The sequence below is a fragment of the Chryseobacterium defluvii genome (assembly GCF_003634775.1).
Lineage (GTDB): Bacteria > Bacteroidota > Bacteroidia > Flavobacteriales > Weeksellaceae > Chryseobacterium > Chryseobacterium defluvii.
In genome coordinates, this window is the sequence record NZ_RBXB01000002.1 from 57672 (window position 1) to 115342 (window position 57671).

At 36.3% G+C, this 57671-nt stretch carries 58 protein-coding genes (2 of these 58 cut by a window edge); 17 read left to right on the plus strand and 41 right to left on the minus strand.

What is annotated here, in order from left to right; genetic code table 11:
* The 3 genes from BCF58_RS07025 to BCF58_RS07035 form a co-directional block, all read left to right on the plus strand.
* Positions 1 to 801 carry the end of a translocation/assembly module TamB domain-containing protein gene (locus BCF58_RS07025; protein ID WP_121461107.1) on the plus strand. Its footprint begins 3999 nt before the window's first position, so 801 of the gene's 4800 nt are visible here — the last part of the coding sequence; its start codon lies beyond the left edge, outside the window; the stop codon is at positions 799 to 801.
* Between the two features lie 134 nt (positions 802 to 935).
* Entirely contained in the window at positions 936 to 1406 is a 471-nt protein-coding gene (locus BCF58_RS07030) for an Lrp/AsnC family transcriptional regulator (protein ID WP_121461108.1), read from the plus strand.
* A 70-nt stretch (positions 1407 to 1476) separates the two neighbouring features.
* On the plus strand, positions 1477 to 1857 hold the full coding sequence (locus tag BCF58_RS07035; RefSeq protein WP_121461109.1) for a hypothetical protein: 381 nt from the start codon (positions 1477 to 1479) through the stop codon (positions 1855 to 1857).
* A 153-nt stretch (positions 1858 to 2010) separates the two neighbouring features.
* Here the strand turns inward: BCF58_RS07035 and BCF58_RS07040 are convergent, their stop codons facing one another.
* From BCF58_RS07040 to BCF58_RS07125, 18 genes are all read right to left on the minus strand, one after another.
* Positions 2011 to 2955: a transketolase family protein gene (locus tag BCF58_RS07040; protein WP_121461110.1), complete on the minus strand. Its 945-nt coding sequence runs from the start codon at positions 2953 to 2955 to the stop codon at positions 2011 to 2013.
* A gap of 10 nt (positions 2956 to 2965) precedes the next feature.
* Positions 2966 to 4093, minus strand: coding sequence for a hypothetical protein (locus BCF58_RS07045; RefSeq protein ID WP_147462043.1), 1128 nt, complete (start codon positions 4091 to 4093; stop codon positions 2966 to 2968).
* 30 nt (positions 4094 to 4123) lie between these two features.
* On the minus strand, positions 4124 to 4978 hold the full coding sequence (locus BCF58_RS07050) for a transketolase (RefSeq protein ID WP_262697001.1): 855 nt from the start codon (positions 4976 to 4978) through the stop codon (positions 4124 to 4126).
* A gap of 106 nt (positions 4979 to 5084) precedes the next feature.
* Entirely contained in the window at positions 5085 to 5603 is a 519-nt protein-coding gene (locus BCF58_RS07055; RefSeq protein ID WP_121461113.1) for a hypothetical protein, read from the minus strand.
* Between the two features lie 38 nt (positions 5604 to 5641).
* Entirely contained in the window at positions 5642 to 7141 is a 1500-nt protein-coding gene (locus BCF58_RS07060) for a sodium:solute symporter (RefSeq protein WP_121461114.1), read from the minus strand.
* 114 nt (positions 7142 to 7255) lie between these two features.
* Positions 7256 to 7540, minus strand: coding sequence for a GNAT family N-acetyltransferase (locus BCF58_RS07065; RefSeq protein WP_121461115.1), 285 nt, complete (start codon positions 7538 to 7540; stop codon positions 7256 to 7258).
* Between the two features lies 1 nt (position 7541).
* Complete coding sequence (locus BCF58_RS07070) at positions 7542 to 7940, minus strand: OsmC family protein (protein WP_121461116.1); 399 nt, start codon at positions 7938 to 7940, stop codon at positions 7542 to 7544.
* Positions 7940 to 8158 carry a (4Fe-4S)-binding protein gene (locus tag BCF58_RS07075; RefSeq protein WP_121461117.1) on the minus strand — a complete coding sequence of 73 codons (219 nt, stop codon included), beginning with the start codon at positions 8156 to 8158 and terminating at the stop codon, positions 7940 to 7942. The genes BCF58_RS07070 and BCF58_RS07075 overlap by 1 nt, the downstream gene beginning before the upstream one ends.
* 1 nt (position 8159) lies before the next feature.
* Positions 8160 to 8738 (minus strand): TMEM175 family protein, encoded by a 579-nt coding sequence (locus BCF58_RS07080; RefSeq protein WP_121461118.1) that lies wholly within the window; start codon positions 8736 to 8738, stop codon positions 8160 to 8162.
* A complete protein-coding gene (locus tag BCF58_RS07085) occupies positions 8738 to 9271 on the minus strand; it encodes an NADPH-dependent FMN reductase (RefSeq protein ID WP_121461119.1) in 534 nt (177 codons plus the stop codon). Before BCF58_RS07085 ends, BCF58_RS07080 begins: the two co-directional genes overlap by 1 nt.
* Before the next feature lie 24 nt (positions 9272 to 9295).
* Positions 9296 to 10195: a pirin family protein gene (locus tag BCF58_RS07090; protein ID WP_121461120.1), complete on the minus strand. Its 900-nt coding sequence runs from the start codon at positions 10193 to 10195 to the stop codon at positions 9296 to 9298.
* Between the two features lie 66 nt (positions 10196 to 10261).
* On the minus strand, positions 10262 to 10573 hold the full coding sequence (locus BCF58_RS07095; protein WP_121461121.1) for a GNAT family N-acetyltransferase: 312 nt from the start codon (positions 10571 to 10573) through the stop codon (positions 10262 to 10264).
* A 50-nt stretch (positions 10574 to 10623) separates the two neighbouring features.
* Positions 10624 to 11499 (minus strand): pirin family protein, encoded by an 876-nt coding sequence (locus tag BCF58_RS07100; protein ID WP_121461122.1) that lies wholly within the window; start codon positions 11497 to 11499, stop codon positions 10624 to 10626.
* 84 nt (positions 11500 to 11583) lie between these two features.
* Positions 11584 to 12984, minus strand: coding sequence for an MFS transporter (locus BCF58_RS07105; protein ID WP_121461123.1), 1401 nt, complete (start codon positions 12982 to 12984; stop codon positions 11584 to 11586).
* A gap of 94 nt (positions 12985 to 13078) precedes the next feature.
* Positions 13079 to 13921, minus strand: a complete 843-nt coding sequence (locus BCF58_RS07110) for a hypothetical protein (RefSeq protein WP_228434754.1) — start codon at positions 13919 to 13921, stop codon at positions 13079 to 13081.
* Between the two features lie 123 nt (positions 13922 to 14044).
* A complete protein-coding gene (asnB, locus tag BCF58_RS07115) occupies positions 14045 to 15715 on the minus strand; it encodes an asparagine synthase B (protein ID WP_121461125.1) in 1671 nt (556 codons plus the stop codon).
* A gap of 318 nt (positions 15716 to 16033) precedes the next feature.
* Positions 16034 to 17698: a GLPGLI family protein gene (locus BCF58_RS07120; protein WP_121461126.1), complete on the minus strand. Its 1665-nt coding sequence runs from the start codon at positions 17696 to 17698 to the stop codon at positions 16034 to 16036.
* A gap of 278 nt (positions 17699 to 17976) precedes the next feature.
* Entirely contained in the window at positions 17977 to 19182 is a 1206-nt protein-coding gene (locus BCF58_RS07125; RefSeq protein ID WP_121461127.1) for an RsmB/NOP family class I SAM-dependent RNA methyltransferase, read from the minus strand.
* Positions 19183 to 19340: 158 nt separating this feature from the next.
* Here BCF58_RS07125 and BCF58_RS07130 point away from each other — a divergent pair, with 158 nt between their 5' ends.
* On the plus strand, positions 19341 to 19685 hold the full coding sequence (locus BCF58_RS07130) for a zinc ribbon domain-containing protein YjdM (RefSeq protein WP_121461128.1): 345 nt from the start codon (positions 19341 to 19343) through the stop codon (positions 19683 to 19685).
* Positions 19686 to 20011: 326 nt separating this feature from the next.
* On the opposite strand, the gene BCF58_RS07135 is transcribed toward BCF58_RS07130, so the two are convergent.
* Complete coding sequence (locus BCF58_RS07135) at positions 20012 to 20947, minus strand: sulfate/molybdate ABC transporter ATP-binding protein (protein ID WP_121461129.1); 936 nt, start codon at positions 20945 to 20947, stop codon at positions 20012 to 20014.
* Positions 20948 to 21020: 73 nt separating this feature from the next.
* Between BCF58_RS07135 and BCF58_RS07140 the strand changes: the two genes are divergently transcribed.
* Together BCF58_RS07140 and pheS are read left to right on the plus strand one after the other, a co-directional pair.
* Positions 21021 to 21680 (plus strand): YceI family protein, encoded by a 660-nt coding sequence (locus BCF58_RS07140; RefSeq protein ID WP_121461130.1) that lies wholly within the window; start codon positions 21021 to 21023, stop codon positions 21678 to 21680.
* Between the two features lie 132 nt (positions 21681 to 21812).
* The gene (gene pheS, locus BCF58_RS07145; RefSeq protein WP_121461131.1) at positions 21813 to 22823 is read left to right on the plus strand and encodes a phenylalanine--tRNA ligase subunit alpha; all 1011 of its coding nucleotides are present in this window, start codon (positions 21813 to 21815) and stop codon (positions 22821 to 22823) included.
* A 684-nt stretch (positions 22824 to 23507) separates the two neighbouring features.
* Here pheS and BCF58_RS07150 read toward each other — a convergent pair.
* Positions 23508 to 25943, minus strand: a complete 2436-nt coding sequence (locus BCF58_RS07150) for a DUF5916 domain-containing protein (protein WP_121461132.1) — start codon at positions 25941 to 25943, stop codon at positions 23508 to 23510.
* Between the two features lie 113 nt (positions 25944 to 26056).
* Positions 26057 to 26827, minus strand: coding sequence for a DUF3108 domain-containing protein (locus BCF58_RS07155; RefSeq protein WP_121461133.1), 771 nt, complete (start codon positions 26825 to 26827; stop codon positions 26057 to 26059).
* 156 nt (positions 26828 to 26983) lie between these two features.
* On the opposite strand from BCF58_RS07155, the gene BCF58_RS07160 reads away from it, so the two are divergent.
* Together BCF58_RS07160 and BCF58_RS07165 are read left to right on the plus strand one after the other, a co-directional pair.
* Positions 26984 to 28039: an NAD(P)/FAD-dependent oxidoreductase gene (locus tag BCF58_RS07160; protein WP_121461134.1), complete on the plus strand. Its 1056-nt coding sequence runs from the start codon at positions 26984 to 26986 to the stop codon at positions 28037 to 28039.
* 84 nt (positions 28040 to 28123) lie between these two features.
* Positions 28124 to 28453 carry a 2Fe-2S iron-sulfur cluster-binding family protein gene (locus BCF58_RS07165; protein ID WP_121461135.1) on the plus strand — a complete coding sequence of 110 codons (330 nt, stop codon included), beginning with the start codon at positions 28124 to 28126 and terminating at the stop codon, positions 28451 to 28453.
* A 74-nt stretch (positions 28454 to 28527) separates the two neighbouring features.
* Here the strand turns inward: BCF58_RS07165 and BCF58_RS07170 are convergent, their stop codons facing one another.
* The 6 genes from BCF58_RS07170 to BCF58_RS07195 all read right to left on the minus strand — a co-directional run bounded on the left by BCF58_RS07170 (position 28528) and on the right by BCF58_RS07195 (position 32993).
* On the minus strand, positions 28528 to 29004 hold the full coding sequence (locus BCF58_RS07170; protein ID WP_121461136.1) for a hypothetical protein: 477 nt from the start codon (positions 29002 to 29004) through the stop codon (positions 28528 to 28530).
* Between the two features lie 136 nt (positions 29005 to 29140).
* The gene (locus BCF58_RS07175; RefSeq protein ID WP_121461137.1) at positions 29141 to 29722 is read right to left on the minus strand and encodes an LOG family protein; all 582 of its coding nucleotides are present in this window, start codon (positions 29720 to 29722) and stop codon (positions 29141 to 29143) included.
* A 5-nt stretch (positions 29723 to 29727) separates the two neighbouring features.
* Complete coding sequence (locus tag BCF58_RS07180; RefSeq protein WP_121461138.1) at positions 29728 to 30276, minus strand: putative glycolipid-binding domain-containing protein; 549 nt, start codon at positions 30274 to 30276, stop codon at positions 29728 to 29730.
* Positions 30277 to 30288: 12 nt separating this feature from the next.
* Positions 30289 to 31734, minus strand: coding sequence for an aminoacyl-histidine dipeptidase (locus BCF58_RS07185; protein ID WP_121461139.1), 1446 nt, complete (start codon positions 31732 to 31734; stop codon positions 30289 to 30291).
* 143 nt (positions 31735 to 31877) lie between these two features.
* Positions 31878 to 32372 (minus strand): hypothetical protein, encoded by a 495-nt coding sequence (locus BCF58_RS07190; RefSeq protein ID WP_121461140.1) that lies wholly within the window; start codon positions 32370 to 32372, stop codon positions 31878 to 31880.
* A 15-nt stretch (positions 32373 to 32387) separates the two neighbouring features.
* A complete protein-coding gene (locus tag BCF58_RS07195; protein ID WP_121461141.1) occupies positions 32388 to 32993 on the minus strand; it encodes an LURP-one-related/scramblase family protein in 606 nt (201 codons plus the stop codon).
* Positions 32994 to 33107: 114 nt separating this feature from the next.
* Here BCF58_RS07195 and recR point away from each other — a divergent pair, with 114 nt between their 5' ends.
* From recR to BCF58_RS07220, 5 genes are read left to right on the plus strand one after another with little or no spacing between them, the layout of a single operon-like run.
* Entirely contained in the window at positions 33108 to 33722 is a 615-nt protein-coding gene (gene recR / locus BCF58_RS07200) for a recombination mediator RecR (RefSeq protein WP_121461142.1), read from the plus strand.
* Positions 33723 to 33740: 18 nt separating this feature from the next.
* Positions 33741 to 34532, plus strand: a complete 792-nt coding sequence (locus tag BCF58_RS07205; RefSeq protein ID WP_121461143.1) for a glycosyltransferase family 2 protein — start codon at positions 33741 to 33743, stop codon at positions 34530 to 34532.
* Positions 34529 to 35080 carry an acyltransferase gene (locus tag BCF58_RS07210; RefSeq protein WP_121461144.1) on the plus strand — a complete coding sequence of 184 codons (552 nt, stop codon included), beginning with the start codon at positions 34529 to 34531 and terminating at the stop codon, positions 35078 to 35080. Before BCF58_RS07205 ends, BCF58_RS07210 begins: the two co-directional genes overlap by 4 nt.
* A 6-nt stretch (positions 35081 to 35086) precedes the next feature.
* Positions 35087 to 36220 (plus strand): NAD-dependent epimerase/dehydratase family protein, encoded by a 1134-nt coding sequence (locus tag BCF58_RS07215; RefSeq protein ID WP_121461145.1) that lies wholly within the window; start codon positions 35087 to 35089, stop codon positions 36218 to 36220.
* Positions 36217 to 37239: a CgeB family protein gene (locus BCF58_RS07220; RefSeq protein ID WP_121461146.1), complete on the plus strand. Its 1023-nt coding sequence runs from the start codon at positions 36217 to 36219 to the stop codon at positions 37237 to 37239. Before BCF58_RS07215 ends, BCF58_RS07220 begins: the two co-directional genes overlap by 4 nt.
* 63 nt (positions 37240 to 37302) lie before the next feature.
* Here the strand turns inward: BCF58_RS07220 and secG are convergent, their stop codons facing one another.
* From secG to BCF58_RS07235, 3 genes are all read right to left on the minus strand, one after another.
* Complete coding sequence (gene secG, locus BCF58_RS07225) at positions 37303 to 37644, minus strand: preprotein translocase subunit SecG (RefSeq protein WP_121461147.1); 342 nt, start codon at positions 37642 to 37644, stop codon at positions 37303 to 37305.
* 135 nt (positions 37645 to 37779) lie between these two features.
* Positions 37780 to 39813 (minus strand): M16 family metallopeptidase, encoded by a 2034-nt coding sequence (locus tag BCF58_RS07230; RefSeq protein WP_121461148.1) that lies wholly within the window; start codon positions 39811 to 39813, stop codon positions 37780 to 37782.
* Positions 39814 to 39863: 50 nt separating this feature from the next.
* Positions 39864 to 41177 (minus strand): M16 family metallopeptidase, encoded by a 1314-nt coding sequence (locus tag BCF58_RS07235; protein WP_121461149.1) that lies wholly within the window; start codon positions 41175 to 41177, stop codon positions 39864 to 39866.
* Positions 41178 to 41347: 170 nt separating this feature from the next.
* On the opposite strand from BCF58_RS07235, the gene BCF58_RS07240 reads away from it, so the two are divergent.
* Complete coding sequence (locus BCF58_RS07240) at positions 41348 to 43681, plus strand: ATP-dependent helicase (RefSeq protein WP_121461150.1); 2334 nt, start codon at positions 41348 to 41350, stop codon at positions 43679 to 43681.
* A 55-nt stretch (positions 43682 to 43736) separates the two neighbouring features.
* Here BCF58_RS07240 and BCF58_RS07245 read toward each other — a convergent pair whose 3' ends face one another.
* Complete coding sequence (locus BCF58_RS07245) at positions 43737 to 44120, minus strand: DUF3037 domain-containing protein (protein WP_121461151.1); 384 nt, start codon at positions 44118 to 44120, stop codon at positions 43737 to 43739.
* Positions 44107 to 44880 carry a HipA family kinase gene (locus tag BCF58_RS07250; RefSeq protein ID WP_121461152.1) on the minus strand — a complete coding sequence of 258 codons (774 nt, stop codon included), beginning with the start codon at positions 44878 to 44880 and terminating at the stop codon, positions 44107 to 44109. The genes BCF58_RS07245 and BCF58_RS07250 overlap by 14 nt, the downstream gene beginning before the upstream one ends.
* Positions 44881 to 44997: 117 nt before the next feature.
* Here BCF58_RS07250 and BCF58_RS07255 point away from each other — a divergent pair, with 117 nt between their 5' ends.
* Both BCF58_RS07255 and BCF58_RS07260 read left to right on the plus strand, forming a co-directional pair.
* Positions 44998 to 45837 (plus strand): alpha/beta hydrolase family protein, encoded by an 840-nt coding sequence (locus BCF58_RS07255; RefSeq protein WP_121461153.1) that lies wholly within the window; start codon positions 44998 to 45000, stop codon positions 45835 to 45837.
* A gap of 38 nt (positions 45838 to 45875) precedes the next feature.
* Positions 45876 to 46691 (plus strand): TerC family protein, encoded by an 816-nt coding sequence (locus BCF58_RS07260; RefSeq protein ID WP_121461154.1) that lies wholly within the window; start codon positions 45876 to 45878, stop codon positions 46689 to 46691.
* Between the two features lie 79 nt (positions 46692 to 46770).
* Here BCF58_RS07260 and BCF58_RS07265 read toward each other — a convergent pair whose 3' ends face one another.
* The 9 genes from BCF58_RS07265 to BCF58_RS07305 form a co-directional block, all read right to left on the minus strand.
* Positions 46771 to 47592, minus strand: coding sequence for a flavin reductase family protein (locus BCF58_RS07265; protein ID WP_121461155.1), 822 nt, complete (start codon positions 47590 to 47592; stop codon positions 46771 to 46773).
* Positions 47593 to 47598: 6 nt separating this feature from the next.
* Positions 47599 to 49398: a DUF262 domain-containing protein gene (locus tag BCF58_RS07270; protein ID WP_121461156.1), complete on the minus strand. Its 1800-nt coding sequence runs from the start codon at positions 49396 to 49398 to the stop codon at positions 47599 to 47601.
* 7 nt (positions 49399 to 49405) lie between these two features.
* On the minus strand, positions 49406 to 50194 hold the full coding sequence (locus BCF58_RS07275; protein WP_121461157.1) for a hypothetical protein: 789 nt from the start codon (positions 50192 to 50194) through the stop codon (positions 49406 to 49408).
* Positions 50195 to 50203: 9 nt separating this feature from the next.
* Complete coding sequence (gene fahA / locus BCF58_RS07280; protein WP_121461158.1) at positions 50204 to 51451, minus strand: fumarylacetoacetase; 1248 nt, start codon at positions 51449 to 51451, stop codon at positions 50204 to 50206.
* Between the two features lie 54 nt (positions 51452 to 51505).
* Complete coding sequence (locus tag BCF58_RS07285; RefSeq protein ID WP_121461159.1) at positions 51506 to 51964, minus strand: hypothetical protein; 459 nt, start codon at positions 51962 to 51964, stop codon at positions 51506 to 51508.
* Positions 51965 to 52037: 73 nt separating this feature from the next.
* Positions 52038 to 53168: a 4-hydroxyphenylpyruvate dioxygenase gene (hppD, locus tag BCF58_RS07290; protein ID WP_121461160.1), complete on the minus strand. Its 1131-nt coding sequence runs from the start codon at positions 53166 to 53168 to the stop codon at positions 52038 to 52040.
* Between the two features lie 229 nt (positions 53169 to 53397).
* Positions 53398 to 54177 (minus strand): hypothetical protein, encoded by a 780-nt coding sequence (locus BCF58_RS07295; RefSeq protein ID WP_121461161.1) that lies wholly within the window; start codon positions 54175 to 54177, stop codon positions 53398 to 53400.
* 142 nt (positions 54178 to 54319) lie between these two features.
* Positions 54320 to 55594 carry an acetyl-CoA hydrolase/transferase family protein gene (locus BCF58_RS07300; RefSeq protein ID WP_121461162.1) on the minus strand — a complete coding sequence of 425 codons (1275 nt, stop codon included), beginning with the start codon at positions 55592 to 55594 and terminating at the stop codon, positions 54320 to 54322.
* Positions 55595 to 55623: 29 nt separating this feature from the next.
* Positions 55624 to 56811, minus strand: coding sequence for a homogentisate 1,2-dioxygenase (locus BCF58_RS07305; RefSeq protein WP_121461163.1), 1188 nt, complete (start codon positions 56809 to 56811; stop codon positions 55624 to 55626).
* A gap of 121 nt (positions 56812 to 56932) precedes the next feature.
* On the opposite strand from BCF58_RS07305, the gene BCF58_RS07310 reads away from it, so the two are divergent.
* On the plus strand, positions 56933 to 57671 hold the 5' portion of the coding sequence (locus BCF58_RS07310) for a TonB-dependent receptor plug domain-containing protein (RefSeq protein WP_121461164.1). Its footprint extends 1328 nt past the window's final position; the window shows 739 of its 2067 coding nt (coding positions 1-739); it begins with the start codon at positions 56933 to 56935; the stop codon falls past the right edge of the window.

Consider the following 57671-nt stretch of genomic DNA (forward strand, 5'->3'; position numbering starts at 1 on the left):
GGAGATGCCATGAAACCTGCTTTGGATATTACGGCCAACTATGTAAGGATGGTTTCCAATGCAGGAGAATATCTTAATATGGGAAGCCTTCAGCCGATCAGCATCTTGTTGCAGGCGAATATAAGCCAGTCTCTTGTAGAGCCTAAAGTGGATCTGAATGTTTCGGCCTTAGATGTTTCGAGCCAGGTAAAAGAAACCCTTGCCGCTAAAATGAGCCAGGAAGGAGAAAAGGTATTGCAGTTTGGATCTATCCTGCTGTTAAACAGCTTTAACGTATCCAATTCCGGCGGAGTAGATCTGGACGTAGCGGGAGTAGCTGAATCCTCGGGATATAATATGCTTTTAAAACAACTCGGATCAGTGCTTAATACGATGAGCAATGAGTTCCAGATCGACCTGAATTATGTGAAGGGCGATCAGTATTCGAATACGGGTGACAGGGCCAATGCGGGGGTGAGCTTTGCACTTTCCCCAAGGGTAAAAGTAAAAACAGGTCTTGGAATTCCTTTAACAAAAACGGAGAATACAGAAGCTAATTACCTTTCAGGGGAAGGGTCTATTGAGTATGATATTTCTAAAAAGAATGACGGAAGCTTAATTCTGAGAGGATATTCCAAGCCTTCCAACATCGGAATGATTGCCGGTGCAGGCTCGAATGGTACTGCTAATCAAGCTTATGGTGGGGGTATTGTTTGGAGTAAAAGCTTTAATTCACTATTTAAAAAGAAGAAAAAGGAAAAAAAACCTATTGAACAGAAAGGAGTAATAAAAACAGATTCTATAAAATCGGATAGTAAATAATCAGAATATTTTAATGATTTTTATCATATATGTTAATTATTGTTAATCTTTGAGATAATTTTTTTAGTTTAATTATTTTTTATAAATTTGCAAAAAATACATAGATTTTTTAAGAAAATTGTAATTTAACTAATATGAACTATCAACTGGACGAAATAGACAAGAAGATTCTTGATTTCTTAGTAGAAAATACAAGAATGCCTTTTACTGAAATTGCAAAGCAGATGGATGTTTCTGCGGGTACAATTCACGTAAGAGTGAAAAAAATGGAAGATGCAGGAATTATTTTGGGATCATCTCTTAATATTGATTATGGTAAATTAGATTATCATTTTACAGCTTTTATCGGAATCCTTTTAACAAAATCAAACCGCACTCAAGAGGTTTTAAAGGAATTATCAACGATTCCTAACGTTATTGAGGCAAGTGTGATCTCCGGAAAATACAATATTTTCTGTAAGGTTAAAGCTAAAAATACGGATGATGCTAAAAGAATTATCTATCAAATAGATGACATTCAGGACGTAATGAGAACTGAGAGTATGATCTCTATGGAAGAATATTTAAGTGACAAAAATAGATTAATCAACGCTATTTCTATATAGTCAAATTTTAAACTAATAAATATATCAAAGAACTTATGAACTTCTTCATAAGTTCTTTATTTTTGTACCTATGAAAGAAGAATACAGCTACTTTGATGAAGATCCGAAAAAAGGAACCGGTTTTATTTTAACCATAATTGCACTGCTTTTATTTACGATAATGGGTTTGGGGATTGATATTGATGAATATGTACAGCATGAATATCTTAATATTCCAAAATGGTATTTCTATGTGATCTTTACCATAGACATATTGATGGTGATCAGTCTTATTCTGATGTTCTTTTACAAAAAAATCGGAATCTTTGCATTTCCGGCTTTGCTGATATTGCATTTCTTCATGCACAACTATTATTTATCCACATTTTTATATACTGATGTTACCAATCTTTTCCTATTTACAGGATTCGGGATGCTGGCGATTATTCCGAAATGGAAATTTTTTAAGTAGAATAAAAGATAAAGAAAAATTTACCCAATAAAAAATCTATAGGAGTGGGCTTTAGCCCGCTTTTTTATGAGCAAATTCTATGACTTTAGTCGAAACCTACAAATAATAAAAGTCCTCAACATTGAGGACTTTTATTATATATTTTAGATGTAATTAAGCTAAAATTCTTTTTACAGCTTCTTTTACAGCAGTAGCATCAATCTTATACTTCTTCATCAGTTCAGCAGGCGTTGCAGACTCTCCGAAGGTATCATTCACAGCTACAAATTCTTGTCTTGTAGGTCTTTTTCTTGCCAACATTCCCGCAACGGACTCTCCTAAACCACCCAGGTAGTTGTGCTCTTCAGCGGTTACAATTTTTCCTGTCTTCTCCACTGATTTTAAGATGATCTCTTCATCCAAAGGCTTAATGGTGTGGATATTGATCACCTCACAAGAAATACCTTCTTTTTCAAGCTCATCAGCGGCAACAAGAGATTCCCAAACCAAATGTCCGGTAGCAACAATCGTTACATCTGTACCTTCCTGTAACAAGATTCCTTTTCCGATTTCGAAAGGCATATCTTCAGGAATGAAAACAGGAACGGTAGGTCTTCCGAATCTTAAATATACAGGGCCTTCATGATCAGCAATAGCAATAGTAGCTGCTTTAGTCTGGTTGTAGTCACACGGGTTGATTACCGTCATTCCCGGAAGCATTTTCATCATGCCGATATCTTCTAAAACCTGGTGCGTAGCACCGTCTTCCCCTAAAGTAAGACCTGCGTGAGAAGCACAGATTTTAACATTCTTATCAGAATAAGCAATAGACTGACGGATCTGGTCATATACTCTGGAAGTAGAGAAGTTGGCAAAAGTTCCAGTGAAAGGGATTTTCCCTGTGATACTAAGACCTGCTGCAATACCCATCATGTTAGCTTCAGCAATACCTATCTGGAAAAATCTTTCAGGAGCCTTTTCAATGAATTTCTCCATTTTCAAAGAACCGATAAGGTCTGCACAAAGAGCTACCACATTGGGATTCTTATCAGCAAGTTCTGCTAATCCTGCTCCAAATCCGGAACGAGTGTCCTTTTTTTCTGTATATGTATATTTCATTTTTATTTTTTTAATCGAGATTTTTTAAATAATTTTTTAATTTCTTTTGATCAGATTCATCAAGTTGATCATGAACATCGTTGAGGTATACAACTTCCCGTCTTATTTCATCCAGCGTGATTTTAATGCCTACACTATGACTTCTGGCTTGGGTAAGATACATATCACACATTTGTCCTACGTAATTTCTCAAATGCTTTTTCAGGTCTTTATTCTTGAATTCCGGTAGGTCTTTTTCAAAGTTTTTGCAATGTTTAGGCAATCCTTTCCAAAGGCTTTCACTAGGAATATTGGTGATGGCAAGACTTCCGTCTTCATCCTGGGCTTTTTTGTACTCGGAAACATAATCAGGAATAGAAATTTCCATATATGCGTCATCCATTACAGCCGCCACTGCAGAATCTGCAACAATCGCTGCGGAGTCCGCTACCGCATATTCTTCATCCATTTTTTTATAAGCAAGCATGATGGAATCCATTTTTCTTTGCTGGTCTGTCATTGCTTTTTTATGGTCGAAATAGACAACGTCCTTTGTATCTTTGATAGAAGCCAGAACAATATATTCTTTGTCATAATCCTTTTCAGGGCCACCTTTTAAGATCATTCCGTTCAGTCCTGCGCCATTCAGCTTAGATTTTCCCATATACTGATTAAGAATTCCGTTAAGAACAGAAAAATTATTCAGCGGAGATTGATCATCAACACAGATTTTCATTTTCTCATCCTTTCTTGGCCCGTCTTTTAGGCTAATCAGAAAATGTGAACAAGGAATTCCTAAAATGGTTTCTTTAGTATCCAGCTTTTGGGTTTCCATGGTAAAAGTTTCCTTATCACCCTCGCCATAATAATAATTCATTCCGAAAAACAAAGAGCTTACAGTGCCGTTGAGACGGTTGTTCATATCCATTGCAACCATACTGGTTCCTAATCTGTCGGTATAATAATACATTGGCATTTCCTTGTAGTTTAGCTTAGTAAGGAATTCATTGGTATTACTTGCGTACATTTTCAGAGCAGGTTGAGGAGTGTTTTTCTCTACAAACTGATAATTCAGCTCTTTTGCAAAAGAAATTTTCTTTTCTTGGGCTGCTCCCCAAATAAAGCTGGTCATAAGACAGATTAAGATGAGTTTTTTCATGGTAAACTTAATAAATGTGATGGTAAGATATTAGTAATCAGAAGGTGCTTCTAAATATAATTGTTTGAAAGCAGTATCCAGTTGCTCATCGTTAGGAGCTTTTCCGTGCCAAGCGTGAGTTCCCATCATATAATCTACACCATAACCCATTTCCGTATGAAGGATGATCACTACAGGTTTTCCCTTTCCTGTTTCTGATTTTGCTTTTTCAAGAATAGCAATTACCGCTTCAAGATCGTTACCGTTCTTTTCTTCAAGAACTGTCCACCCGAAGGCTTCAAGCTTAGCATGAAGATTACCTAGGCTTAATACATCATCCGTATCTCCATCAATCTGACGACCATTGTAATCAATCGTTGAAATAATGTTATCTACTTTTTTCGCTGCTGCAAACATCAACGCTTCCCAGATCTGACCTTCCTGAAGCTCACCGTCTCCGTGTAAAGAGTACACAAGAGAAGCATCACCATCCAGTTTTTTACCTAAAGCGGTACCAATAGCTACAGATAATCCCTGTCCAAGAGATCCTGAAGCGATACGGATACCCGGTAAACCCTCATGAGTCGTAGGGTGACCTTGTAATCTTGAATCTAATTTTCTGAAAGTTCTCAGCTCATCTACCGGGAAGAAACCGAATCTTGCCAAAGTAGAGTAGTACACCGGTGAAATATGCCCGTTGGAAAGATAAAAATGATCTTCATTTTTGCCTTCCATTGTGAAAGGAAGCTTATAGTTCATTACCTTTCCGTAAAGTGCTGTGAAGTATTCTGTACAACCTAAACTTCCGCCCGGGTGTCCTGAATTAACAGCATGAACCATTCTTAAAATGTCTCTTCTGATTTGCGTAGTAAGAGATTTTAACTCTTCGATACTTTTACTCATTATATCTGATTTATTTGCACGCGAATTTACAACTTTTTAATGGCTTACAAAAATGCAAAATCCGAGCGGAAAACTCGGACTCTGAATTATTTAAATAATAGGTTTTCTTTTAACAGCCTTCGTTCATGTATACAGACATTTCCGTAACAATATTATTAAGAAATCTGAAAGAAAGCATCGTTCCCGCATCATCATCGTTAAGGATAAAGTAGCTTTCGTTTTTTAATTTCTCACCCTTATCATTCCACGCGGGATACGCAGAAAAACTGGAATAATTTTTATAGGCATTGATAACTTCGTCTTTGGTGCTTCCTACCCCGATACCACTTTTGGTCTTGAATTTTTTACTTTTTGTAGAAATTCCGTACACACTTTGCCTGTTAGGATTCTTTTCATCAATATATCTTTCGTAAATATCGATGAGAATGATCTCCCCGCTATATTTTACAGTGTTTTTGGATTCTCCGTCAGATAGTTTCAGTTTGGTTCCTGAAAGTTTTTCCGCTTCGGTTTTATCCATAAACATTTTAAATGGTCCGATTCTTAACGTGGAAACTTCAAGGTTTTCCTGAGCCGTCATCAAGCTGAATGTGAATACACATAATAGTAGCTGGATAATTTTTTTCATAGTTGTTATATTTTGATTGTTAAGTGTTGCATTAATGTTTATTTTTTCCTGATCAGGAACAGTCCGATGAATGTCAGTAATCCGTTGATGATCAGTAATTCCAATCCGATTTTAAAGTCCCCGAAGATATTGCTTTGGTATTTATCAATGAAATAAGAGATCACAGGTGCCGCGATACAAACGTAAGGAACAAGACGGTCCTTCACTTTATATTTGGTGAAAATTCCGAAGGCAAAAAGTCCTAAAAGCGGGCCATAAGTAAAGCCTGCAAGCTTCAGGATTAATCCGATCATGGAATTATCATTGATCACTTTAAATATGATCACCATAACCAGGAACGAAAGCGCTACAAGTAAGTGAACCGTTTTTCTGAATTTCTCTTTCTTTCCGTCATCCCAGTCTTTTCTTTCCTTCATTCCGAAGATATCAATACATAAAGAAGAGGTCAGAGCGGTCATTGCGCCATCCGCACTTGGAAATAGTGCCGAAATTAATGCAATAATGAAAATAATTGAAATAAAACCGGGCATATGATTTAAAGCCACTTCCGGAAATATCTTATCCCCGAAAATATCTTTCCCGTTCAGCAAAAATTCTTTTTTAGCAACACCGTCTTTCATTACTTCTGTAAGCTGGGCTCCTTCACTTTCTCCGAAAAGATAAAGAAGACCTCCCATGTAAAGGAACAGGGAAATCACACCCAATAAAATGAAACCAAGTGTTACCATATTCTTTTGAGAGTCTTTCAATCTGGTTACAGAAAGGCTTTTTTGCATCATCTCCTGGTCAATTCCGGTCATGGTAATTGTGATAAATGCACCTGCAAGAATTTGCTTGATGAAAAATCCCGGTGAATTGAAATTGGTTTCAAATATTTTGGTATATCCTTTTTCATGCATGGCGGTTAAGCTTTGTCCTACATTTAAATCTAAGTGATTCAGCATGTAAAATGTACAGATAATTAATCCCAGAAGCATACATGAAGTCTGTAAAGTATCTGTCCATACAATTGTTTTTACACCTCCTTCATACGTATAAAGAATGATCATTAGAAGAATGATGAGTGTGGTTACAATGAACGGAACCTCCAAACTGTCTAATATAGAAACCTGGAGAATATTGACAACCAGATATAATCTCGCCGTAGCTCCCACCAATCTCGAAACAATGAAGATCCATGCCCCGGATTTATAGGAAAGCTGTCCCATTCTCTGTTGAAGATATCCATAAATGGAAGTCAGTTTTAAACGGTAATATAAGGGAAGCAGAACATAGGCAACCACAATATAACCTATAAGGTAGCCTAATGTAATTTGTAAATAAGCAAAATTATCCTTTCCTACTGCCCCAGGAACGCTTACGAAAGTAACCCCGGAAAGGGAAGTCCCAATCATTCCGAAGGCAACAAGCATCCAATTACTTTTACGGTTTCCGATAAAGAAACTTTCATTATCGCTTCCTTTTCCGGTTTTATAGGCTACCCATAAAAGGAGCGCAAAATACACGATAATGATAGACAGTAATATAATTGGAGACATATTTTTTCAATTAAAATTTTACAAATATAGTTTTTTTCTCTTCTGATGAAAAAGAAAAAACCTTTCAGAAATATCCACTGAAAGGTTATTTATGTATTGAATGCTTCAACTTCGTTAGGCTAAAACATCCTGCAGCTCCTTATTCTTTTGGAAAGTAGCTTTTGCAAAAGGGCAGAGTGCTATGATTTTTTTGCCCTGCTTCCTTGCAAAATCTACAGCAGCCAACACCATTTCCTTACCTACGCCTTTACCATTATAGGCTTCTTCCACTTCTGTATGATCTATAATAAATCTTTCTTCTCCCGCCCAAGTGTAGGTCATGAGTCCCGCGTGGTTTCCGTCTATGAAAGCCTCAAAACTTCCGTGTTTTTCTCCGTTGTTTTGTTTTACTTCTGTCATATTATGAAAATTTGGTTAATATTTCTATATCGTTGGTTAGTATTTTATGAACAGGACAGGCGTCTGCGATAGTATGAAGTCTTTTCAGTTGCTCTTCATCCAGATTCGTGCCTTCAAAGCTGATATCTCTTTTAAAGACAGCTAATTTGGTAATCGGAAAATTTTCCAGGTCTACTTCCACGTTGATTTTTTCCACATCCCATTCTTTTCTGTCGATATACATCCTTAGAGTAGCAGCAGTACAGCTTGCTAGAGAAGTAGCTAAAATCTCAAAAGGATTGAAGCCTTTATTTTGTCCGCCTTTATCTACAGGCTCATCGGTAACAAGCTGATTTTCGCCTGCAATAACTTCAGTGTAATATTTTGTTTTTCCTAAACTTGCTTTTACGGTTACTCCCATTATTTTTCTGTATTGAATTGATAACTTAATGCCCCGGAAGGACACTGGTCTATTTGGTTTTTGAGTTCCGAAGCCGTTGCATTTTCCGCTTTTATCCACGGTCTGGCTTTGGGATTATATACTTTTGGAAGTAATTTTACACATACTCCCGAATGGATACATTTTTGTGGTTGCCAGATAACAGTGATGTCACCGTTAAGATATTCATGTGTTTCCATGCTATTTATCTTTTAATGATTTTTCAATTCTCCGATCCGGAATCAGCCAGATGAGAGCAACGATATAATAAAAGCCTACGGCAATATAAGGATAGAAAAATGAAGTAGCGATTCCTAAAATATAAAGCACAATAGAAATATATTCTTTAAATCTTGATTCAATGGCTTCTTTGAGTTTAGAATTTTCTCCTTCACTTTTAATAATTACATTTTCCAGGATGGTATAGGCTATTGCGCACATAATTAATCCGATTCCATACGTTGCCACCGGATTTTCAGAAAAATTGGTTGTTCCGATCCATTCCGTAGCGATAGGCATTAATGAAAGCCAGAATAATAAATGCAGATTGGCCCAAAGTACGTTTCCGTTTACTTTTTTTACCGCCTGGAACATGTGATGATGATTATTCCAGTAAATCCCTGCATAAATGAAACTGAAAATATAAGCCAGAAACCGGGGAAGCATAGGTTTCAGACTGGCCCAGCTGTTTCCTTCCGGAACTTTAAGTTCAAGGACCATAATCGTAATGATAATGGCCAGAACCCCATCACTGAATGCTTCCAGTCTCCCTTTATTCATCAGTTTTTAATTTCGTTTTTAAAGTTTTCAATTTTATTGTTGAGCTCCTGTAGAATATCAGGATTAATGACTCCACTCTCAAGATCAAAATTTTCATAAAATTTAGGAAGTGAGAATGTGTCTTTGATTTCGGCTCCGAACTGTGGAAAAAACGTTTTGGCTGTATTCATCACATTTCCACCACCGTAACCTCCGGGTGAAGTACTCATTAGAAGCATAGGTTTGTTTTGAAATACTTTTACATTGATCCTCGAAGCCCAGTCAAAAATATTCTTAAAAGCTGCACTGTACGATCTGTTGTGCTCTGCAAGAGAACAAATGATCACATCACATTCTTCAATAACTTTTAAAAAATGGTGCGCTTCATCAGGAAATCCTTTCTTTTCAAGATCAACGGAGAAAACAGGCATGGAATAATCATTAAGATCGATGAAATTAATGTCCTCATCCCGGAAATTTTTCAGGACAAATTTTACCAGCTCCCTGTTGATAGAAGTGGAAGAGGTACTTCCTGCAAATGCTAATATTCTCATAGTTTATTTTTAATCGTTGCCAAATTACTTTCTGTTCAGAATGGCTTTTGGAAGCGGTACATATTCGTGTTCATCCCCCGGAACCAAAGGAAAGGCATCATGGTTCTGGTCATTCCAGTTTACTTTTGCCTGTTCAAGCAATTCTTTGTCTGAATTTACGAAATTCCAGAATATAAATCGTTCCTCCGGAAAAGGTTCACCTCCGAAAAGATATACTGTTCCGTTTTCACTCATCTCGAATTCACACAGCTTGGTATCTTTTGCAATCAGTAATTGTTTGGAGCCATAAGAATTTCCTTCAATATTAACGGTTCCGTCCAGGACATACATCGCTGCTTCACCGTATAAATCTTGTCCTATGCTAATTTTCTGGGCAGCTTTCGTCTTGATTTCAATAAAGAATAACGGACTGTGGACAGGGACAGCTGATTTTCTTCCGAAGGCTTCTCCGGCAATTAATTTATATTGAATACCGTTTTCTTCCCAAACAGGAATGTCTTCTGCTTCAATATGATGAAAAGATGGTTCAGTTTGTTCTAAGTGCTTAGGAAGTCCGACCCAAATCTGAAATCCATGAAGTTTTTTATCTGTTGTTCTTAAATATTCAGGAGTCCTCTCAGAATGGACAACCCCTTTTCCTGCGGTCATCCAGTTGACGGCCCCCGGTTTTATTTCGATCGCACTTCCGATGCTGTCTCTGTGAAAGATAGATCCTTCAAGCAGGTAAGTTAGCGTGGAAAGCCCGATATGCGGATGGGGCGGAACATCAAGATTTTGATAATCCATCAGTTCAGACGGTCCCATATGATCAATAAAAACAAATGGTCCGACTGCTCTTTTTTCACGGAAAGGCAAAAGTCTTCCCACTAAAAAATTTCCGATATCTGCTGCTTTTTCTTCTATGATAAGTCCGATGTTTGACATGATGAAAATGGGTTTGTTAAGCTAATTTAGTTAATAAATTTAATGTTTATGCTACTTTACGTAAAATTAAAGTTGGCTGTAGCCCTCAAATCTTTCATCTACAATACGTTTCCATTCCGGATGTTTCTTGATGTAGGCAAAGACATACGGGCAAAAAGGGAGTAATTTCTTTTGATTGTCTTCGATATAATGAAGTGTCTTTTCAACAACAGCTGCGGCAGCTCCCGTTCCGGCCAGCTCAGGTTCCGCTTCCGTATGAACTAAAGCAATCTGATGCCCCATTTCACGATAATCTATAAATGCAAAATGTCCGTTAACTTCTATTTCAAATCTTTTTCCGGTTTTTACCAGTGGGATATTTTCAAATTCAGGTTTCATAATATTTTTATTAAAAATGTGAGTTTTAAAAAATTGAATAAATCATTAAGTTAATCTTCCAGGTAACCGAATTTTCCGGTGTTGAAGTCTTCAAAAGCCTGTAAGATTTCTTCCCTTGTATTCATAACGAAAGGTCCGTGAGGATAAATAGGTTCTTTTATAGGCTCTCCGCTGATGATGAGTACTATGGAGTCTTCCTGGGCTTCAAGGGTAAAAGTTTCGCCGTCGTTTTTAAAGACAACAAAATGATCGGAAGGAACTTTCTCTTTTCCATTGATGGCAATATTTCCTTCAACAACCAGCGCAGCCGTATTGAAATGAGCAGGGAAGCTGAACTCAGCTTTTCCTCCGGCCTTCAATTTGGCATTCATCATATTGATAGGGCTGAAAGTGGTTGCAGGACCCTTCTTTCCAAGGTATTCACCGGCTATAAGTTCAACAAAACCGTTTTCAGCCAATTCAACTCTCGCCATTTCTGAATTTTTGATTGCCTGATATTTAGGTTTGCTCATTTTGTCTTTAGCAGGAAGATTAATCCAAAGCTGAACCATCTGGAAAATTCCTCCGGTTTTAGACCACTCCGTTTCGTGGTATTCTTTGTGAAGAACTCCTTTCGCAGCAGTCATCCATTGTACATCACCTTCACCGATTATTCCGCCGCCGCCTGCACTGTCATGATGTTCAACCTTACCCTGATAAGCAATGGTCACTGTTTCAAAACCTCTGTGCGGATGCACTCCGACGCCTCTTGGATTCTCAGAACCGTTGAAATGGAATTTAGAATTATAATCAAGCATGATAAAAGGATCCATTCTTTTCATATCAAGTCCATGAATGCTTGGAATAAAATTATGAACCCTGAAACCGTCACCCACAAAATGTGCGGGCTTGGGAGATACTATGATTTCTATGTCTTTAATTGCCATAATAATTGTGGTTTATTAAGCAAAGTTATCATAGTTAAAAATCAGTGGCATTGATCTTTGGTAAGTTCATATCATTTTTCCGGTTTATTCCTCTGAATTCATGTTTTTGCCGTCTGAAATATGTAGTCTTCTGAAAACCAGACCTGAAATAATAGTTAAGACCCCCACGGTAAGAAAAGTATACCGAAATGCATTATGAATTTCTCCATGAACAATATCCGTATTCTCAAATAATTTTAAAACAATAAGTCCGAATGCAATTCCAAATCCTATGGCGAGCTGCTGATTGACGGAAATTAAAGAATTCCCGCTGCTGGTCTGGAAATTCCGTAGATCGGCAATGGAAATGGTATTCATCGAGGTAAACTGAATGGAATTGAAAAATCCTAATACTGCAATGATGGGAACAAACCAATATAATGAGGAATGAATATCAGGTATGGCAAGCAAACATATTAAGGACCCGATAATAAACGTATTGACCATTAATGTTTTCCGGTAGCCGTATTTGTTTAGAATTTTAATAACTGAGGATTTTCCGAAAATAGCGGTAAGCGCCATGGGTGCTACGATCCATCCTGAAGTAATCGCAGATTGTTTATAAGCGATCTGTATCATTAAAGGAAGCAATAACGGAACAGAACTGATTCCTAATCGTGTTGCCAGGTTTCCCAATATTCCCACACGGAATGTTCTTACCTGGAAAAGATTTAAGGGAAATATAGGATTGCCTCCTTTTTTGGCATGTCTGTAATAATAATATAGAAACAGAAATCCTAAAATAAGAACAAAGAGTACCGGTGTCGTATTCTGAATATTTCCGAAAAGCTCCAGCGAAACCGAAAGCAGGAGGGAAGCTGCTGCAAAGATCATAAAGCCTTTCAGGTCAAAATCCACATCGTCTGATTTATAATTAGGCATAAACTTCGCACCTAAAATAATTCCTAAAATTCCTATGGGTATGTTAATGAGGAAAATCCAGTGCCATGAAAGAAAATCAACCATATAGCCACCTACCAAAGGCCCTAATACAGGTCCGATCAGTGCGGGGATAATGGCAAAATTCATGGCTTTTAATAATTCATTTTTATCAAAAGTTTTAATTAAGGCCAGTTTTCCTACCGGTGTCATTAAGCTTCCGCCCACGCCTTGTACCACCCGTGAAATCACAAGATGGGTGAGGTTTTGTGATAAGGCACAAAATAAGGATCCTATACTGAAAAGAATGAGAGAAAAAATGAAAACCCTTCTCGTCCCGAACCGGTCCGCCAAAAATCCGCTTGCGGGCATGAAAACAGCCAGTGTTAAAACATAACTGATAATGGCATTCTGCATATTGAGCGGTGATTCCTTTAAATCTTTTGCAATGGAAGGCAAAGAAGTATTAAGAATGGTAGAATCCAGCATCTGCATAAAGATTGCGGTTGCCAGAATCAGTGGGAGAGTCTTTTTTATAGAGGTTGTTGACGAAGGTGTTTCAGACATTTTGTTTTTGGTTACTCTTTAAAAAAGAATTTTTAAAGAATGTATTAGATATAAAATTAAAAAAGTCCTGTGAAATTTCACAGGACTTTTTAATTTATTTTCTAGGCTTTTCTACTCCTTTCCATTCATCGCCCGCTTTTCTGTACTGGCTTAAAACGAAAGTTTTGAAATCCTTGGTTTTGTATTCAATATTATCTGTATTCTGCTCAAACGGCATGATGTAGTAATAATCAGCATCTGTTTTATCCGTTTTGTTTCCTTTTTTTACAGAAGGTACATATTTGGAGAATTTATAGCTTGGAAGATATTGCTTCAGTCTTGCATAGAATGCTTTATTGTCTTCTGCATTCGGAATAATGTCTACGATATTTAAATCATCTTTTTCCTTGTTGATCCACAGATAATATGTTTTCTCTTCCCCTGTATTTCTGTTGAAGGAATTGAATGCAAACAATTCTTTAGGAACCAGTTCTTTGATCTTTTCAGGATCTACTTTTGTATAATATTCTCCTTTAGATGGATCTACGTAGGTTTCCAGATTGTACATCAGTACAGAATTGTTGTCGAATTTTTTGTTTTTAAAATATTGATTCAGGGATAATTCTGCAGTTTCTCTAAGCTCTTTTCCCCTTTTGTCCAATTTTTTAGTAGGATTCTGCGGATTTACTTTTTTTACGAACTCATATAAAACAACAGGCTTTATGTCCTTAAGGTGAGGATATGTTTTTAATTGCTCAGCTTTTACCAGCCAGTAATATTGTTGATAATAATCCTCTTTGTCACCATCCTTTACACTTTTATAGGTTAAAGCAAGTTTTTTTGAATTAAGGTACTTGCCGTATTTTCCCTGTCCAAAAGCAAAACTGATGGATAATAAAGCAAATAAAATAGTAATGTTTCTTCTCATTTCTTTATAATTGATTTTTTCGTTTTCCAAATATAATTATTTATTAGATATTATTTTTCATTGTCAGTTAAATTCTGTCAATATTATTGTCGTTAATTCAAAAGAAAATCCTGTATTACTACAGGATTGACAAAATTATTTTTAATGATGATTTTATTCATAGGAAGTTTCATGAACTTTTACAGCCCTTCCGCTTGGGTCATTCATCTTTTTGAATGCTTCATCCCATTCCAGGGCAATAGGAGTGGAGCAGGCCACAGAAGGCACGGATGGAACCGTTGCTGCAGAAGTTTCACTCGGGAAATGCTCCTCGAAAATAGTTCTGTAGCGATATTCTTCCTTGTTCTGAGGAGTGTTTAGCGGGAACCTGAATTTGGCATTGGCCATCATTTCATCGGAAACTTCTTTTTCAGCCACTTCTTTTAAGGTATCAATCCAGGAATAGCCTACCCCGTCTGAAAACTGCTCTTTCTGTCTCCATGCAATAGATTCGGGAAGAATATCTTCAAAAGCTTTTCTCAAAACCCATTTTTCAATTTTGCCTTCAGCAGCATTCACCATTTTATCTTTCGGGTTGATGTTCATGGCAATGTCCATAAATTCTTTATCCAGGAAAGGGACCCTTCCTTCAATTCCCCAGCTCATCAGTGCTTTATTGGCCCTTAAACAATCATATAAATGGAGCTTGCCTAATTTTCTCACTGTTTCATCGTGGAATTCTTTGGCATTGGGAGCTTTATGGAAATATAGATATCCACCGAACAATTCATCGGAGCCTTCTCCGGACAGTACCATTTTGATTCCCATAGATTTGATTACTCTCGCTAAAAGGTACATTGGAGTGGATGCTCTTACTGTAGTGACGTCATACGTTTCCAGGTGATAAATGACATCACGGATCGCATCCAGTCCTTCCTGAACCGTAAAATGGATCTCATGATGCACAGATCCTATATGCTCTGCGGCTTTTTGGGCTGCGGCTAAATCCGGAGAACCTTCCAGGCCTACTGCAAAGCTGTGCAGTCTTGGATACCATGCTTCCTGAGTGTCTCCGCTTTCTATCCTTTGTCTTGCAAATTTGGCTGTTACAGCTGAAATAATGGACGAATCCAAACCACCCGAAAGCAGGACCCCATAAGGAACATCACTCATTAATTGTCTGTGAACGGCATCTTCAAGCCCTTTTCTTAATTGAGCAATATCTGTTGGATTATCTTTTACATGGTCGTAACTTTCCCAGTCTCTTTGATACCATTGCTGGAGTTCATTTCCTTCCGGACTGAATACAAGATGACCGGGTAAAAAAGTTTCGATGGTTTTACAGATTCCCTCCAAAGCTTTCAGTTCAGATGCGATATAATAGTTTCCGTTTTTATCCCAACCTTGATAAAGCGGGCATATGCCCATATGATCACGAGCAATTAAATATATATCGTTTTCGAGATCATAAAGTGAAAAAGCAAATATTCCGTTGAGTTTCTCAATGAAATTTTTTCCGTATTTTTTATAAAGAGCTAAAATAATTTCACAATCTGACTCGGTTTGAAATTCGTAATCAGGGAATTCAATTTTTAATTCCCTGTGGTTATAAATCTCACCGTTAACGGCCAGGACTATTTTACCATCCTTAGTGAATAGAGGCTGTTTTCCGGAAGTGGGATCTACAATGGCAAGCCTTTCATGAGAAAAAATTACTTTCTCATTTTGAAATACACCACTCCAATCCGGACCTCTGTGACGGATTTTTTTTGACATTTCCAAGACCTGGGGCCTTAACACTTCAGTTTTTTGTTTGGCATCAAACAAGCATACAATTCCACACATTTTTGTTATTTATTTGAAGTAAAAATAGAATTGTAATTTAAAATGAGCAATTAAAATATTTAAAAAGTTAAAAATTTTAATTAAATAATCATTTATTAAGAAAGATATAAACAATTATTGATAATACAGAGTGTTTGAGTGGATTTTTTTCGCTTTGAAACTTTATTTAATTGCTACATACGAAATAAAAATGAAATATTTATTAATATATGGTAATTTATTATAGAAATATTACCCCTTACTTTGTGGCTCGAAATAATTTTTTTTCATCATTTGTGTTTTTACCTTCTTGCAATTCAATTTGCAAGAAGGTTTTTTTTATTCAATACCTATTAACACTCCTGAAACATTCCATGCACTGAAACTTGTTCCTTCCGGGGCACCCTGAGGAATTTTTACCTGAATAGTATGCTTACCCGCTTTTAGATCTCCCAAAGAGATAAATTCAGGATTCGTGATGGTTCCGGGACACCAGTTGGACCTGCTCAAATCCGAAGAGGAAAGTCCATCCGGAAAATTCCCTGAAGCCGGGTTATACAAGCGATAAGAGCCGCAATCTGTTCTCCAAGGCACAAAAGAGAATTTCATTTGTCCATCCAAGTAGATGGAGTTGGCCTTAGGAACAAATTCATCTCCGTTTTCCCAACCTCCGTGTCCGGTAGTAATATAGCGTAATTGTGCCCTTTTTAAATCTTTTTTCAGGGTAAATTCAACGAAGAGGCCTTTATCATTATTGAACATGGTGGCATATTCCTGTCCCGCCATTTCCATGATGTTCACCGTATTGAACAAAGGAATTACCCTGTTGTTTTTATTGACTCCCTGATCACTTTTATGAATTGTAATTTCAAGACTCACTTTGTGGCCTCCTTTATCATAGTTACCAATAAATGTACCCACCCATATCTCTTTCTCGGAGAGCTCAGGCTTCAGCTCGGTAACATCCTGACGGAAGGGGCTTATGTTCTGCCAGTTTTTCCCTTTTAGTTGGATATGATTGAATTTTTCAATTCCAAAAGCGGTAAAGAATCTCATCATTTCAACAGCAGGATTATAGTTTTCTGTTGCTATAACGCCATTGTATTGTTTTCCGTTTCCATTATCATAAACGGGCAGCGTTTTTGCTCCTTTTTCCAATCCGTCAAAAAAAGATTGAGACTTATCCTGTGGAATAAAGAATACGGTCCCCGTTCTGTCATACGCGTCCCCGTTTGATTGTTGCTTTAGTTCAACAAAGATATTTTCACCTTCAGAAATTTTAGGAAATTTTACTTTTTTAAGGATAATTGTTCCGTTCGCAAACCTTTTAATGTTTTCATCAGATTTTGATTCATCAGAAAAATTAATGGTTTCATTTTCAAATACCTTTAAAGTCGTAAACCTGCTTTTCCATAATAAATCTCTGTACCCGAGAACATCGGTCGTATTAATCGAACCCTTTAAAATATCTTCAATATTGGTCTTCTTTACTTTTTTAATAGAATTGGCTGTAATGGCGGAATTTTTATTTCTTTCAATTTCCAGCACCAAGCCAAGCTTTTGGCCTAAGCTTGAAGGACCGCCATTAATTTTTAAATCATTGGTGTACCACACCTCAATGGTGTTGGAATTTATTTTGGTAACTGCTTTTTTACAGTTGTAACCTAGAATTTTTTTGGTTTCATTAGTCAATTCAAATGTCTGCTTCCCCACAGATTCCGTGTCGGAAGTGGAAATGATTTCTCCCTGCTTCAGAAAGCCATACGATACAATAGTGTTGGAAGGTTTTTCGATTTTAGTGATCTCAAAAGGATAATCGCTTTTCTGTGCCCTGATTTTATTATTTAAAATAAAATTTTCCTTTTCATTCACCCAGACAAGGGTAGGAGTTTGTTCCGGGGATACTTTTCCGTTGCTGGAACTTAAATATTGGATTTCGTAGGTCTGTGCATAATTCAGACAAAACAAGACGATAAAAAAGACCTGTAAAATTCTTTTGTGCATGATAAAGTTGGTTTCTCACAAAGATAAATTTTACTAGGCGGAATATCAACTTTGTGAATTTCAAAAATAGTTTCTAATGAATAAGTTGAAATATTGGCAATAAAGTTACAGTCGCTTGTCTAAAATAGATATATCCGGGATTTTATTTCAACTGTAAAATTTACAAGAATTTTGTTTTTTCAATGGATGCTGAATTTTGTAGTTCAAGGATTTATCATAAAAAAAACTACTCCAAAAAAATAGAGTAGTTCATTATAATATATTGTAAGTTTCTTTTGCTATGAAATCCTTTCGATCAAAGCCATATAAAAACCGTCATACCCTTGACTAGGCATTACTTTTTCATCCTTGATCATTTTGAAGCCCGGATTGTTTCGTAAGAATTCTTCTACCTGCTCATTGTTTTCAGAAGGCAGAATAGAACATGTGGCATATACCATTTTTCCTCCTTTTTTAAGCATTTTTGAATAATCCTGAAGAATTTGTTGCTGTTCTTTTTTAATCCTGTCAATAAAATCCTGATCAATTTTCCATTTGCTGTCAGGGTTTCTTTTTAAAACTCCGAGACCTGAACATGGGGCATCAATTAAAAGTCTGTCTGCTTTATCATAAAGACGTTTAATTACTTTATTGTCCGAGATCATTCTTGTTTCAATATTATGGGCTCCGGCTCTTTTTGCACGGCGTTTTAGTTCCGCTAATTTCCATTCGAAAATATCTAAGGCAATGATCTGTCCTTTATTTTGCATTAAAGCAGCCAGGTGAAGTGTTTTTCCTCCTGCTCCGGCACACGCATCCACTACTCGTTGCCCTTCTTTTACATCCAGGAAATACCCGATTTTCTGGGAAGACGCATCCTGAACCTCAAACAAACCGTCTTTGAAAGCTGTCGTCAGGAACACATTTTTCTTTTCTTCCAATTGTACAGCATCAGGATAATTTTTAATGCTAAAAGCTGTAATATTCTCGTCTGATAAGTCTGAAATAAGCTCTTTTGTAGAAGTCTTTAAAGAATTAGTTCTTAAAACAGTTGGAGCCTGCTCGTTTAAAGCTTTCATTTCTTTCTCCCAGCCGGCTCCCAGTTCCTTTTCTAAAGTTTCTGCTAACCAGTCCGGAATAGAATGTTCTATTGCTTTGGTAGGAACTGTTCCCTTTTTAAGTTTTGTAAGGATATCCGCGATTTTTATTCCGTCAAATTCCTCGAATTTTTTATAATTTGTTTCGCTCCAAAGCAGATAAGCAAGGATAAGCTTGTATACGTTTCCGGGCTTAACGCCTTCTCCCATATAATACTCAAGGCGTCTCTTCCAGCGGATGATATTATAGAAAATCTCAGAAACAACAGCTCTGTCCTGGCTTCCCCATTTTCTATTGGCTTTCAAAAGCCTTTCAATCACTTTATCTGCATATTTGTTTTTCTCAAAAAACGTTTCCTGTAATGCATCGTGAATACCGATCGCCAGATTTCTGTGTATAAGTTCCATAAATTTTTGCTTCTGCTATTTCAATTTGCAAAAATACGAATTAAAGTTGAGAGTTTCAGATGAGTTATAAGGGTTATGAGTTTGTATTGATTAATGTAAATCCGGTCACTCATTATTCATAACTTTTAAATTTACTTACCTTTGCAAAAAATTAAAATATGAGTGATACTGTACTTTGTCCGAAATGTGGTTCCGAATTTACTTATCCGAGTGATAATATGATGGTATGTTCACAATGTTTTCATGAATGGAACCCGGAAGAAGTAGCCACAGAAGCTGCCAATGCAGGAAAAATATTGGATTCAAACGGGAATGAGCTTCAGGATGGAGATTCTGTAGTGGTTATTAAAGATTTACCAGTAAAAGGAGCACCAAAACCTGTAAAAGCGGGAACGAAAGTGAAGAACATTCGTTTGAACTTCAACAGCGACCATAATATCGATTGTAAAATTGATGGATTCGGCTCCATGGCTTTAAAGTCAGAGTTTGTGAAAAAAGCTTAAGATTTCAATATGAAAATGTGTCTTCAGGGTCACATTTTTTATTATAAGCCATAAAAAAAGGAAAAAATTGGACAGTGTAATCTTTCAAAGACTAGATTGCAGTACTGCTAATTTTCGTCTCAGAGGCAGAAAGAGAATTAACCAAAAATTTCCTTATGCTGTAGAAATACAAATGTAAGAAAAAGTTTTAAAAACCACTTCTTATGTTTAATATTTTTATCCACAAATTAACATTAACTGATAGTAAATCTGATGGTTGCGTAGATGGTGACAAGGCTGCAAAATCTGTTAAGGGACAAAGAACTAAAAGCAATCCATAATTTACTTTATGCGAATGAAACTTGAATTGGGTCATTCAGCTTTTTATCCGTATAGACTATCAATTCTCTACTTTTTGCTTTGATTTTATTCCAGTAATGGTTTCCGGCAAATCTGCTTTCCAGAACTTCCGCTTCTATACCGTTATCAGAAATTCTGATCTCATGAGGGTAGTATGAGAATTTTGAAAGCCCGAAGTCTCTGATTTCATCTTCATTGAAAATATTTACTTCCCCGAAAAGTTGGGCAACATAAGAGTTATAGGGTTTCTTATATGTCTCTTCAGGATGTTCGTTTTGGATCAGTCTTCCATTTTGGAGAATCACGATCTGGTCCAGCCATGGGATAATGTCTTGCAGTTCGTGAGTGGAAATGATCAGGGAGATATTATTTTGCTTCACATATCTGAACAGTCTTTCACGAAGCTCTATTTTTCTCGAAAAATCAAGATTACTAAAAGGCTCATCCAGGATAAGCAATTGGGGCATTACGGAAAGAGCTCTTGCAATAGCCACTCTTTGCTGTTGTCCGCCGCTTAAATATTTAGGGAGAACATGAGCAAATTCTTCTAATCCCACCACTTGCAGGAGTTCCTGAACAGTTTCTCTTTTTTTGGTTAAGTTGATATTTGAAATAAATTTCCCCACATTTTCAGCAACAGTAGCATAAGGCATCAGGTCGAAATTCTGTGCTACAAATTTCATTTCGGCTTCTCCCGGAACCAGGTTTCCTTTCGGGCCCAAAAGCCGGGTGCCGTTAAAAATAATCTCTCCGCCTTCCCAGTCTAAAAGTCCGTAAATCAAACTTAATAATGTTGATTTTCCGCATCCGCTTTCTCCCGCCAATGCAATGATTTTACCCTCCTCAAATCTCAGATTGAGGTTCTGAAACAGAGGTTTTTCTTTGGAATATGAAAAATGTAGATTGTTTATTTCTAATAGCATATTACAAATGTACTATTTTTATAAAATAACGAAATTTTTTATTATATTAGCAGGAGTATTTTAAATATCAAAAATGAGAAAAAAACTGTTTTCCCTGATTATCCCCGGCCTTTTTATTGCCGCTGTCACTATTTCCTGTAAAAAAGACAAGCCTCTTGCCAGTGAGAATAATGAAGTTACAACGACAAAAGAAGGAGCTCAGTATACGTTGGATACTTTAAACAGTAAAGTGGAGTGGAAAGGATATAAAATATTTAAATCTGAAAGTACAAGCCATTTCGGAACCATTAAGTTTGAAACCGGTGATGTAACGGTAAAAGACGGAAAGCTTGAAAGCGGAAAATTTGTTGCAGATATGGGTTCCCTGACTTCTGTTGACCTTAAAGATGATGCAGAGCAATTAGGAAAGCTTAACGGACATCTGAAAAGCGGTGACTTCTTTGAAGTAGAGAAATTTCCAACGGCTTCTTATGAAATTACCAAAGTTACACCGGCAACGGAAGGGGATTACAATACACTTTTGGATGGGAATTTAACCATCAAGGGAATTACAAAACCTGCTCAGTTTAAAGCCAATGTTTCCGTAAAAGAAGGAGAAGTGAGCATTGCTACTGAGCCCAAAGATATTAAAAGAGAAGAGTTTGGCGTGAAGTTCCAGGCTCCTGCAGAGAATGGAGTGATTAAAGATGAGGTGACTCTTCAGATCAGCATCAAAGCTTTAGAAAAAAAATAATTTTTTTATTTAAGTGAAATAAGTGATTGAAGTCTGCCTCCGATAAAGGGGCAGATTTTTTTATGACAAATAAAGAAAATTATTACACCGAAAAACCTTATTTTTGCAAAACATTTTTGAAAGGGTAAAAGAATGATAGAAAAGATAGAAGAATTATTAGTCGAAGTAAACAGTTTCAATGCTACATCAAAAGAGGAAATAGAAAATTTCCGAATTAAGTATAATGGGAAAAAAGGAGTTCTGAATGATTTTTTCGAAAAATTTAAAGAAGTTCCTAATGATCAGAAAAAAGAATTCGGGCAAAAGATCAACTCTCTGAAACAAGCTGTGGCTGTAAAATTGGAAGATCTGAAAAACGCTTCCGAATCTTCTATTGCAGTAGAGAAGGAAGATCTTACAAGACCTGCTTTTCCGTTGGATTTAGGTTCAAGACATCCTATTAATCTTGTTAAAAACAGAATTATTGAGATTTTCAAATCTATCGGGTTTGCGGTTGCAGACGGACCGGAAATTGAAGATGACTGGCATAACTTTACGGCCCTTAACCTTCCGGAATATCACCCGGCAAGAGATATGCAGGATACGTTCTTCATTGAGCAGAATCCGGACATCCTTTTAAGAACCCATACCTCTTCTGTGCAGATCCGTTATATGGAGGAAAACCAACCTCCCATCAGAATTTTATCTCCCGGAAGAGTATTCAGGAATGAAGCGGTTTCTTCACGTTCTCACTGTATCTTCCATCAGATTGAAGGATTGTATATTGATGAAAACGTAAGTTTCGCAGACTTGAAACAAACGATCCAGTTCTTTACTACAGAGCTTTTCGGAAAGTCTAAGATCAGAATGAGGCCTTCTTATTTCCCGTTCACAGAGCCAAGTGCTGAAATCGATGTATATTGGGGATTAAACTCTGAAACTGATTATAGAATTACAAAAGGAACAGGTTGGCTGGAAATTATGGGTTGCGGAATGGTAGATCCTGCCGTGTTGAAAAATGTGAATATCGATGCCGAGAAATATTCAGGATATGCTTTCGGAATGGGAATTGAAAGAATCGTAATGCTTCTCTACCAAATGAGCGACATCCGAATGTTCTTTGAAAATGATATCAGAACGCTAGAACAGTTTAAAACATTATAAAAATCAAACCTCCGGAATTTCCGGAGGTTTTTTTATAGAAAAATATCTATTACCCTGACGATATATATCTAGGTTATTTTAAGTAATGTGCACTTATTTGTTAATATCTTTGTATTACAAATAAGGAATGAAAATTATTATAACAAATAATTAAAAATATTCTTTGATTTCAAACAAAACACAAATGATGAAAAAGAATCAGAGAACTTATAAACACAAATGATGAAAACAGAAGCCTCCGTAATTTCCGGAGGTTTTTTTATTTTCAGTGACTCACCAAAAAATTCTTCAAAAAATCCGGGGTGTCTGTTTAATTAATTAAGCTGAAATGATTAAACCGTTTTATAGAAAAACATCTACAATTGTATCGACATATATCTAGGTCATTTCAAGTGATGAAAACTAATCTATTAATATCTTTGTACCAACAAATGAGAAATAAAAATTATTAATATGATCTTTGATTCTGAACATAAACACAAATGATAAAAAAGAATTAAAGACCACATTTACACAAATGAGAAAAATAAGAAACCTCCGGAAATTCCGGAGGCTTTTTGTTTTTAATTACTGACCTAAGAAACAAAACGTAATTAAAAACTTTTATGAATATTTTTGCTTATTTTATAGTATGCGAAATGGAAAATTTCTTTTCGCCAAATATAGATTCTTGTCACTTTCTCATTAACTTTTTTCAGTTTTCTTCTTTTTCGCCCAGCTTTTCACCGTGTTATAATCTAAAAAATAAGTCAGCTTTAAAGAAAAATTATTTACCATCGGTTCATTGAAAAGAACATCATAATTGTTTTTCACATTTAATCTTGATGTTTCAAGGTAATTGGACGTGGCATTTCTGTACAATAGAGTCAGTTGGCTGCCCGGTGCAAACCACCATGAAAATCTTAAATCAACATTCCAAGCATTATAGGTTCCGTTTAAATTTTTATCGAAGTCAGAAGTATCTGTTAAGCTTCCATCCTGATTAAGCGTATAAAACTGTTTATAGGTAACATCTGAAAAATAATGACGGAAAGCTAAAGACAGAGCCATTTTTTCATTGAAAGTGTATTTTGAAGTCAAAGCATTTTCATAAGTGTTTCTTTGTCTTCTGCCGATGAAAATATCCGTATCATTTTTTCCGGCAAACCCTTTTTCATTATTACTGAAACTTGGATTGAAGGTCCAGTGAACATTAAATTTATCTGAAAACCTGTAACGAAGCCCGAAATTGGTGAAAACCTGGTTCCTTCCTTTTTCATTAAAGGCGTAATAATCCACGGTGAAATTATACTGGAGCTTCTTTCGACTGTCACTCTCAAACCAAACCCATGAATCGAAATATCCGGGAACTTTAAGATGTCTTCCGAAAGTTCGGGGTTCATAAATATCATTCTGCCCGAAAGGCGTAAACTCAATTCCCCCTCCGAAAACCCTGAATTTTTTATCTGTGAAGCTATTGTTATTATTGAATATAAGATTGGAAAATATAAAAGGTTCCAATCTGTGGTAATAATTGATATTGAAGTTGAGGTAGATATTGTTGAATTTTTCTGTAGGTTGCAGAATTCTGTACCCATACCATGCATTGTAATTGGCAAAATTGGTTTTCGTAGAAAATCCCAGGTCATTGATGTTCCAGTCTTTTGTCGTCACATTCCCGTTAATCGAAAAACGGTTTTTTCCGGCAATCTTTTCAAATCCGGCTTCTCCGCGGGCTCCAAACTTGGTTTCTCCGTTCATTACCCAACTGCCTTTTAAGCTACCAAATGTTTTATAAATATTTTTCTTGTTATTAATATCCCAAAGAATCCCTGTTGCATTGGCATCGCGGAAATTGCCGTCTCTTGTTACATTGGTATTGACTAAAGAAACAGAAGAGTTTCCGTTAAACCTTTGATCAAAAACCAAAACACTGTAATTCGTCCAGGGCTCTACCACTTCTTTTCTTTTTTCGCCGGTTTCATAATTAAGGATTGTGGCTTCCATTTTCTGGGTTACTCCGTTAAAAAAACCTATTCCCAATCCGCCGTTGGTTCTTCCTGATATTTTAAAAGCATTAAACAGTTTTACTTTTGCAGGATATTCCAGGACTTCTTCCTTTTCATTGGTAACGGGGTATGCTGTAGGCTCACCGCCAACTCTTCTGGAATAGAACATTCCGCCTTTGCTGAAAAGTTCGGTTCCTTCCGTGAAAAATGTCCGTTGTTCTGAAAACTGCTGTTCAAAAGGAGTTAAATTTAAAATTGAATTGTCAAAATTAGCCTGTCCGAAATCCGGAATCAAGGTCATATCAAATGTAAAGGCATCGTTGATGCCGTACTTTACATCCATTCCACCGTTGAAGCTTGAAGTGGTTTTTCCGTCAAAATTATTGATGTACGTAGAGAAGTAAGGCGTAAAAGATAGCCGGGTAGGAGGGTTGATGTTTTCAATCCCCTGTAAGATTCCATCAAATAAAGTGTAGGAATTTTTTTGATTATCCACGAAGTTCCAGTCATAGGATGTTTTTATCCTTTGAATCCTGCGGAACATATTCATTCCCCATTCCTGAACATTGCTGCCGGGAAATCTCAGTTCCGAATAAGGGATTTTTATTTCTGCGGCCCAACCTTTATCATTGATTTTGGCTCCGCTGTACCAAATAGAATTCCAGGATTCATCTTCACCGTCACTGGTCATTTTGGCATCAAACTGGACTCCTGCAGCGGTGACTACAAATTCCAGGCTCTGCTGTTTATCATTATATCCGTTCAGCGTTACTCCGAAAAAATCATCATTATTGATTCCATCTCTTTCCGTAAGCTCTTTAGCTACTTTGTGGGGAGTAGGGTCATACATTTGAGCCCCGAAATAAATTCCCGTATCATCATATAAAATCCGCACTTCCGTTCTTATAGAATCAGCCTGTGGTTTTCCATTGTTGGGATTTCTCTCAATAAAATCGGTAGCTATGGGAGCATTTTGCCATTCCGGGTCATCGAGGATGCCATCAATTTTGGGTGATGATGAGGTTTTGGTAATGGTGATTTTCTTTCGTATGATATTGTCTTGATCTTTTTTCTGTGAATAAATAAGGGAAAAAGAGATGGAGAATATAATAATAAGTAATCTGGTTTTCATGTTTCTTAGTGTTATACAATCATGACAATCCAACTTTATGATCTATTACATATCCTATAAAAAAATGTCTGCATTTTTTTTGCAGACATTTTATATTGGAAAAATTTATCTCTTTATTTTGTAAACTTTAAAGGGAATTTTACGTTTTTGTAACTTTCGATACTTGCTTTTAAGGAACCTACGGCCAATTCTGCCTTTAACAGAACCGGTATGTGATTGGCATCATTGGAAACCCACATCGTTACGCCTTCTTTTTCCTTAAATACCCTGCCGCTTTTCACAGACGGAATAATTTTTAAACAATTAATGGTTCCGAACTTGGTTTTCAGGTTCTCTGTTCCGATCACTTTCAGCTGGAACGGAAACATTTCATCATCAATCCAGACATTCATATTGATAACAGTGCCTACTTTAAGCTCACCGGGACTTTTACTTCTCAGGAAATAAAAACAGGAAAGCATATCCTGAACGCCTTTTACAGATTTTATCACCTTAGAACCATTGGCGGGATTCTTTTTATCTGTTAGGATTAATGTATGATTATCATGATTGAAAGTGGTTTCAAAGTGTTGGCGGTATCCTCCCTCCTTTACGTTTCTCACATAAAAGCTTGGCAGGCCAGTGTTGGTATTAATGAAGCTTTCATACAGATCCTCTACCTTGAAGAACGCTTTTACGGCACCTGTTGTTTGTCCGGTTCCTTTAGCATAAAGATGGGGGACTCCTTTATAGTTGGTCTTCTGAGTGGTGAGGTTGGCTGTTCCTGCATTCAGAAACCCATAATGGATTCTGAAAGTGATCGATTCTCCGTCTGCAATATTGTCTATCTGTCCAAAACCGAAGCAGAATATGAATATGGTAATGATATTTAAAATTTTCTTCATAATTTGAATTTTACAAAAAGGCTGCCAAATTGAATATCTTTATTTTTTTGAAGCTATTTGATAAATCTCAGGTTTTTATTTAGACTCAATTAAATATGCTTCGCATTAAAATTAGTAAATTTGCAGATACGCATATAATTAAATTATCTTATTATTATGATAACTACCGATATATTGATCATAGGAGCCGGGCCAACCGGGCTTTTTGCTGTGTTTGAAGCAGGTTTACTTAAAATGAAGTGTCATATCATCGATGCACTTCCTCAACCGGGAGGACAATTGGCAGAGCTTTATCCTAAAAAGCCTATTTTTGATATTCCGGGGTATCCATCGGTAAATGCGGGAGAATTGGTAGATAATTTAATGGAACAGATCAAACAATTCCAGCCAGGATTCACATTAGGTGAAACGGCTGTTTCTTATACAAAAGTAGATGATGAATGGTTTGAAGTAATTACCAATAAGGGAACCGTTCACAGAGCTAAAGCCATTGCGATTGCAGGAGGTTTAGGCACGTTTGAACCTAGAAAACCAACTATTGAAAATATTGCTGACTATGAAGAAAAAGGCCTTGAATATTTTGTAAAAGAGCCTGAACATTTCAGAAACAAAAAAGTAGTTATTGCCGGAGGTGGAGATTCTGCCCTTGACTGGAGTATTTTCTTATCCAATGTGGCAAGTGAAGTCACTTTGATCCACAGAAGAAATGAGTTCAGGGGAGCTTTGGATTCTGTAGAGAAAGTTCAGGATCTGAAAAATGAAGGAAAGATTAAATTAATTACTCCTGCTGAAGTTACAGCGATCAAGGGTGACGGAAAAGTTGAAGCGATCACTGTAGAAGTTGAAGGTCAGGAAGCGTACGATATTGAAACAGATTATTTTATTCCTTTATTCGGATTAACACCAAAATTGGGTGAGATCGGAAACTGGGGACTGAATATCGAGAAAAATGCAATTGTTGTGAACAACGCGTTAGATTATCAGACGAATATTGATGGTATTTATGCCATCGGAGATATCAATACTTATCCCGGAAAATTAAAACTGATCCTTTGTGGTTTCCATGAGGCTACTTTAATGTGCCAAAGCGTTTACAACAGATTAAATCCTGGTAAAAAATACGTTTTAAAGTATACAACCGTAAGTGGAGTAGACGGATTCGACGGAAGCCGTAAGGAAGCAGAGAAAGCTGTTGTGAAAAAAATTGACTAAATTAGTTGTCAGTTGACGGCTGGTCAGTTGCAAGTTAAAAACTGGCTGTTACTATCAACGAACAAAGAACAATGATCAACTGGAATGAGTGATATTAATATAAAAATTACCGATAGAGAAGGGGTTAGCCACGATATTATTGCTCCAACGGATATGTCCATGAACTTAATGGAAGTCATCCGTTCATATGAGCTTGCTGAAGAGGGTACGATTGGAGTTTGTGGAGGAATGGCGATGTGTGCATCCTGTCAGGTATATGTAGTTAACGATCCCGGTTTAGAGCCGATGGGTGATGAAGAAGATGCGATGTTAGGAGAAGCTTTCCATGTGAAAGATAACAGCAGATTGGGATGCCAGTTGCATATCATGCCTGAAATGGAGGGGCTTGAAGTGGAGATTGCTCCGTATCCTTAGAAAATTTTTAATTTAAATGATAAAAAACTCCCGAAGATTTTTCTTTGGGAGTTTTGTTTTTATAGTCAAAAATATTATCTGTAATCAGAAAAATAAACCTGTCCAAAATCTTTGGGAGTTTGAATTTGTGTTTTAAATTCAACATTGCCATTTTTATAGGATTTAATTGTTCTAACCTTTTTTTGAAGAATAAAATTATTTACAATTTTATGATACTTAAAATTCATTGTTTCTGTTATTGTAGTTTCTTCAGGAATAAGTTTATGAATCAGAATAAAAGAAAAACTATTTTTTCTAATTTTTACTTTCTTAAGGGTACTAATATTATGGTCATCACAAAATGAGCAAGGAATAATATTCGGACTATAGAAAGAAAATAAAGACGATCCATCTTTATCGAGTAAACTTATTGTAACTATTCTGCATCGCGCTTCATCATCATAATACCCACATTTAGCAGCTTCAATCATTATTATATCCGAAATCTTATCATTATTTAAATCACCTCTGTATTCTTTGATGATAGTATTTGTCGATTCTTGCTGTGCCATGCAGATATTGCTGGCAAAAAATAATAAAAATAATAAGGATATCGATCTCATTATTGTACTATTCATTCAACATCAAATGATATTTTTCATTATTATATTTCTTTTATGGGTGGTAAGTTTTGATACTGCAAATGTATTAAACTTCTCCTTTAGAAATCCACTTTCCAACCGTAGGAGCCTGATAATTTCTCATCTTCTCCAGTAATTCATCAATGTTATCACTCATCAGCAGCATGTCACGGTTAACCTGCTTTAAGAATCCTTTATTCACCATGGTTTGAACAAGCTTAATCAGGTCATCGTAAAAACCGTCAATATTTAACACTGCGATGGGTTTTTGATGAAGTCCCAATTGTGCCCATGTAATCATTTCGAAGAATTCCTCCAGTGTTCCATAACCTCCGGGAAGAACAATGACTCCGTCACACAGCTCATTCATCTTGGTTTTTCTTTCATGCATGCTTTCCACCAGAATAAGCTCCGTAAGGTTTTTATGGGCAATTTCTTTGGGTTGCAAAAAGTAAGGCAAAACACCGATGACTTTTCCGCCTGCATGTAAGGCCCCATCTGCTACTGCTCCCATTAATCCGACATCTGCACCGCCATACACCAATTGAATGTTTTGTTTTGCTAATGTTTGTCCCAGTAAGATAGCCTGTTTTTTGTAAATATCATCTGTGCCAAAACTGGAACCACAAAATATGGTAATACTTTTCATAAAATTTATACTATGACCTTTTCAAAAAGCCCCGGATAATTTTCAACCAAACCTGAGCCATCAACCGAAATCTGAGCCTCAAAATTTTTAGGAATATTTTCATATAAATACTCGGCTCCGTTTATTTTGGTGTACTGTTGTTTCACAGGCTTGATCTCATTGCCTAAAATGTTGATATAAATAACTTCGATTTCTCTGGATTGCATTTCAGACAGTTGTAGGTTATTAATCGGTAGTGTATTGGTGAAAGGAGTTAATGAAATATCGATGTATTTAAAATTTGAAAATTCAGGATGATTCTTCCCGTTAATTTCCCAGTCACTTCCGTTTTTTATCCCTTCAACTTTTGACTTTTTCCCATTAACTTCATATTCAATCATGAACTTTTGAATGAGCCAATCCTTATCGATTGTTATATAATAACTGACAAAATAAATTTTATCCTCAAAGGAACCGATAATTTTTGAAGTTGCCACATAATTTCCTTCATTTTCAATCAGATTGAAATATTCAAGAGAATGATAGACTATTCCTTTCCAAATTATCGGCTCCATTGAATAGATTTTTTAATTTTTAACAGGAATATTTGCTAAAATATCTTTAGTGAAATTCCAGAATTTCTGTGCAGAAGGGATGTTCGCTTTTTCATCCGGAGAGTGAGCTCCTCTGATCGTTGGGCCAAAGCTTACCATTTCCATTTCAGGATAGTTAGCTCCAATGATTCCACATTCTAATCCGGCGTGACAAGCCACAACATGAGGTTTTTCACCGAATTTATCGGTATAAATTTTCTCCATTAATTGTACGATTTCAGAACCCGGTTTTGGTTTCCATCCCGGATAAGAACCGCTGAATTCTACTTTCATTCCGGCTAATTCGCCTACTGATTTCAATTGTTCTGCTACCGAATTCTTTGTAGATTCTACCGATGATCTCGAAAGGTTTAAGATCTTTAATTCTCCTCCTTTTAGTTCAACTCGGGCTACATTATTGGAAGATTCCACAAGGTCCTTTACATCCGGGCTCATTCTGTAGACTCCATTGTGAAGAGACTTCAGTACCAAGATGATTTTTTTTGAATCTTCTTCAGAAAGAGCCTTTTCAGAACTTGTTGAGTTCTCTAAATTGATGTGAATATTAGGTTCAACTGTTGCAAATTCTTCTAAAATTTCTTTTTTCAGATTGGTAGTTTCCTCAATGAACTCATTAGCATTACGAACAGAAATAATAGCAACTGCTTCTCTCGGAATGGCATTTCTCAAACCACCTCCGTCAATAGAGATCAGCTGAATGTTTTCCTTCGCCAAGCCTGCGTAAAGCAATCTTCCCAAAATTATATTGGAATTCCCTAAGCCCTTATGAATGTCCATTCCCGAATGACCACCCTGCAAACCTTTAACTTCTATTCTTACGATTTGTCCGTTTGCCGGATTAACTTCATAATTTTGAGTGATTGTTACATCAATTCCACCTGCACAACCTATATCGATTTCATCGTCTTCTTCCGTGTCAAGATTTAAAAGGATATCTCCGGTAAGTTGTCCCGGTTTTAAGCCTAAAGCTCCCGTCATTCCTGTTTCCTCATCAATGGTGAAAAGAGCTTCCAGAGCAGGATGCGGAATATCTGAACTTTCTAAGATAGACATGATCGTTGCTACACCTAAACCATTATCAGCACCTAAAGTAGTGCCTTTTGCCTTTACCCAGTCTCCGTCAACTTCCATTTTGATCCCTTCTGTTTCGAAATCAAAATTGACATCATTATTCTTCTGGCAAACCATATCCAGATGAGACTGAAGAATAACGGATTTACGGTTTTCCATTCCTGCTGTGGCAGGTTTTTTAATAATAACATTTCCTACTTCATCTACAGTAGTTTCCAACCCCAGGTTTTCTCCAAATTCCTTAATGAATGCAATTACTTTTCCTTCTTTTTTGGAAGGTCTCGGAACAGCATTAAGTTTAGAGAAGTTTTTCCAAATGATTTGTGGTTCTATATTGGATAATTCCATAAAATTTATTTTTCTCAAAATTACAAAATAAAAAATGCTCCCGTTAATTCAGGAGCATTCTTTTTTCTTTATTTGGTTGGGGTACGAAACCTCAAAACGGGTAAATCGTAAAATCGGAAATTTGACTTTTCGTTATTTTACTCTTAACATCCGCATTCTCCATAAATAGGAGTAGATATAACCGTTCCGTCAGCTTTTTCAATGGTTAATGTCCCTTCGAATAATAAAGCTTCTTCACTTTTTATTTTTTTACCCTTCACAGAGATCTTATAATTTTCATTTTCTATTTCTTTGCTCAGCTCTTCATCTACTTCCATATCGTTGGAAGAGATCAGATTCATGGCCAGTCTTTTGCCGTCCAGTTTCATATAGGCTGTTTTTCCGGCATCATCAGCATAAATGTATTTTTCAGCTTCGAAATCAGCTTTATTTTTGGCGAAATAGCATGAACATTCCTTAATTTCTTTCGGAAAGGGGATAACTTCAATTAAAATTTTCCCATCTGCAACTGTATCAACATTCACAGAATCCCGTATCATAGTCAAAGAGTCTGCTGATGAATGATTGGAAATTGTTTCTCTGTCCTTTTTACAGGCGATCAGCATAAATGCTGAAAAAGTGATGATTAAATATTTCATTGTCTGTGTAAGTTTTTATCCTCGGGCTCTTTCCAGAAGAACCATCATTAATAATGAAAGAATAACCAAACTTTCTTCTTCGTCATCAATATCGATAATCCTGTCCAATTGGAATCTCCTGCCAAAGAAAGAAGGCATTTTCTTTAATTTAAAATATTCTTTTCCATCCATTCCTTTTACCGTGTAAGACGGATTCAGGAAATATCCGGTAAAGATGCCGATGATAGGAATTTCACCCACCACGCCGTCGAAGAATTTTACCCATGCGCTGTCTTCCGTTACAGTGAATTTTGGTTGATCATTGGCATCCAGTATGTTATATGTTGATTTCCAAAGAGATCGCATTCCTTTTCTGGCCAGTCGTCCGAAATTTTTGTTGTTGATAAGATCATTTAAAGAATAAGAAGCATTGAAATCGATCCATTGATTCGCTTTAATCCTGAAAAGTTCTTTGGACTTGCTCTCATCATTAAATACAATAACGTCCTCTTTAAGCTTAAACATTTTCTGGCGGACATAAGCTACATAATTTCCGTTTCTGTCCGTAATGTTGAAATCACTGGATAATGTGGTGATTTTAAACTTGAAATCCAGAGGATAATTTAGGTTGTTAAGTACCATTTAGTTTACTTTTTTCATATTTTATTTTCAAAGATAATGTTTTATGGGGAAAGAAGATGATTTTCACGTGCTGTAAACCATGAATACTCATCTTTTTGTTTTATTTTTGTCATTATGGATTATCCTAGTAAAGTTTTGGCAAAAGCAGTGGATGAAATTTCAGGGTTACCCGGGATTGGCAGGAAAACAGCTTTGCGATTAGCATTACATTTATTAAAGCAACCCAATTCCAGAGCAGTCAGCCTTGGGAATTCCCTTATTAACCTTGTTAATGACATCAAATACTGTAAAGATTGTCATAATTTTTCTGATTTTGATACTTGTGAGATATGCAGTAATCCTAAGAGAAATGATGACCTTATTTGTATCGTGGAAGATGTAAGGGATGTAATTGCCATTGAAAATACAGGAAAATATACAGGAAAATATTTGATTTTAGGTGGTAAAATTTCCCCGATGGAAGGAGTAGGCCCGAATCAGCTTAATATTCCGAGTATAGAGAGAAAATTGACCGAAGGAAAAGTAAGGGAGTTCATATTTGCCTTGAGTGCAACCATGGAAGGCGACACTACAGCTTATTATATTTATAAAAAGTTCAAAGGCTTTGGGGTAAAATTTTCGAGTATTGCCAGAGGGATTTCTGTTGGAGATGAGCTGGAATATGCGGATGAGATTTCATTAGGAAGATCGATTCTGAACAGATTGCCTTATGATGAAGGAGCTTCTTAATCCTTTAAATCGAAGAAAATGATTTCCGTAATAATTCCCATGTACAACGCAGAAAATACCATTATTAATGCTTTAAATTCGATTAAAGCTCAAACTGTTGGGGTGCAGGAATTTGAGGTGATCGTTGTAAACGATGGTTCTTATGATCAGAGTGAAAAGCTTGTCCGGGAATATATGGAAAATCATCAGGAGATGAATATCAGGATACTTAACCAGCCTAACGGTGGGGTCTCGAAAGCAAGAAATACGGGTTTGAAAGTTGCAGAAGGAGATTATATCGCGTTGCTGGATGCCGATGACGAATGGCTTCCCGAAAAAACGGAAAAGCAGTTGAAGTTTTTACAAAACGATCTTCTTCATGTGGATTTCATTACAGCTTTAAGAAACGGAGAGAAGATTTGGTTTCCTTATCAAGTGGAACAGTATAATCTGGCTGAAATGAATCTCAGAAAATTGCTTCTGAGAGTAGACGGACAGACTTCTACGGCAATATTTAAACGAAAGATTATTGAGAATACCGGATGGTTTGATGAAAACCAGAAATATTCAGAAGATGCCAATTATTGGATGAGGGTTTCAAAAAGCAATAATATGTATATATTAGCGGAAGAATTAGCTTTTACAGGCGGGGGAAAAAGATCTTTCGGTATTTCGGGCTTATCTGCCAATCTTCAGGAAATGGAAAAAGGAATACAGAAAAATCTGAGAGAAATGTATGATACAAAGAGAATCAGCTATCCGGAATATATCCTGTTTTTCCTGTTTTCAAAAATAAAATACGGAATCAGGATTGTTAAAAATAAATTATGATTTATAAACTTTTTTGGGCGTTAAGAGCATTGTTGTATGCACCATTTTTCGGGAAGTTCGGACTTCCTTCGTATTTGGGCAGGCCTTTGTTTTTAATGGGAATCAAAAAAGTTTTCATCGATAAAAGAGTACGGATTTTTCCCCACCTGAGAATGGAAGTGCATCGCTCCGGAAGTATTCATATCCACGAAGATGTGGTGATTTCACAGAATGTACACATCACTTCGGCAGGAAATATGGTCATTGGAAAAAGCTCTTTGATTCTGGCCAATGTGTTTATTACCAATATTGATCATGATTATGAAGAAATAGGTAGACATGTCGTGAAGCAGGAGTATATGATAAAAGATACAATCATCGGAGAAAATTGTTATATCGGGATGGGTGCCGCCATTATGGCGGGAACAAAATTGGGAAAGCAATGTGTTGTGGGAGCCAATTCCGTTGTAAGAGGTGAATTTCCGGATTATTGCGTCATTGTAGGGGCGCCGGCCAGAATTGTAAAAAAATATGATCTTGAAACGGGCAAATGGGAAAAATGTAGCTAAAATTATATGAAGAATATTTTAATCACAGGGGGAGCCGGATTCATTGGAAGTAAGCTGTCTTTACAACTTAAGAGGAAGGGGTATGAAATAACTGTAATGGATAACCTCTCTTCACAAATTCACGGGAAAAATCCGGAAACAGATTCCCCTCTATATAAAAGTATTGCAGGGCAGGTTAATTTCATTAATGGAGATGTTGTTCGTTCCGAAGACTGGGAAAAGGCTATTGAAGGGCAGGATGTGATTGTACATTTGGCAGCGGAAACAGGAACCGGACAATCCATGTACCAGATTGAAAAATATACCGGTGTGAATGTGTCCGGAACTGCAAAAATGCTGGATCTCTTAGTTAACAAACCCCACCAGGTTAAAAAAGTAATTATTGCTTCTTCCAGAGCCGTATATGGAGAAGGAAAATACCTTCATCCCGAATTAGGACTTATTTATCCTAAACCAAGAAATGTAGAAGAAATGAGAAAAGGACATTTTGAAATACAATATCCGGACGGACAGTTTCTTACGGCGCTTCCTACAGATGAAGAATCTAAAATACATCCGACATCCATTTATGGGATTACCAAATATGCACAGGAACAAATGGTGATGACGGCCTGCTCCTCCATGGGAGTAGCTCCTGTTGCCGTAAGATTTCAGAATGTATATGGAGAAGGACAATCGTTATTAAATCCTTACACCGGCATTTTATCCATCTTTTCATCACAGATCCTTAACGGAAATGATATTAATGTTTTTGAAGATGGTAAAGAGTCAAGAGATTTCATCCATGTTGATGATGCTGTGGAAGCTGTTGTGAAGTGTATTGAGAACGATTCGGCTGACGGGGAGGTTTTTAATGTAGGAACCGGAATTCCTACAGATGTAATTACCGTTGCTGAAAATTTAAAAAAGTTCTATAACAGGGATTTTGAAATTAATATTTCAGGACAATTCCGTTTAGGTGATATCCGACACAATTTTGCCGATATCAGTAAAATTAAATCCAGATTGAATTTTCAGCCTCAGGTCTCTTTTGAAGAAGGTATATCTAAGTTTACCAAATGGGTATTACAGCAAAATATACGCGACGTGAAATTCAAAGAATCGCTGGAAGAAATGAAAGTTAAAGGACTTTTGAAATGACCGGGTTAAAAGATAAAAAGATACTTTTCTTATCGGTGAGTTTTTTTAAATACGAACAGGCGATTGTAAAAAGACTTACTGAAATGGGAGCTCAGGTTGATTTTTACGATGAAAGGCCTTCTAATACTAATATTTCAAAAGGAATTATCCGCCTCAATAAAAAACTTTACCAACTACAGATCCGAAAATATTACCATAAAATTTTAAACGAAATTCAGGGAAGGAATTATGATTTTTTCCTTCTGATTAAAGGCGAGGCTATACCTGCTTTTTTTCTTGAAAAAATTAAAAAGGATAACCCCCGGATGGAAATGATTCACTATAATTTTGATCCGTTATCGGAATATCCCGGTCTGATTTCGAATTTAAAATATTTTGATAAAAAATTTACTTTTGAGCGTAGGGATGCTCAAACTTTTAATCTGCATTTCAGGCCATTATTTTATTTAAATGAGTATAAGGACTCCACGCAGGAAACAGCGTCTTTTGATTATGATATGGTTTTTGTCGGAAGCGCCCATACAGACCGGTATATTGTAGGTGAAAAAGTGAAATCAGCAGCAGATAACCTCCGTTTGAGGACTTTTTTTTACTATTACGCAATGGGAAAAATAGCGTTCAGACTAAAAAAGCTCTTTGATAAAAGCCTGAAGCTCTTTGATCTTAAGAAAGTCAGTTTTGAAAAGCTGAATCATGAGCAAATCATTGATTACTATAAAAGATCGAAAGCGGTATTGGATATTAACAAGCCTTTTCAGAACGGATTAACCATCAGAACCTTCGAAGTACTTGCGGCCGGTCGGAAACTGATAACTACAAATGCCGATATTAAAAATTACCCTTTCTACCATCCGGACAATATTTTAGTTATAGACCGTGAGAATGTAAAACTGCAGCCTGATTTTTTCACAACGAAATTTATACGTATGGATGATAATGTGCTTTACATGATGTCCCTGGATTCATTTATCGAATGTTTATTTTTTCGGGATCAGGATTCCTACTGGAATTCTTTTTAAAATGAATTAAAATAAAAAAGCAACCCGACCGGGTTGCTTTTTCTATGATGTAAAATAAATATCTTATTTATTAGCTGCCGGTGTTGTAGCCGGAGTCTGAGAAGCCGGAGCAGATTGTGCTGGTGCTTCTTTTTTCACAGGTTGTTGTTGCGTTGGAGCTACTTGTGATGGTTTACCAGTAATGACAACACTTAAAAGGATAAGGATGATAATAACAGCTCCTAAAGTCCAGGTCGCTTTTTCCATGAAGTCATTGGTTCTCTGTACCCCAAATTGTGCAGACGATGCACCTCCGAAAGTGCTGGAAAGACCTCCGCCTTTTGGATTTTGAGCCATAACGATAATTACAAGTAAAACACTCGCAATCATAACAAGAACCATCAATAGTGTAAATATAGTATCCATTAATTCTGATATCTTTTTGAATGGGCAAATTTAGTCTTTTTTTATCGAACAACAAAAAAAGATCTGATCAAATGTTGATAAAAATAAAAGCGGCAACAATTGTTGCCGCTTTTTCTATATAAGTAAGACTATTTCTTATTTGAAATCAGAATCTTTAGCCTGGTTGATCTGGTAAGATTTCACCGTTAAATTGATATCCATTCCTCCCATATTCTGCATAATGGTATACGGAAGTTTCACACCGGAAACATCTTTATAGTCGGCATAGCTTGTAGGAACAGATCCGCCTTCCCCTGCTTTCACCTCTCCGGTTTTTAAGCCTGTTTTTACACTGTAATAGTAAGTTGTCTTCCCACCTTTTACAACATAAGAATCTTCATTGTTGTATTTTTCGATTCCGGCAAGCTTATATTCCGGTGATTTAGCAAAAGTAAGTTCCGGGAAAAGCTCGGTGTCTTTTGCCATCTCAGCTTTTTGCTTATCGTTCAAAGGCATTTTTTGTCCCTGAGCTTCCATATAACCGTCTTTTCCGTCAAAAACGATTTTCTGAACGGTATTTCCCATCATGCTGATGTTCATTGCCATTTTACCGCCTTTAGCCTGGATCATTTTCATGTTCATATCCATTCCCTGTACTTTTGTAGTCGCATCGGAAGAAATAGACGTTACTTTCTGAACAGCCGCAAGACCACCAATCGCATTGATGTATTTATCTGCTACAGACCCGATCGTTACACTGGCATCAACTTTTTGAGCTGTTGGTTTTGCAACGGGATTTGCTTCTTTGTCAAAATATTTTACAGGGTATCCCAGTTTCTCTAATCCTTCAGAAATATCAGAAGCTTTACCGGCGATGAAAATTCTGCTTTGATTAGGTAAAATAGTAGTTTTTACTGCATTTGAAACATCTGCAGCAGTTACCTTATCGATAGACTTTAAGTAATTGGTATAGAAATCAGCCGGAAGATCCTGAACCTTTTGATTCAATGCAAATCTTGCAATGGTGGAAGGCTGCTCCAAAGACATGATGAAAGAACCTTTCAACTTAGCTTTAGCATTTTCCAACTCTTCCGGTTTTACAGTAGAAATACCATTAAGTTCGTTCATGAATTCTTTAACCGCTTTATCCGTCACCTCATTCCTTACGCTCGCTTCAGCTGAGAATTCAGGAGAGTATTTGCTTGCGCTTAAGCTTGAATAAGCGCCATAAGTGAATCCGTTCTTCTCACGAAGATTCATGAAAAGTCTTGCTTCACCACCACCCCCTAAGATGTAGTTGGCAATTGTAGCAGCAAAATAATTAGGATCTTTCATTTTTAGGTTGTTCAGGTTGTTTACCGATACAACAGATTGTACTGCCGTAGGAACATCCACAACATTGATTTCGGTTTTAGCTACATTGGAAGCAGGCTCTAAAGCAGCAAACGTTGTATTGGATTTTTTCCAGCCACTGAAATCTTTTTCAACCAATGATTTTACCTGATCAAATTTCACATCTCCAACGATCACTAAATAGGTGTTGTCCGGAGCGTAATATTTTTTGTAAACATTTTGTACATCCGCCAATTGAATCTTGTTGATAGATTCTACCGTTTCAAATTCCCCTCTCGATGTATTCTTTCCATACATTAAAGCCCTTGAAACTTTGGAAGCAATAGAAGAAGCATTTTTCTCTTCGGATTTTAGCCCTTCAATAGCTCTTTCTTTAGAATCCTGAATTTCTTTAGCTGAGAAGTTAGGATTGATAATAGCATCTGCCATTAGTCCTAAAACTTCAGGGAAATATTTTGAAAGGGAATTTGCAAAAGCTCCTCCTGAGTTGAAGCTTAAACTTGCGCCCAAGAAATCTACTTTTTTATTGAATTCATCTTTACTGATGTTTTTTGTTCCGTTTTCAAGCTGTTCTGCCATAATCTGGCTTACGCCTGTTACTCCCCCTTCATAATAGGGAGGTCTGTCCATAGAAAGGTTGGCGCTTACTCTTGGTAGCTTGTTATTTTCCACCACCATTACCGTAAGCCCATTGCTCAGCTGGAAAGTTTTTGGCTTAGCAATGTTGATCGCAGGAGTTGGTCCTGGCTTTGGCATTGCATTAAGGTCAATTTTTTGTGCCGAAAGCATTCCTGAGAATAAGAACGCGACAGCTATATATGTTAATTGCTTTTTCATTGTAAAAAAATTATTTTTTGATAATCACTTGTTAAACCTAAGTTCAGAGATTATTTTTTTTCAGGTACGTAATTAATGATCACTCTTTGATTAGAATTCAAATACTTTTTAGCAGCATTCTGCAGATCCTGTCTTGTGATAGATCTGTAAATGTCGATTTCCTTGTTGATTAGGTTAGTATCTCCCATCAATACGTGGTTGGTTGCCAATGAAGCAGCAATTCCCTGAATACTTGAGTTAGCGTTAACGAATTGGTTTTCATACTGGTTCTGAAGCTTTTGATAATCTTCCTCAGAAATTAAAGTAGTCTGAAGCTTTTTGATTTCGGCATCAATGTCAGCTTGTAACGTTTGCTTGGTAGTTTGCCCCATCGGGATGGCAAAGAATGCGAAAATACCATAATCCTCAAGACCTTGGTTGAAAGCCGCCACCTGAAGTGCTTTTTTCTCCTGATCTACTAATTTTTTATACAATACAGATGATTTTCCGCTACTCAGATAAGAAGAAAGCATATCTAAGATATAGGCGTCTTTCTCTTTATTCCCCGGAGTTCTGTATGCAAAAACATATGCTGGAAGCTGGATGTTAGGGTCTGTAGCCGTAACTTCCTTTTCCTGATTAATTGGAGTATCCTTAGGGAAGTTTTTAGGGTAAACTGTTCCTTTTGGAATTCCTCCGTAATATTCCTGGATCCACTTTTTAGTCTGCTCAGGCTTGATATCTCCCGCAACCACTAACGTAGCGTTATTAGGAACATAGAATTTTTTATAGAATGCAATAAACTCATCTAGCTTAGCTGCATTCAGATCCTCCATAGAACCGATTGTCGGCCAGTTGTATGGGTGATTGGTAAATAGATTCTTTTGAATTGTGGTGAAAAGATTTCCATAAGGCTGGTTATCCATTCTCAATCTTTTTTCTTCTTTTACTACCTCTCTTTGCGTATCTACACCTACCTGGTTGATCACTGCATGACGCATTCTTTCAGCTTCCATCCAAAGTCCTAATTGCTCATTATTGGAAGGGAAAGTTTCATAGTAATATGTTCTGTCATTCGTAGTGTTCGCATTGTTCTGTCCTCCGTTGGAAGAAACAATCTTGAACCAGTCACCTCTCTTGATGTTCGGTGTTCCTTCAAATAAAAGGTGTTCGAAAAAGTGAGCAAAACCGGTTCTTCCTTTTACCTCATCTTTAGCACCTACGTGGTACATTACTCCTGTTGTAACTACCGGTGCGGAATTGTCCTGATGAAGAATTACGTGTAAACCATTTGGTAAGTCATACTCTTCGAATTTAATTTGTTGTGCGTTCAAAGCCATTCCGAAGAAAGCTGCTGCAGCAACAGAAAGAAGTCGTTTTTTCATTATAGTAGAAATTGTTTTGTCAATTAGTGTCAAAAATAAGCTAAATGTTACAATACTGATGTGATTATTTTTAATAAATACAGTTTTTTTTAAATATCTGATAGCCTGCTTTTAAAAATTTGAATTCTCCTTTTAATGCATTAATTTTGTGTTCCAAATTTTTTTGTTGTATGGAGGATTATCTGAAAGGACTGAATGAATCACAATTCGAAGCTGTTACCACATTACAGGGGCCCTTAATGGTTCTTGCAGGGGCGGGTTCCGGGAAAACACGTGTACTAACGATGCGTATTGCTCATTTGATTACGAATGGAGTAGACCCTTTCAATATCCTGGCTCTAACCTTTACCAATAAGGCAGCGAGAGAAATGAAAGAGCGTATTGCCAAAGTAGTAGGAGACAGCAATGCAAGAAGCCTTTGGATGGGAACATTTCACTCCGTTTTTGCAAGAATTCTGAGGAGCGAAGCCCATTATTTAGGATATCCTTCCAATTTTACCATTTATGATCAGCAGGATGCTCTAAACGTCATCAAAAAAGTCCTGAAAGACATGAATATTGATGCCGATCTTTATAAACCTAAAAAAGTACAGGCAAGAATTTCCACTTATAAAAACAATCTGATCACGGTAAAAGCCTATTTCAATAATCCGGAACTGATTGAAGCAGATGAAAAAGCCAATATGAAATTCATCGGACAGATCTACCAGAAATATGTGGAAGCCTGTTTCAGAAACGGAGCAATGGATTTTGACGACCTGTTATTAAAAACCAATGAATTGCTTACGCGTTTTCCTGAGGTTCTGGCAAAATATCAGGATAGATTCAGATATATTCTGGTAGATGAGTACCAGGATACGAACCATTCGCAGTATCTTATTGTAAAAGCTTTAGCTTCGAAATTTGAAAATATCTGTGTGGTAGGAGATGATGCGCAATCTATTTACTCTTTCCGGGGAGCGAATATTTATAATATTTTAAACTTCAAGAAAGATTATCCGGATGCCAAAACAGTTTCTCTAGAGCAAAACTACCGTTCGACACAGAATATTGTGAATGCAGCGAATGTGGTGATCGCTAAAAACCTTCAGCAGTTTAAGAAAAATGTTTTTAGTGATAATGAAGAAGGGGACAAAATAAAAGTATACCGTTCCCTGTCCGATGCTGATGAAGCTAATTTCGTAGCCGGAAATATCTGGGAACTTCGCAACAGGGACCAGAGAAAATACAGCGATTTTGCCATTCTATACCGAACCAACTCTCAGACCCGTGCCTTTGAGGACGCTTTGAGACGTAAAAATATTCCCTACAAAGTATATGGCGGTTTGTCTTTCTACCAAAGAAAAGAGGTGAAAGATTTACTAGCCTATCTCCGTCTTCTGATCAACGAAAATGATTCGGAAGCATTAATGAGAATCATTAATTACCCGACCAGAGGAATAGGGGAGACCACCCAAAACAAATTAATCGTTTTTGCAGACGCCCAAAATATATCGGTTTCCAAGGTATTGGATAATCTTCCAATGTATGCCCCTCATTTAGGGTTCAATAACGGAGTAATTACCAAACTGAACGATTTCTGGTCTATGATCAAAGCCTTTCAGGTTTTATTGAAGACTGAAACAGCTTACAATGTGGCGATGGAAGTGGCCAAACGAAGCGGATTGATCAAATTTTTAAAAGATGACCAGACTCCTGAAGGGATTTCCCGGGTGGAAAACGTTCAGGAATTGATGAACTCCATGCAGGGATTCATTGAAGAACAAATGCAGCTGGAAGACGGGGATCCAAGTTTATCCAATTTCCTTGAAAATATCGCCCTTTCTGCAGATACACAGAATAAGGATGATGAAGAGGATATGGTGTCTTTAATGACGATTCACCTTTCCAAAGGTTTGGAGTTCCCTGTAGTACATCTTGTCGGTCTTGAAGAAAACCTTTTTCCGAGCTTCATGAGCTCAGCAACAAGAGAAGATCTGGAAGAAGAAAGACGTTTGTTCTATGTAGCCTTAACAAGAGCTGAGAAGCAGGTGTTTTTTTCTTATGCGGTTTCCCGTTTTCAATGGGGGAAAATTACCGATGCGGAGCCTTCAAGATTTTTAAGTGAAATTGATGAAGAATTCATAGAGTTTGTAAACCCTGCGATTGAAAAACGTTTCATTAATAACTCAGGAGTTAAATCCAATATTTTTGATGAATATCCTACAGAAGCCAGAAGCTTCAAAAAAGTGGAGAAGAAAACCATTGAAAGAAGCGATTCCTCAAAACCTATTGCTGAACCAAGAAAACTGAAGCCTGTAAGTACCGCAAAAATTATCAATCCAAGCGGAGCTTCTTCCCAGGATATTGAAGTGGGAGATAAGGTGAGACACGACCGTTTCGGAATTGGAGAAGTTACTTTCTTAGATGGGACAGACCCGCAGAATATTAAAGCAAAGGTAATCTTCCAGCATGAAGGGGAGAAAAACCTTATCCTGAAGTTTGCGAAGCTGACTAAGATTTAAAAATATAAAAAACGGATTCAAATTTTGAATCCGTTTTTATTTTAAAAATGTTCAGTTATTTCACCAATTCCTCAAAAAGTTTACCAAAAGTATGATCCAGGTCTTTGGTTTTGCCGGGATGAGGTCTTGAAGTTTGTACTACAGAACTTCTCACTGCTGTTAACCAACGGAAACGTTCAGGAATTTCCAGTTGTGCAATAGGGCCTCCGTCCTTATCTCCATTCGCTATTTTTTGAAAACTGACCAGATTTTGGATGATGTCTTCATAATCGAGCTTACTGTGCATCAGTCTGAATTTATCAGGACAAAGATAAAACTCCACACGAATGTATTTTTCCTTTTTTGAAAACATAACGAGCCCGATGTTGAAAAATTCCTCTCTTTCAACTTTTGGAACCAGGCGTATAACGGCATATTCGTATATTTTATCCTCTTGCATGCTGAGCTTCGTTTACAAAGATTTGAGAATGTTCCAATCGTGTTTTCATAAACTGACAATACACTTCACGGATTTCTTCCGGTGTTTCATCGGCATCGTTCCAATGCAGCCAGTCTTCAGGAATCAAGTTAACGATTTCCCTGAAAACAGTATCATTCAATACTTCATGGGCAAATTTGTCAGCTTCATCGAGTTGGGTTGCCTGCGGAAGTAAAACGTGGTCTTTCACATATTTGAAAGGGGTTTTAGCTGCCGTATCAAAATTCTGCCATGAATGATGAAAATAAAATGATGCTCCATTATCAATTATCCAAAGCTCTTTATGCCACATCAGAAGATTCGTGTTTTTGAAAGTACGGTCAATATTGGTGATGAACGCATCCAGCCATACGATTTTTGAGGCTAAAAGAGGATCAATTTTTACGCTTGGGTCATATGCTATTGACCCTGAGAGATAATGTAATCCTAAATTCAATCCTTCCGAAAACTTCAGCAAATCCTGGATTTCTTCATCAGCTTCCGTTCTACCGAAATCCACATCAAGGTTGATGAAAACCAGCTCAGGAATTTTCAAGCCTAAAGCTTCCGTGATTTTTCCGCCTAAAAGCTCCGAAATCAGCATTTTTACTCCATGACCGGCGCCACGGAATTTCAATACATATTTAAAATCATCATCTGCTTCTGCCAAAGCCGGAAGAGAGCCTCCTTCTCTTAAAGGCAGAATATAACGCATGACAGTGACTGTTCTTAGATCCAACATACAGCAAAAATAAGGTTTTTAATCCTCTTTATTGTCTTAAAACTGTTTCATCAGATTAAAATTAATCTTTGCATTTGATTTTAATTTAATATTTTTAGAAAACAAGACAATTTCAATATGGATATTATCAAAAAACAGAATATTATCATCTCCAACCCTGAAACTAAAGATTTTTTGGCTGATGCATTTTACCCTAAAACCAACGAAAGATTACCCTTAGTCATTTTCGTCCACGGTTATAAAGGCTATAAAGACTGGGGCGCATGGAATCTGATGGCTGAAAAGTTTGCAGAAGCCGGATTTTTCTTTGTTAAATTCAATTTTTCCCATAACGGGACTACCCTTGAAGAGCCACATAATTTTGCAGACCTGGAAGCTTTCGGAAATAATAATTATTCCAAGGAATTGTCCGATCTGGGTGTTATTATCGATCATTTTATTAAAGATCCCAAAGTAGATGACCAAAAAGTGATTCTTATCGGGCATAGCAGGGGAGGAGGAATTTCTATTATCAAAACATCCGAAGATGAAAGAATCAATGGACTGATCACGCTTGCCAGTGTGGATACCTTAGAAAGGTTTCCAAAAAATAAGGATCTTCAGAAGTGGCGAGAAAAGGGTGTTTTTTATGTTTTAAATGGCAGAACCAGGCAGCAAATGCCCCATTACTATCAGTTTTATGAAGACTTTGAAAAAAATGCACTCCGTTTTGATGTAGAAAGAGCGGCAGAAATGGCAAAAGCTCATTTTTTAATAATTCACGGTACCCAGGACGAAAGTGTGAGTGTGAAAAATGCAGAACATCTTCATATTTTAAATCCCAATTCCGAATTGTTTTTAATTGAAAATGCCAATCATACTTTCGGAGCCAAAGAACCTTGGGACGAAGATCATCTTTCTGCAGATTTACATACGCTGACAGAAAAATGTATTGATTTTATGAAGCGGAAAATGTAATTAATCGTATTTTTGATACTCACCTTAAAATATTTTATATGGATCTGTTTTCGGCACTAGAACTCCCCAATTTCGCAGACCCTCAGATTTGGATCAGTTTATTAACGTTAACTTTTCTGGAAATTGTTTTAGGAGTAGATAATATTATCTTCATCTCAATCATTTCCAATAAGCTACCAATAGCTCACCAGAAAAGAGCAAGAAGTATAGGTCTGATCCTTGCCATGATTTTCAGAGTGATGCTGCTGTTGATGATCAACTGGATCATTGGGCTGAAAGATCCTGTTTTTACGATAGGGTTTATTCATGAGCCGGGCACGGAACAGGCTTTAAAGGTAAGCTGGAAAGACCTTATTCTTTTAGCCGGAGGTATTTTCCTGATCCTGAAAAGTACATTTGAAATTCATTCCAAAATGCAGATCAATGAAGTTCAGCATGCCCCAAAATCAGCGGGTTCGGGATTGTTAGCCACTGTGATTATCCAAATTATTTTGGTAGATATGGTATTTTCCTTGGATTCCATTTTGACAGCAGTAGGATTGGTAGACAATGTGGTGCTTATGATCATTGCTGTTATTATTTCTATAGCGATCATGATGATGTTTGCGGGGCCAATCTCCAGAATTATTAATAAACACCCGAGCTTACAGATGTTGGCTTTATCCTTCCTTGTTGTGATCGGGGTGATGCTGGTTGCGGAAGGAATTCATCAGCATATCAGCAAGAATATCATTTATTCATGTTTAGCGTTCAGCTTATTGGTTGAATTATTGAATATCAATTTCAGAAGCAAACAGAAAAAAGCGATAAGGCTGAATCCAGATTTGAAGGATAATCTTGACATTGAAGAATAGCCATACATAATAAATCCATCCCTCAATGTATATAAAATAAAGCCTTCCCGATTAGAGAAGGCTTTTTTTATTTTAAAAATCAGATGATCAATAGTTTCCAGGCTTCTTCAATCCTGTTTTCTAATAACAGTTTCTGAGCATTCTGATGAATATCTTCATCTGCGTGGAAATTGTCTCCCGGCAATTCTTCCACATTGGCCAGCATTCCCAGATCATTTCCTGTGAATATTTTGCTGTATTTAATGGCGTCCGGAAGAAGATCGAAACCGATTCCTTTCGTTACTAGTGGCTTAGGTACTTCAAAAAGATTGTCTGCACTATTTCTGGAATACCAGTTTCCGCCTAAACGGGCTACCATATCCAGTTTCTTCTGATCCGGAATTCCCTGTTCATTCAGGTACTCTTCTCTGATATGAATTTTCTGAACTTCACAAATAACAAGATTTCCGGCACCTCCCTGATCTCCCAGAGGCTTTACTTCCAGAACTTTACATTCAAAGTTGACCGGGCATTCGGCAATAAGTTTAGGCTTAACCAGATCTGCATCTTTCATTGTTAATCCGGACTTGATGAATTCATTCACTCCGGTTTCATATTCTGTAGATGCCAAAGAAATCTGCTGTACAATAGGGAAATTAACAGTTCCTATCACTACTTCCGGAACTTCCAGCACGTTTTCCAAGGTATGTTTTGTGGTATTGTCCCGGACTCTTCTCGATGGTGAGAAGATCAAAACGGGAGGAACCGTACTGAACATATTGAAGAAACTGAATGGAGACAGATTGATATTTCCGTTTTTATCTATAGTTGAAGCTAAAGCAATAGGACGCGGCGCAATAGCGGTCTGCATGATGGTTTGCAGCTGTACCGGGGATATTTCGGAGGGTGTTACTGTTTTCATTATTATTTAATCTAAGCTGATAGGTTGCCAAACATCTTCACAAATTTTAATTAAAATTTTACTTCTTTCATTAAAAAAGTTTTTATTCAATTTATATTCTTTTGGTTCCCCAAAATTATTATATAATATCTCAGATTCTTTATCAGTCAGATCATTTTCGACTAAATATCTATAAAGAATATTTTCATTTTTACCATCAGAACTACTTTTTAATTTGATTATAGTATTGGCAATATTAAAATATTCATCCTTGTGACCATTATTTTCTAATTCTTTATATTCAAATATATTTATAATATTAGTTCCATTTTTTCTTCTAGCAGAAATTAAATCATAAAAATCTTCATTTATATCACATAAAAGATTTAAATGTTCAGAGATTCGTGCAAAAAAATATCTGATAAATTTTCTATTAAAGAAATATGATCGCATATTAGTTAATCCTTTAAAAAGATTTTCATAATTAATGATTTTATTTAAATAATCAATCAATTCTTCTATAGTTAGATCTCTAATTTCAGTAATTACATCTTTAAAAATTATCTGTCTTATAGCTGTTTGAGAGATTGGTTCTCTTGAAAAAGTTCTATAAATAATAAATCTTTCAATAAATTTTGATATTATATCAATTTTTGACTCAATAATATCTTCACTATCAGTTTTTTTAACTGCTGCAAGATATAATGGATACGATAGAGAAGTAGCAATATTGTAATTTGTCAAATGATTTACCAAGGGTAAATTATTATTATTACTTTTTTCTAATTTTTTAATTTTTAAATAAAGGTCAGAATAGAAAGAGAAATCGCCTTTTACAAAATAATAATAATTTTCTTCATGTTTAAGTTTTAAATGTGAGCTTTTTTCTTTAACCCAGCTATGAAAACTTGTTCCAATTTTTTCAAAGTCTTCTCTATCAGTTCCTGCTGAAGTAGATTTTTTCATTGTTTCAGCATATTGTCCCCTTAACCAAGCTCTAAAAAATTCTAAATCTTCATCCACAGAAATAGAATGAAGTTTAGAAATTTTTTCTTTCCATATCGAATTTAGTTCATTCAAAAAATTTTCATTATCAATTTTTGAAAGAAGATAACTCTTTAACATTTCACTAGGAGTTAAATTGTATCCTCTATCATTCATTGTTTCAAAAATAGTATAAGCATTTTTATCTGAAAAGGCTGTTATTTCGACAAAAATTAATTTTTCTTTGAGCCATTCAATAAATATATTTAATTTATCAGTTTTTAGATTTTCAGGAAACAATAATTTTATGTCTTGATATCTATCATAAATGTTAATAATAGATAAATTTTTTGATTCATTAAAATCTGGGTTTTCATCAATATCCGTAATCTTTTCCTTCTTATAAAGAAAATCCATTATTTCTTTACGCTCAGGAATATCTAAATTGTAGCTATTTTTACCAAATTTCCTAGAATAAATTAAATCTTCAACAGGTTCTATTTCTATACGACTTTCTTTAGCAAAATTATATATATAAATAAATAAAAGTGTAAGTGAAGTTAATCTTTGTTGACCATCAATAATTGAAAGCGTACCATTTTTATTGTAGAAAATAACAGGTCCCATATAATAGGAGTTGTATTTCGAAACATCTTCAATTGAATCACCAAATGTATAGTTTTCTAAAAAAGCTTCTTCAATATCAATTAATAATTGTTCAATATGTTTTTTTTGCCATTTATATTCTCTTTGAAAAAAATCAATTATATATTTTTTTGAACTCAAAAGCTCATTCAGATTTTTATCTTGAGCATCTATTTTGTTTGCTGCTGAATTTGACATAGATAGTTTATCTTAATGATTGTATTAAAAATTTCAAAATATAGAAAGCAGGTTTATATGCAGCTTGATTTTCTTTCGTAGGATTTAATTCTCCATGAAATAGAATACATCGTAATTTATATAAGATTTCTATAACTCCTTTGGATATTTTTAAATCATCATTGATGAATTTTGTACCTGAAATTGAAATGTATTCTCTTTTATCAGTAATCAAACTTATTTCTTTTTTAGGATTAATTTCTAAATAAATTTTTTTTAAATATTCTTTTTGCTTGGAAGTTAATGAGGTAGTATTAATATTTCGTTCCAAATCATCTACATCATACTTGTTTTGCGAATAAGTATACTTTGTACTTCCATTACCATCAGTTATAATTACTGAAATATTATAATTACTAAAACCAGTATAAATAAGTTCAACTTTATACGTCCAGGAATATTTCACCTCAATTTTTACTTGAATAGGATTCCTTTCTAGTACTAGTTTATGAAAAGATACTCTGTTTAAAGAATTCGGAATATAATTATTTTCTAAAATTCTATGTAGATCTGAAATATACCCCTTAATTATTATGTTTTCTGTTTCGGCACTATTGATTATTGAAATTATTTTATCTCTAAAAACATTTGGATTAGATTTTATTTCATCAATTGCGGCTTTGTCAGTTTTTAAAAGAGGATAAGAATTTCTGTACCAAGCGTTAAAAGGTATCCACGCTTTAACAAATAATGTTAAATAGTCAACTTCGGCTATGGAAAGCCATCTGTCGGCGTTTTCAATATAAGGATTTGACATATAAATAAATTAAATCGCAGGAATAATTTTACCGGAAACTTCACCGAAACCAACTCTTACACCATCTTTTTCAGCCCATGCCTTCATCGTAACCGTATCATTGTCATTGATAAACTTCCTTTCTTCTCCATTACTTAATTGAATCGGATTTTGTCCTCTCCATGTCAATTCAAGCATAGACCCGAAAGATTTTGGATCGCTTCCTGAAATGGTTCCACTTGCATACAAATCTCCCACTTCCACATTACAACCATTTACGGTGTGATGCGCCAATTGCTGAGCCATATTCCAATACATGAATTTATAATTACTTTCAGAAATAAGGTTTTCCTCTCCGTTTTCAGGTTGTAAATATACTTCAAGATGGATATCGTAATTTTGATCTCCCTCGAATTTTAAATAGTCTAATACTTCAGGATCTTGTACAGGAGATGCTGTTCTGAATGGCTCTAAAGCTTCCAGGGTAACTATCCAGGGAGAAATTGATGACCCGAAATTTTTTGCTAAGAATGGTCCAAGCGGAACATATTCCCAAGACTGGATGTCTCTTGCAGACCAGTCATTGAAAATCACCATTCCGAAAATAGCATCTTCTGCTTCTTTTGTAGAAATGCTTTCACCCATTTCAGTATTCTTATTGACGATGAAAGCCATTTCCAATTCGAAATCCAGCTGTTTGCATGGTCCGAAAACGGGTTTGTCTGCATCTGCAGGTTTCATCTGACCTTTCGGACGGTTGATCTCCGTTCCGGAAACCACAATGGAAGAAGCCCTTCCGTGGTAGCCTACAGGTAAATGTTTCCAGTTGGGTAGTAAAGCATTGGCAGGATCGCGGAACATTTTTCCTACATTGGTAGCATGTTCAATACTGCTGTAAAAATCAGTGTAGTTCGGGATATGAACAGGCATCATCATTTTTACTTTATCAAGGTCATAAAACGCTTCTTCAATAGTTTTCTGGTCTTTTGACAATATTGAACCTTCCTGAAGCAATTGTTGTATTCTGGAACGAACAGCATTGGTAACAGGTTTTCCCAGCTCAATAAATTCGTTTAATGTATAAGCTTCAAAAACATTGTCGTCAAGCCCTTCAATGTCTTCAAAATAGGCAAGATCATATAACGTGGCAAGATCAATGATTTGATCACCGATTCTTGTACAACATCCGATATACTCTTTATTAAAAACTGCTACTCCGAAAGGAATATTATGTATAGAAAAATCTGATTGGGAAGAATACTCTACAAATGATTTCATAAAATTTGAATTAAATGGGAATCAGAATATATGTATTCTGAATTCGCCGGATTATTATTTTTTTAAAAAAGAGGCTTCATCAATCCATCTGTCTTTGGTGTTGACATCGATCAGATAAAGAATGTTATCCTGTTTTGTCAGCAACAAAGTTTTGGTAACCGGGATCGGGACTTTTTTATTTTCAAGCATATCTGCTCTTAAGGAAATAATATTCTTTTTCCGGATAATATCCCCGGTAAAAACATTAGAGCTGGTTTCTCCGGTTGCCTTATCATCAAAAACTTCCACATAGGTAGCCAGTTTTCCTTTGATGATAATAAAATCCCTTTCCGTATGGTCTTCCGCATCTTTAATGAAAACAAATTTCTTGTTATCAATGCTTACACTTTCAAGATGTTGATTGATGCCTTTTCTTTCTTCAAGTCTGGTAAGAATTGTATTGATTGAGCCATATTGTGCTTTTATTCCCAACGTTGCACCTAAAAATACCATTCCGATAAAAATTTTTTTCATATGAATGCGTGTTTTATAAAAAAGTTTTGTCAAGATTTTTCATCCTGACAAAACTTTATATTATTATTTAAAATTAAAGATTTCCTCTTCTTTCCTGCTCTCTTTCCAATGCTTCGAACAATGCTTTGAAGTTACCTGCACCAAAGCTTTGTGCGCCATGTCTTTCAATGATTTCAAAGAAAAGAGTAGGACGGTCTTCTACAGGCTTCGTAAAGATCTGTAATAAGTATCCTTCTTCATCATGATCAATAAGTATACCTAAGTCCTGAAGTTTCTTAAGATCTTCATCAATATGGCCCACTCTTTCGGGAACCATTTCGTAATAGGCCTCTGGTGGAGCGGATAAAAACTCCACGCCACGTTTTTTAAGTTCGGTTACTGTATGGATGATATCTTTTGTAGCTACAGCGATATGCTGTACACCTTCTCCTTCATAAAAATCAAGATATTCTTCCACCTGAGATTTTTTCTTACCTTCAGCCGGCTCATTGATAGGGAATTTGGCATACCCGTTTCCATTCGACATTACCTTGGACATCAATGCGGAATATTCTGTATTGATCTGCTTGTCGTCAAAAGAAAGGATGTTGACGAATCCCATTACTTTTTCATACCATTCCACAGTAGGAAGCATTCTGTTCCAGTCTACATTACCTACGCAGTGGTCTACATATAATAAACCTGTTTCTTCAGGATTATAATCGCTTTCCCATTTCTCATAGCCAGGCATGAAAGGACCTGTGTAATTTTTTCTTTCTACAAACATGTGAACCGTTTCACCGTAGGTATAGATTCCGGACATTCTTATTTCACCATTCTCATCGGTTAATGTTACAGGCTCCAGATAAGGTTTTCCGCCCCTTGTTGTAGTTTCTTCAAAAGCCTTATATGCATCATCTACCCAAAGTGCCAAAATTTTTACCCCATCACCGTGTTTTTTTACATGTTCGCTGATCGGTGAGTCCGATTTAAGACCTGTTGTTAAAACCAGCCTTATTTTTCCCTGTTGAAGAACATAAGATGCACGGTCTCTGACTCCTGTTTCAGGACCTGCATATGCTAAAGACTGAAAACCGAAAGCGGTTTTGTAAAAGTGGGCAGCCTGTTTAGCATTTCCTACATAAAACTCAATGTAATCTGTACCGTTAATGGGTAAAAAATTCTCTGCTTGAGCAATTTTTTCGGCAAATGTAAGTGTTGACATATTTTCTTTTTACTTTTTATTTTATGGGTATGCAAATTACGAAAATATTGGCAATGGAAAAAACCGAAAAAAGAATTAGTTCGAGATGCTTAACAGAAACTTAAAGAAAAGTTCATTTAAGTATGTTTAAGTTTATTGTATTGGGGTAAAGAGGTATAAATTTGTAATTACAAAAGACAAGTGAAAAAAATATTTCGAAACAAGTAAGCTGTAGTACATTACTACAGCTTTATTTTTTGTTATTCAGCCTTCCGGCATCAGGATTATAATTGTCCCAGATTTTCCAGGTGTTATCTATTTTGCGGATAAAATAAATCTGAGTGTTCAGCTGGTTCACAAAATGCTCTTCACCGGTTTCTCCTACTTTAAATAAGAGATTCCAGAATTCCTGGGATTCTAATATCTTTTTTTCCGGTTCATCTGTTACAATACGGATATCAAAAACTTCATAGTTGGAGCGGTTATTTTTGGTCACCAGTTTGAAATCCCTATCACATAATTCTTTACTGAAATGAGTTGCTCTTTCCAGAAAAGGAGAGTCATTGAAAACGAGGTCTTTGAAAAGCTCCGGATGATGTGCCGGAAACTTTTTATAAAATTCAAAAACAGTTGCACAGTAATCGTATACGATTTTGGTTAAAAAAGTACGGTCATCCTGCTCATTGCTGATGCGGGTTTCTTTATTGGACAATATGTAAGCATTTAAATCTTTATGTCCCAGGAAAATACAAATTTTATCGAGCGTTTTCAGAAACCTTAGATCATTATGGGTTTTATCCTGATAATCATTTTCGAAAAAACGTTGCAGGGTAACATGCGATATAGTATTACCTATTTCAAATTTTTTTCCTCCTTTTAGTTCTTCGGCTTCGGATAATTCTTCTTTGATGATTTCGGAAAGAATAATATAATGACTTCTTTTCCATTCGTTAACATTCCCTAAAACAGAATTTTTTACTTTAGGATGTCGTACGACTTCTTCCCTAATTGCATTATAAATTGTTTTCAATCTGTGAGCTTTTTAGAGGGGTTTGATCAAATATATTGCCAAAGCCCTGGTCTTCTTTCTATTTCCCTATATCTTGTATAGCGTAATTATTATTTTTACTATAAAAAATAATTAATTAAAATAGCAAAATTAATGTAAAATTTTAATGTTTGAATCTTTCATATGCGGCTTTTTCCAACATTTCTCTATCATCAGGGTGGGCAATGCTGATAAGCTCCTGGGCTCTTTGGCGCAGGCTTTTTCCGTATAAATAGGCGGTTCCGTATTCTGTTACCACATAATGGATATGTCCTCTTGTCGTAACAACGCCTGCTCCCTGCTTGAGGAACGGAACAATCCTGGAAACGCCTTTTTTTGTTCTCGCCGTAATGGCAATGATGGGCTTTCCGTCTTCACTTAAGGCAGCCCCTCTCATAAAGTCCATCTGACCTCCGATTCCGCTGTACTGTAATGTTCCTATAGAATCTGCACAGACCTGTCCGGTAAGGTCGATTTCAATGGCAGAATTAATGGCTACCATTTTTTTATTCCGCATGATATTGATAGGGAAGTTAACATCACTCACATCCTTGAATGCAAATACTGTATTATCATCCACGTAATCATATAGCTTTCTTGTTCCAAAGCAGAAGCTGGTAATGGTTTTATTATCGTTATATCCTTTGTATTTATTATTAATTACATCATTCTGGATCAGATCAATAACCCCGTCACTCAGCATTTCGGTGTGAACTCCCAGATCTTTATGGTTATTCAGACATTTCAGAACAGCATCAGGAATCGTACCTATCCCCATCTGAAGGGTTGATCTGTCTTCAATGAGCTCGGCAACGTTCTTTCCGACCATCATTTCCTCGGGGCCTACTTTTGAACCGTAATCTACCGTTGGAAGCTCTTCTTCATGCCAAACCAATTTGTGGATTCTACTCACATGGATCATCCCGTCACCATGGGTTCTCGGCATTCTCGGATTTACAATAGCGACAATTATTTTTGCGGTATCTACGGCGGCTCTGGCAACATCCACCGAAGTTCCCAATGTACAGAAACCATGTTTATCAGGTGGAGAAACCGTCACCAGTGCTACATCGAGTGGTAAAATGTTTTTTCTAAACAAGATAGGGATCTCGCTTAAAAATACCGGAACAAAATCCCCTCTGTCAGAATTAACGGCATCACGAACGGGAGTGGAAACGAATAAAGAATTAATAAAAAAGCTGTCTTTATATTCCGGTTTGGCAACCTCTACATTTCCTTGCTGTGTGATGGAAACCATCTCTACATTATGGAGACGGTGAGACTGTCTTGCCAATTCATCAATCAAGTAGTTAGGAGTACATGCGCTTCCATGAAAGAAGACGCGGTTTCCGCTTTTTATGGTATATACAGCTTCTTCTGCACTAATATAATTGTACATATTGATATTTTTGATATGATGTTATGCAATTACTCTTGTGAGCGATCTTCCAGTGTTTTATCGTTTTCTTCCAACCAGGAAGTTTTGTAGGACGGATCTTCTACTTTTAATGCTTCTTCCGTAATTTTCAAGGGGCGGAAAGGGTCAACCATCACAGCATATTCTTCAGTGAACTTTTTCCCGATACTTCTCTCCATAGCGCCCGGATGAGGTCCGTGAACAATTCCCCCGGGGTGAAGCGTAAAGTCCATCAAGTCAATATGATTACGGCTCATGAAATCTCCTTCCGTATAGAACAACACTTCATCAGAATCAATATTGGAGTGATTGTAAGGGGCAGGAATTGCCATTGGATGATAATCGTACATTCTTGCACAGAATGAGCAAACTACAAAGTTATGGCCCTCAAAATTCTGGTGAACCGGTGGCGGCTGGTGAATCCTTCCTGTAATCGGTTCAAAATTTTTGATATTGAATTTATAAGGGTAAAAGTAACCGTCCCAACCTACTACATCGAATGGATGGGTAGCGTAGATGAAATCTGTGATCTGGTTTTCTTTTTTTACTTTAATGAGAAATTCTCCTTTTTCATCTTTGGGTTCAACGAAAGTGGGAGCAATGATATCTCTTTCGCAGAAAGGAGAGTGTTCCAATAACTGCCCGAATTCATTTCTGTATCTTTTCGGGGTATAAATCGGAGAGTGGCTTTCCAGTACGAAAAATACGGTGTCATCAGATTTCAGTTCAACCTGATAAATCGTTCCTCTCGGAATGATCAGATAATCACCAACGAAAAATTCTAAATCTCCCACAAAAGTTTTTAAAACTCCATTTCCCTGATGAACGTATAAAAGCTCATCGCATTCTGCATTTTTATAGAAGTAATCCATCGATTTTCTCGGCTTGGCCAATCCCATTTTCAGATCATTGTTCAGCAAAAGGATTTTTCGGCTGTCCATAAAATCGTCTTCAGGAGTTACATTCATCCCTTTGAACATTCTGGGTGTAATGTTTTTCTCAACAGCGATTTTTGGTGTAACATCTTTTGCCGGTCCTATAGATTTTATCTGCGTAGGACGGTGGATATGATACAACAAAGAAGAAATACCATGGAAACCTTCCGTTCCGAAAAGCTGCTCATAGTAAAATTGATCTTCCGGAGATTTAAAAATCGTATGTCTTTTTTGTGGGATATTTCCCGCTAGATGATATCTCATTTTACTTTAAATGTAGTTTCTCAAATTTAATAATTTTTCATGAATTGATTTTAACAACATTTATCATGTTGTTTTGTAGTTCTAAAAATAATTGTTAGCTTTGTCTAACAATTTTAATTTCATGACGCGAATATTATTTTCTATTGTCCTATTATCATCCTATTGCTTTTCTCAGGAGGCGGACAGTTTGCAGTTGAATCCAAGCGAAAAAGATTCTCTGGCAGGTCCTAAAAAAGAAATCAAGGCGAAGCTGATAGATGATGTAGTCATTACCGGAACCATAAAGCCGATCAGCAAGTCGAAAAGTCCGGTAGCGGTAGAAATTTACAGTCAGAAATTTTTTCAGAAGAATCCTACACCCAGTATTTTTGAAGCCATTGCAATGGTCAATGGAGTAAAACCTCAGCTCAACTGTTCGGTTTGTAATACGGGAGATATCCATATCAATGGATTGGAAGGTCCATATACCATGATTTTGATTGACGGAATGCCGATTGTAAGCTCACTTTCCACGGTATACGGTTTAAGTGGAATCCCAAACAGCCTGATTGACCGGATTGAAGTGGTAAAAGGTCCGGCTTCGTCTCTGTACGGCTCTGAAGCGATGGGAGGAGTTATCAATATCATTACTAAAAATGCTTTGACCGCTCCTCAATTAAGTGTTGATGTCATGACAAGTACCTGGAGTGAAAATAACCTGGACTTGTCGACAAAATTTAGTCTTGGGAAAAATGTTGCGTCCTTATTAAGCCTGAACTATTTTAATTTCAGTAAAAGATTTGATCAGAATAAGGATAATTTTACCGACGCCGCCTTACAAAACAGAGTTTCTGTTTTCAATAAATGGAATTTCCAAAGAA

Bases quoted from the DNA above. Each gene is read 5' to 3' on its own strand.
- BCF58_RS07030 (WP_121461108.1), top strand. From the start codon at position 936: ATGAACTATCAACTGGACGAAATAGACAAGAAGATTCTTGATTTCTTA.
- BCF58_RS07035 (WP_121461109.1), top strand. From the start codon at position 1,477: ATGAAAGAAGAATACAGCTACTTTGATGAAGATCCGAAAAAAGGAACC.
- BCF58_RS07040 (WP_121461110.1), bottom strand. From the start codon at position 2,955: ATGAAATATACATATACAGAAAAAAAGGACACTCGTTCCGGATTTGGA.
- BCF58_RS07045 (WP_147462043.1), bottom strand. From the start codon at position 4,093: ATGAAAAAACTCATCTTAATCTGTCTTATGACCAGCTTTATTTGGGGA.
- BCF58_RS07055 (WP_121461113.1), bottom strand. From the start codon at position 5,603: ATGAAAAAAATTATCCAGCTACTATTATGTGTATTCACATTCAGCTTG.
- BCF58_RS07060 (WP_121461114.1), bottom strand. From the start codon at position 7,141: ATGTCTCCAATTATATTACTGTCTATCATTATCGTGTATTTTGCGCTC.
- BCF58_RS07065 (WP_121461115.1), bottom strand. From the start codon at position 7,540: ATGACAGAAGTAAAACAAAACAACGGAGAAAAACACGGAAGTTTTGAG.
- BCF58_RS07070 (WP_121461116.1), bottom strand. From the start codon at position 7,940: ATGGGAGTAACCGTAAAAGCAAGTTTAGGAAAAACAAAATATTACACT.
- BCF58_RS07075 (WP_121461117.1), bottom strand. From the start codon at position 8,158: ATGGAAACACATGAATATCTTAACGGTGACATCACTGTTATCTGGCAA.
- BCF58_RS07080 (WP_121461118.1), bottom strand. From the start codon at position 8,738: ATGAATAAAGGGAGACTGGAAGCATTCAGTGATGGGGTTCTGGCCATT.
- BCF58_RS07085 (WP_121461119.1), bottom strand. From the start codon at position 9,271: ATGAGAATATTAGCATTTGCAGGAAGTACCTCTTCCACTTCTATCAAC.
- BCF58_RS07090 (WP_121461120.1), bottom strand. From the start codon at position 10,195: ATGTCAAACATCGGACTTATCATAGAAGAAAAAGCAGCAGATATCGGA.
- BCF58_RS07095 (WP_121461121.1), bottom strand. From the start codon at position 10,573: ATGAAACCTGAATTTGAAAATATCCCACTGGTAAAAACCGGAAAAAGA.
- BCF58_RS07100 (WP_121461122.1), bottom strand. From the start codon at position 11,499: ATGGCAATTAAAGACATAGAAATCATAGTATCTCCCAAGCCCGCACAT.
- BCF58_RS07105 (WP_121461123.1), bottom strand. From the start codon at position 12,984: ATGTCTGAAACACCTTCGTCAACAACCTCTATAAAAAAGACTCTCCCA.
- asnB (WP_121461125.1), bottom strand. From the start codon at position 15,715: ATGTGTGGAATTGTATGCTTGTTTGATGCCAAACAAAAAACTGAAGTG.
- BCF58_RS07120 (WP_121461126.1), bottom strand. From the start codon at position 17,698: ATGCACAAAAGAATTTTACAGGTCTTTTTTATCGTCTTGTTTTGTCTG.
- BCF58_RS07125 (WP_121461127.1), bottom strand. From the start codon at position 19,182: ATGGAACTTATACACAGAAATCTGGCGATCGGTATTCACGATGCATTA.
- BCF58_RS07130 (WP_121461128.1), top strand. From the start codon at position 19,341: ATGAGTGATACTGTACTTTGTCCGAAATGTGGTTCCGAATTTACTTAT.
- BCF58_RS07135 (WP_121461129.1), bottom strand. From the start codon at position 20,947: ATGCTATTAGAAATAAACAATCTACATTTTTCATATTCCAAAGAAAAA.
- BCF58_RS07140 (WP_121461130.1), top strand. From the start codon at position 21,021: ATGAGAAAAAAACTGTTTTCCCTGATTATCCCCGGCCTTTTTATTGCC.
- pheS (WP_121461131.1), top strand. From the start codon at position 21,813: ATGATAGAAAAGATAGAAGAATTATTAGTCGAAGTAAACAGTTTCAAT.
- BCF58_RS07150 (WP_121461132.1), bottom strand. From the start codon at position 25,943: ATGAAAACCAGATTACTTATTATTATATTCTCCATCTCTTTTTCCCTT.
- BCF58_RS07155 (WP_121461133.1), bottom strand. From the start codon at position 26,827: ATGAAGAAAATTTTAAATATCATTACCATATTCATATTCTGCTTCGGT.
- BCF58_RS07160 (WP_121461134.1), top strand. From the start codon at position 26,984: ATGATAACTACCGATATATTGATCATAGGAGCCGGGCCAACCGGGCTT.
- BCF58_RS07165 (WP_121461135.1), top strand. From the start codon at position 28,124: ATGAGTGATATTAATATAAAAATTACCGATAGAGAAGGGGTTAGCCAC.
- BCF58_RS07170 (WP_121461136.1), bottom strand. From the start codon at position 29,004: ATGGCACAGCAAGAATCGACAAATACTATCATCAAAGAATACAGAGGT.
- BCF58_RS07175 (WP_121461137.1), bottom strand. From the start codon at position 29,722: ATGAAAAGTATTACCATATTTTGTGGTTCCAGTTTTGGCACAGATGAT.
- BCF58_RS07180 (WP_121461138.1), bottom strand. From the start codon at position 30,276: ATGGAGCCGATAATTTGGAAAGGAATAGTCTATCATTCTCTTGAATAT.
- BCF58_RS07185 (WP_121461139.1), bottom strand. From the start codon at position 31,734: ATGGAATTATCCAATATAGAACCACAAATCATTTGGAAAAACTTCTCT.
- BCF58_RS07190 (WP_121461140.1), bottom strand. From the start codon at position 32,372: ATGAAATATTTAATCATCACTTTTTCAGCATTTATGCTGATCGCCTGT.
- BCF58_RS07195 (WP_121461141.1), bottom strand. From the start codon at position 32,993: ATGGTACTTAACAACCTAAATTATCCTCTGGATTTCAAGTTTAAAATC.
- recR (WP_121461142.1), top strand. From the start codon at position 33,108: ATGGATTATCCTAGTAAAGTTTTGGCAAAAGCAGTGGATGAAATTTCA.
- BCF58_RS07205 (WP_121461143.1), top strand. From the start codon at position 33,741: ATGATTTCCGTAATAATTCCCATGTACAACGCAGAAAATACCATTATT.
- BCF58_RS07210 (WP_121461144.1), top strand. From the start codon at position 34,529: ATGATTTATAAACTTTTTTGGGCGTTAAGAGCATTGTTGTATGCACCA.
- BCF58_RS07215 (WP_121461145.1), top strand. From the start codon at position 35,087: ATGAAGAATATTTTAATCACAGGGGGAGCCGGATTCATTGGAAGTAAG.
- BCF58_RS07220 (WP_121461146.1), top strand. From the start codon at position 36,217: ATGACCGGGTTAAAAGATAAAAAGATACTTTTCTTATCGGTGAGTTTT.
- secG (WP_121461147.1), bottom strand. From the start codon at position 37,644: ATGGATACTATATTTACACTATTGATGGTTCTTGTTATGATTGCGAGT.
- BCF58_RS07230 (WP_121461148.1), bottom strand. From the start codon at position 39,813: ATGAAAAAGCAATTAACATATATAGCTGTCGCGTTCTTATTCTCAGGA.
- BCF58_RS07235 (WP_121461149.1), bottom strand. From the start codon at position 41,177: ATGAAAAAACGACTTCTTTCTGTTGCTGCAGCAGCTTTCTTCGGAATG.
- BCF58_RS07240 (WP_121461150.1), top strand. From the start codon at position 41,348: ATGGAGGATTATCTGAAAGGACTGAATGAATCACAATTCGAAGCTGTT.
- BCF58_RS07245 (WP_121461151.1), bottom strand. From the start codon at position 44,120: ATGCAAGAGGATAAAATATACGAATATGCCGTTATACGCCTGGTTCCA.
- BCF58_RS07250 (WP_121461152.1), bottom strand. From the start codon at position 44,880: ATGTTGGATCTAAGAACAGTCACTGTCATGCGTTATATTCTGCCTTTA.
- BCF58_RS07255 (WP_121461153.1), top strand. From the start codon at position 44,998: ATGGATATTATCAAAAAACAGAATATTATCATCTCCAACCCTGAAACT.
- BCF58_RS07260 (WP_121461154.1), top strand. From the start codon at position 45,876: ATGGATCTGTTTTCGGCACTAGAACTCCCCAATTTCGCAGACCCTCAG.
- BCF58_RS07265 (WP_121461155.1), bottom strand. From the start codon at position 47,592: ATGAAAACAGTAACACCCTCCGAAATATCCCCGGTACAGCTGCAAACC.
- BCF58_RS07270 (WP_121461156.1), bottom strand. From the start codon at position 49,398: ATGTCAAATTCAGCAGCAAACAAAATAGATGCTCAAGATAAAAATCTG.
- BCF58_RS07275 (WP_121461157.1), bottom strand. From the start codon at position 50,194: ATGTCAAATCCTTATATTGAAAACGCCGACAGATGGCTTTCCATAGCC.
- fahA (WP_121461158.1), bottom strand. From the start codon at position 51,451: ATGAAATCATTTGTAGAGTATTCTTCCCAATCAGATTTTTCTATACAT.
- BCF58_RS07285 (WP_121461159.1), bottom strand. From the start codon at position 51,964: ATGAAAAAAATTTTTATCGGAATGGTATTTTTAGGTGCAACGTTGGGA.
- hppD (WP_121461160.1), bottom strand. From the start codon at position 53,168: ATGTCAACACTTACATTTGCCGAAAAAATTGCTCAAGCAGAGAATTTT.
- BCF58_RS07300 (WP_121461162.1), bottom strand. From the start codon at position 55,594: ATGTACAATTATATTAGTGCAGAAGAAGCTGTATATACCATAAAAAGC.
- BCF58_RS07305 (WP_121461163.1), bottom strand. From the start codon at position 56,811: ATGAGATATCATCTAGCGGGAAATATCCCACAAAAAAGACATACGATT.